This window comes from Legionella sp. (assembly GCF_047605385.1).
Classification (GTDB): domain Bacteria; phylum Pseudomonadota; class Gammaproteobacteria; order Legionellales; family Legionellaceae; genus Legionella.
Window position 1 is genome coordinate 1 of record NZ_JASGFU010000022.1, and the last position, 42,656, is coordinate 42,656.

Consider the following 42,656-nt stretch of genomic DNA (forward strand, 5'->3'; position numbering starts at 1 on the left):
TCAACATATCCACAAAATCTGTGGATAACTCTGTGAGTAGCCTAGGGAAAGTGAGTGCTCATCCAGCTTGCTTTTTTGCGCGTAAATCATTCATTCTGTAATCTACTCATTAAAGCAAAAGCAATTGGATTTGCCAAAGTTGGTGGAGTACATCATTCAGGCATCCGCAGCGAAGAATGAATCTTAATTAAAGTAGGATTCATCCTACGATTGATTGTTTTTCGATCAATATTCATGAATTGGGCCAACTTGTTGCACGACATTTGGGAAGTATTTTCAGACAAATGCTTTCCAAAATCTAAAGATTACAATATAAACTAATATTCGTTTTTGCAACGGCTTCTTTAACAAATACCGCTCATTTTTTGAATAAAACCACTTAAATTATCACCGCCTGAGATGGATTTTTTACTTTGATAACTTAGGATTACATCGGTAATTAGCTCTATTTTTTCTTCTTTATTTAGTGCAAGGCTAAAAATACCTGCGGTTACTCCCTTCATTAATTGAGTTAATTCACCTTCATCTATAGCACCACTATTTTTATTATTTTTAATGGAATGGCTGTCAGAAGATCGGCTGCGAATAAAAGAAACCTCCAACCAATTGACCAGCAATTCAGGCTTACTGGCATCCACAAACAAAGGATTGTTATCCATATCATTTCTTATAAAATAATCTCGTGAAGCAGAAAAGGAGGAAATTATCTCGCCAGGATAAATTATAAAATTATATCCTAATGACGCGGCAATCCACATTACAGCCGGACTTTCCTCTATAAGGTAGTTTGAAGAACTCTGCATTAACAATTCTTCTGTCACAGAATTATTAGAATGCCGTCTTACAAAATCGGCGGCAACTTGATGCACTGATTTAGATAAAGTAGGTTCTGATTGATACAAGGCGCTAATTTGTGACTGAAATTTACAAAATGGTGTGGATTTTTTTAGCCAATCCCGCCAAAACAGCACTTCATAATTCTTTGCTGTTTTATTTAATGCCGCTTTTTTATCCAACGGAAATATTTCTACGAGATGAGCATCAAACTCCCCTGAACTTAATCCAAGAGGTTTTAGAAAACAATCCAAATGCTCCTCAAAATAAGTTTTTCCCAACAAAACAGCTTCGTCTTGCAGTGTTTCTTTCCGATGAGCAACATCATCAAAATCCTGACATAAATTGTGCCAATAAACCTCATCGGCTATCAAAAAAGTAGTAAACTCAAATTCAGAAGCAGCTTTTTCAACAATAGCCTTTAAATATTCGCCCGTGCAATATTTATTGCCACGAATACTTAAAAGTACTAACGATTTCGTTTTATTCAGATTTGGAAATAATGATTTCGTTTGTCCCTCAAAACGAGCCTTTAAAATATCACCGTCTTTAGAGCCTTTTACTTTAACCATCATTTCTCCATTTAAACTTAAATGGAAAGAATTATATCATAAAAAAACTTTTTGTATATTTTTAACCCAAATAAAAACAATAGATACTTTGTCGTGCCGACTGATTAAATCGATTCTATAATAAAGAAAACAAAAGAGACGATTATGGCCAATACAAATAAGCAGCATGAATTAGAAATCCGCCAATTAAAAAATAAGATAGATTTTTTAGAAAATCAGCTTTTTGAGAAAAAACAAAAGAATAAATTTTTAGACAACCTTATTGCTCTAATTCCTGGCCATATTTACTGGCTTAATACAAAAAACGAGTTCTTAGGCTGTAATAATATGCAAGCAAAAACGGCCCAATTAAATTCCCGTCATGAAATTGTAGGAAAAACAAATAGTGACATGCCTTGGAAAAATCAAGCTGACGAGCTAAATAAAATAAACAACCTTGTAATGCAATCTGGAAAAATTCAAATTCGAGAGGAAACTGTAGATACTATAGAAGGAAAAAAAACCTATCTATCACATAAAGAACCTCTACGAGATGAGAATCAAAATATAATCGGTATGTTAGGAGTTTCTCTCGACATTTCTCAAATTAAAAAACTTGAATCAGAGTTACGAGACGCCAAAGAAGCGGCTGAAATAGCCAACAAAGCCAAAACTGAATTTATTGCCAACATGAGCCATGATATCCGAACGCCACTTACGGGCGTCATTGGTTTATCCGAAATACTGGAACATACTCTGCGTGACCCAGAAGATCAAAAAAAAGCGCACATGCTGCACGACAGTGGTGAAGAATTACTTCACATGCTCAACAATATTTTGGATGATGTACGCGCGGAGCATTTAAGTGAACAAAACATTAAGCATGAATCCTTTGATTTACATCAATGCATCCATGATTTAATCCGTCTGGAGTCTCCTGCCACTTCAGTAAAGCACCTCATACTTAAAGCAGATATTGCACCGGATGTCCCGCGATATGTATGCAGTGATCGCGATAAAATTCATCGCATTTTACTTAATCTTTTAGGCAATGCCATCAAATTCACTCAATCAGGAAGCATTACCCTGAGCCTAGAGTGTTTGCATCAAAATGCTGCGACAGCGCACATTAAATTTGCGGTATCTGATACCGGCATTGGAATTCCAGAAGAAGTGCAATCTCAGGTATTTAATCGCTTTTTTAAAGTCAGTTCCTCGTACAAAGGAGTGTATACAGGACATGGTCTTGGGTTACACATCGCCCAATCGTATGTGGCGCTCTTGGGCGGTCATATCACCTTAACCAGCAAGGTAGGCGAAGGCTCCACATTCCATTTTGATGTAGAATGTCCTATAAGTGAGGCACCCTCATCATCTACTAAATCCCATGCCTTTAAGAGAACGAATCAATCAGTGTCCACTCAAACACCGCTTCATTTTCTCCTGGTTGAAGACAATGTTATTGCTTTAAAAACTCTTGAAATGATGTTGGAAAAAAATGGATACGCCTTTGTTTCAGCCACTACTGGAGAAGAGGCATGGACTTTATTGCAAACCAGTTCAGTTGATTTAATCATCACCGACATTGGGTTACCCGGTATCTCAGGGACTGAACTGGCACAGCGTATTCGCCATCAGGAGCAGACTCTAAATAGACCCGCTGTTCCTATCATTGCACTGACTGGGCATGCAAAAGAAGCAGCATGGGAAGAATGTCAACAGGCTGGAATAAATGACGTATTAAGCAAACCTACTCAAATTGAGACGATTGAACAGTGCCTCCATCAGATACTCCCTATGACCACTTCCGCACCACAGAGTCCCAATCAGTCTGCAAAAAAATCATTAGGTCAAGATTTACCGGATACCGAAGAAGCGTTGTTTCAACTCGATGCATTTCCCCTGTTCGATGAACATCAGGCACTGGAACAAATCCATGATGAGGACCTACTCATTACTCTGGTACAAACCTATTTATCTGACGAAATCCAAAAAGACATCCATCAGATACAGAGTGAACACCAGAAAAACAATTGGCATAAAGTAGAAGAACTCGCCCATAAGATTAAAGGCGGCGTGGTCTATATGGGCACAGCAAAAATGCGCTACGCATGCCAATACCTTGAACGTTATTACAAAGCCGGTCATCGTTCATTACTGGAGCCTCTTTATCAACAGCTTCTTCGCGTTAATGAACACACTATAAATGAATTAAACCAGTGGCTTAAACGAAAAAATTAAGTACTGTGTTCTTCATTACACCATCCAATCGAGCATACAATAACCATTAACGAGCACCATGCACGTACTAAAACCCCATTGAGCCATTCATTATTTGGATTTACCTTGTATAGACCCCCGGCCGGGATCTTGGTAAAAAAGGGTCATGTTCAAATTTCAATCTTTTAATAGAGGTCCGACCGGGATCCTGACGAAAAGGCTCGTTTCCTGTTTATATTTAATTCAATTTAAATTCCACTTTCAATTTTTCTCTTCTTTTCGCCAAAGGAAATAAGCCAAATCGATTAAGATGGCCTGTGTGATACGGCGATAAACCATTGAGCATTTCAGGGCTAATTTCATAACCTTCAGTTTTCATCTCATTAATCACATTTGTCATATTGGCTACAACATGCAGAATAACGGCATTAGCGGCTAAACGACCAAAATTAATAATCTTCTTTTGAATTCCATGCAGATTATTTTCAATAGTTCCATCATGTCCAAACGCTACCCAATCAATGAAATTATTAAATTCTTCACTTTTACAGGTGGCAGCATGAATACCTCGTCTTAATTATATCGTTGATGTAATTGAGCAAGAATATTGTTCGAATTACTCGCTCTAATTCACGAAATGCCTGATAAATTTTATTCTTACGGCTTTGCGTGCATAGCTTCCGCAAAATGTTGAGGCTTTAATTTTACCATTTTGAATGGACATCACCACCCGCAACATATCGTAAGTCATAAGTCTTTATGTTTTTACGCATTAGTTAACGTTTGCTTAATATTCATTTGCTATTATTTGCATTAATTAAGTTCATGGTGAATAGAATATGTCTAAAGAATTAAGCCAACAATTTAGAAATGCACTAATCAACTATTTAAGAAACCCTAACGATACAAAAAATCAACGGGCTCTAACATCGGTGTCTTTTGCAATCTATGAAGATGCAGCAAAAAAATATGGTTTAGAGCCCGATAAATATCTGGCGCACATGGAGAGCATTATAAAGCCTGCGGTTAGCGGAATTAAAATTCATCCGCATCTTGGAGAAGTTTTAGGCTCATTTAAACGTGAATTGAGCTGGTCGGATGAGAGAGAAGAGAGTCAAGCATTTCATGCTTTAAATATGGCTCTAGAGATGTTTTTAAGAAAGAATTTCATTAATCCAGAAAAAATTGCTCGGGATAAATTAGCAGAGATTGAAGCAAGCATCCAACAATTAACAGGAGGTTTAAATCCATATACTGATGAATTAAAATCTGCTTATGTGAAATTAAAAGCCTTGGTTGACCAGCATTTTGCACTTTCTCCTGCTATGCAAATTAAAGAGAGCGCGAATTTTGAACGAAAAACAACGCTTGTTTGCTCTGAACATAAAGCAGCTATTGAAAGTGATGCAAAAATTAAATCTACTTTTTATAGTTTCCTTGCAATGATTTCGAGTGTTTTAGTTGTTGTTGGAGCTTCTATTTCTAAGACTTTCCAAGGAAAAAGCAATTTCTTTCAAGAAGCTTCTCAAATACCAGGAAATACACTGAAGCAATCAGGTTTTACTGTACCGCTTGTTGAGGTACAAGATTCTGACGAAGCTGATCAACAAGCTGAGATTGGAAGCGGTCCTTCGCAAGGCAACATTTAAAGTGTTGCCTTGGTATTAAGGCGGGAGCTGACGGTTCGTGTTTCCTACCGAATTAGTAATTCAAATGCGTCAGAATAGGTAATTCCTACGAAAAGGCCCGTTTCCTGTTTATATTTAAATCAATTCAAATTTTCTAAAGCCCGCCGAACAGAAGTACGCCCAATCTTTAATTTTTTAGCAATTTCTGACTTACTCATTCCTTGATCATAAAGCGTCTTAACTTTATTTGCTAATAAACTGGCAGTAGGAGGACGTCCATGTTTTTTTCCTAGAGCTCTTGCATGAGCAATTCCTGCCTTAACTCGCTCTTTTAATATTTCTCTTTCAAATTCGGCAAATATGGAGAGTAAACCTGCCATTGCTCTGCCTGTTGGAGTTGTCATGTCCAATGCTTCGGTCAAAGATATAAAACCAACACCGAGGTTGCTCAATTCGTTTAAAGTCTGAAACAAATCATGGACAGAGCGGCTCCAGCGATCTAGCTTCCATACAATAATGACATCTATATTTCGACGACGGGCTTCATTGATAAGTTCTTTTCTCTTGGGGTTATTTTTAGCACCGGAACCAACTTCCGTAATTTCAGAAACGACCACCCAGCCACGGGCATCTGCATACTTTTTAATTGATTCAATTTGCATAGCTAATGTTTGCTGATCATGTGTTGAAACTCTGGCATAAATTCCTGCTTTCATACCTGGCCAAAAACTCCTTGAAGTTTGTCTATCGAAAACCCTTTAAATATAAGGATCCGAAGTCTTGATTTTTGCATGACCATAAACTACTGTTTTCGGCCACCACAAAAGATACCTTAAATTCACAATGACTGCAATTCACGACACCGCTTATCCAAGATTGAAACCAAATCCTGACGAACAGGAACTCAAACAGAATTTTTTGCCAACAGAGGCAGAGCTTGAATTACTCAATAAAAGCACCAGTGAGAAATCACCTCATAGCCGACTTGGTTTTATGCTTTCACTAAAATGTTATCAATGTTTAGGCTATCACATTTCAATCAACACAATTCCTAAACCCATTATCGAATATATTGCCAACTGCATTGAGATTAAAGTGGATAAAGCAAAGCTACAAAATTACATGCAGCTCAAACAACGCAAGCGTCACAAAACAGTTATCCGCAAATTTCTGTCCATCAATGAGTGCAAGCAGCAACGCAAGTCAATCATGAAGTCTGCTGGCTTAAAATCTGCGGCTATTAAAGAAAATTTAGCTGATATTATCAATGATATGCTCGAAGAACTCATCAAAAATAATTTTGAAATTCCGGCATTTTCAACATTACTGAGACTTGCACGCGCTGCTCGAACAATAGTTAGCTCGGTACTGTATCAAAAAGTTAGCGACCAACTTACTGATGAGACTAAACAATTTTTTGATCAGTTATTGCTCTCCACTTCACCAATCCATGAGTTCACTAGTGGCTGGGAATATCTTAAACAAGAAATAAAAAAACCATCTGTCACAAACATTCGAGAATTTACTGATTACCTGGAACAATTACGTAAGTGGCGAGATGAAAGCCCAATTGATCTTTCTGATATTCCTGAACACCGTTTAGATCAATATGTTGCTGAGGCAATGGCTTTAGATATTGCCGATATGCGCCGTATTAAAGAAGCCAAACGATATGCTTTATCAGCCATGTTGTTATATCATCAGTATGCAAAATCACTTGATAGCATTGTTACTGTGCTGACTCGCTGGCTGCGTAAAATAAAAACTGATGCAGCGGAAGCGCTACAGGAAATCAGAAATTCCAACCAAAAAATAACAGATCAACTTATTGGTAGCCTTAAGCAAGTTCTCGTCGCAAGCAGACTAACTGCCCCAACACCTGAAGAAAAATTAATGCTAATTGAGCAAAGCTTGCCAAATGATATCGATGCTTCAATTGAAGCCTGCGAACAATATCTGGCTTATGCTGACAATAATGATTTACCTTTAATGTTGAAGTATTATCAAGCAAAAAGACATGCTATGTTTCGCTTACTGAAGCAGATCGAGATCAATTCAGCTTCTAAAGATGTACTAGTAGAAAAGTTAGTTAAATTCATATTGGTACATCAACGAAGCCATGGAGAATATGTTGAAATCAATCTAGAAGAGTTTAGCAATTTAGAATGGCTTGATGACCAATGGTTTCAGTTCATTACCGAAGGCAAGACCAAACGTTACACCACTCAAATTCGAACCGTTAATAAACAGAAGTTAGAGATGGCTATTTTTAGATTTGCCATGGATGAAATTAACTGTGCCGATGCCTTTGTTCTTAACAGCTATGAGAACGATGATCCTAATAAACAATTTATTCCATGGGATGAATTTTACCAAAACCTAAAGTCTTATACTGAGCTGATAGATAAGTCTGACGATCCCGGGCTATTTGTAAAAGAACTACAGGTAGAGCATCAGCAAGCTGCTGAAAAGGTGAATCAAAATTTTGTCGATAATGAATATTTGAACATTATCAACGGTGAGCCAGTATTAAAGCGATCTATCAGTAAGAAAGTGAGTCAGCAACAAGAAAAATTTTCAAATTTGGTAGCATCCAAAATGCCATTGACAGATATCGTTTCTGTACTTATTGACGTGGAAAATTGGCTTGGTATCAGTCGCCATTTAAAGCCTTTATCAGGATACGAACCCAAAATCGATGACTATGATTTGCGGTTTATTGCTACCAGTTTTGCATATGGTTGTAATGTTGGCCCAGTTCAAGCTGAACGATGCTTGAAAAAGTATTCACGTAAACAAATTGCTTGGCTATTCAATCACCACATTACTGAGCTGCGTCTCAATAAAATTAGTGAAGTCATTATCAAGGCATACAAACAGTTTGAGCTACCTTATATTTGGGGCAATGGTGAAAGTGCTTCTGTTGATGGGACTTATTGGGATATGTATACCAATAATCTACTGGCAGAGCACCATATTCGTTATGGAAAATATGGTGGGATTGGCTATTATCACGTTTCTGATCAGTATGTTGCTTTGTTTGGAAACTTTATCCCGTGTGGTGTTTATGAGGCCATTTACATTTTCGATGGGATTTATGAAAGTGATGAAGCCTTACGTCCAGATACAATCCATGGGGATACACATGCGCAAAACGAAGTAGTATTTGGGTTTGCTTATTTGTTGGCAATAACACTTATGCCCAGAATACGTAGTTTCAAGCATCTCAATTTTTACCGACCAACTGGAATGAATGAAAAATCATACCAACATATCAGTGATATTTTTACATCGAAAGAGCCAAACTGGCAACTTATAGAGTCAATATACTACGATATGTTGCGCGTTGTTATGTCAATCCAAAGTGGTAAAATCAAAGCGTCAACTATATTGAAAAAGCTGCGCTCCAATAGCAAGAAGAATAAGCTGCATCAAGCGTTCCGTGAATTGGGACGAGTAGTGCGAACCATTTTTCTTTTAAATTATATTGCTGATGTTGACCTTCGTAAAAAGATTCAAGCAGCTACTTGTAAAAGTGAAGAGTTTAATGATTTTATTGACTGGATAACCTTTGGCAAAGACGGCGTTATTCACGAAAACAATAGTATAATTCAGCAAAAAATAATCGCATTTGGCAGGATGGTTGCTAATGCTGTGATGTTCTACACTGTTGCCAACACAACCAATGTTTTGAACCAGCTTTCTGCCGAGGAGGTCAAATATAGTAAGGATGATTTATCGATTTTATCAGCGTATTTCAGGGAGAATATTAACCGCTATGGTGTTTTTGATTTGTCCAGGTCACGACAGACAATGCCAATACAGTTCGGTATTAATAAAGATTAAAAATTGAACATGACCCTTTTTTACCAGGATCCCGGCCGGGGGTCTGTATACGTTGATGAAGGAAAGAGCTCATTAGGTGTTACCTCTAATCCTTTAAGGATTTTTAGAACATTTAACAGAGTAATATTAGCTTCCCCCCGTTCAATAGTTCCATAGTACCCGCGATTCATTTCGATAAAATTAGCAAAATCTTCTTGAGAAAAGCCTTTCTCTTTTCTGATTTTACGAATTTGTTCGCCTATTAAAATTAAATCATTTTGCTTTTTCATTCAATAAGCATATGTGCTATGATGGATATATAGCCACACGGTATGTCTATCATTTTATCCTAATAAATAGGAAATTAGTTCTAGCACCCATAATTATTGAATCCTTGGAGCGTTCCTTTGCGTAATCAAGATAAAATAAGAAAATTAATTGCACGAAATCAACAGCTACATTCAAGAAATGCCTCTCTTATAAAGGCTATAAAAAACTTAAAAGCGGTACAAAAAGAATTAATTTTCTTAGCTCATTACGATTCTTTAACTCAATTACCCAATCGACTGCAATTCATTCATGATTTACAACACGAGATAACGCGTGCCCAAAAACAACAGCATCATTTTGCGCTATTAAAAATCGATTTAGATTTTTTTAAAAATGTCAACGATTGTTTCGGTCACGATGTAGGTGATTGCCTATTGTATGAAGTAGCCCTAAGACTGCGTTCCTGCATTCGTGAAAACGATTGTATTGCACGATTAGGAGGGGATGAATTTGCCGTGATTCTGACTGAAATTAATGACATTCATCGGGTGCAATTTATTGCACAACAAATCATTGATACGATGAGCCATCCATTTCAAATTAATACTCATACGGTATCTATTGGGACAAGCATTGGCATTGCTTATTTCCCTGAAGCAGGAAGTGAATCCCAATCCCTGTATAAGAGTGCCGATATTGCACTTTATCAAGTCAAAGAGCATGGGCGCAATCATCATCAATTTTTTACACCGTTCTCTTCTTCAGACAGGATTCACAATAAATTGAGAATGAATACGTAACAATCTAAAACCCACAACCAAGGCCTTAGTCATGGCCCGTCACCAGGATAACCTTACTATGTTCCATTGGTGCCGCTAGGCACACAAGGCTCGCTACATAGTAGTGCGGGTTACACCTTCTACCACGGGACATTCACCCGCAGGATGAATATGACTTTCTTGTAGTCTTGACGCAAAGGACCGTTGATGCTTGGATTTAATTCAGTTTAAATCCCATTCTCAATATTCTGTTAAGGAACCTCGATAGAAACTCAATTGAATGATTCATCTTCATGGTTTAGTGCCCAAAGAGAACTCACCGAATACCATAAATAAAAAGAGTCTATCGTTCACAACCTATAGAACTATGCGCTCATCACATAAGATTCATCACCATCTACTACATCCGTTACCTCATCTCTATTGTCGCGCAATAGAGCCTCAAGATTATTCATCCTATGGTTTAATGAGAAATTTTTCGCAAAAAATGCATTTTGCCTTGATTTGTATCGCTCCGAAAAATGATGAATCGACTCATCCACTTGAGCTATGTTCTCATTTTTTTGTTTCACTTCACTTACATCACATTCTTGAACCTTCAATCGCACGCCCATTTCAACAACAGTTTGATCAACTGCCTGAAGAGTCTCTTGAACTCGTTCTTTTTCTTTATCTAATTTCTCAGCCATTTCTTCAACGTGTGCAGCACCTTCGGCAACCCTTTGATTTAATTTCGTCAAATCCTTGTTCAGAGCAATCGCCTCCTGAGCCATGCACTTCGCAGTTTCATATCGATGATGCTCATGCGCCATAATAAGAAAATGAGCAGCGACAGAACCAAAAGCAGAAAAAAAGGCCATCAAGAAAGGCGCTCCGATGAGAATACCCAATAAAGATGCAAAAATGATAAGTGTTGCCCCTGCTTTTAATTTGAACCAGAATGTCTTTTCAACCCAATTCGCGCACAGTGCATCAAACCAGCTTTTTTTATTCAGAGTCCGACGCATTAACTCTCCTGATGTATTCTCAGGAATCTCAAATTCCTTAATAAACAACCAAGAACAGTGTGCTTTTATGGGATCCCAAATCCAGATAAAGAATTGTGCCATTAACCAAGATTGCTTTTCTTTGTTTTTATTGTTCGTTCCACTCATTTTCATTTTTTCCTTAAACCTTCGTAACCAGAGGGGATGGCTGATTTTGCGCACTATCGTCGAGAAATGGCGTTTCTTGTTTAAAAAATCGTGATTTATTGGTGCTAGATACGGTACTTTTTTCAAGTTCTTTTATTTTTGCTTTATCAGCTGCCCAAGCTTCCGATATACGCTGTAGTAAATTATCCAGTTCGGCAACTTTCTCACAAAGAAGAGCATTTTCTGTATCAAGTTGCTCAGCAAGGCCCATTAATTTATTATTTTGTTCTTCAGTCGTTGAAATAATTCGTTTGCAGTGCTCTAACATCGCCCGCATTTCAATGAGCTGTGCTGTTTCCTCTACTCGCCCCATGCTACGCTCTAAATTTTTAATTAATTTTTTTAATTGAGTCCAATCGGTTTGTTGAGTCAAAATTTCTTCAACTCGCTTTTCCTTTTCTTCTGTTGTTTTAAAGTCTTTTTGTAGCATTTCTTCCTGTCGCTGATGAGATTGCTCATCAAACACCTCTTCTTGCGATTTTTTTCCACGCCCAGAAAACCATTGTATTCCTTTATAAACTCCGTAACCGCCTCCTCCAGCACCAAGCATGGATAAAATTGTATAACCCGCAGTTAAACCATAATAGGTAGTAATCACAACGATTGGAACTGGCATGAGATGTATTCCTTAATAGAGTTGAGTAAGCTTTCGTCTTAATTTCCTAAACTGACGAAATAATAATCACATGCCAATATAAAATCAACACTGTTCTTATTTTAGAACTATAAAAAATGACGATGCGGGCCCTTTAAGGCTTGGTGTGTACATATTATGCTTAGAGGCGGAACTTAAAACTAAAATTATTAGGAATAAAGTCTATCTGAGTTAACTAAATTTTTAATTTCGTACTTGTTCAAAAAGGATTACTTTACTTCGATGTTTATCCCATTCTTCAACTGCAGCAAGATATTCATCATACTTAGGCTTTGTCTCTTTCAATGACATCTCCCCTTGACGTACTTTTTCCAACATATCAATCCATTCTTTGTGTAAGAGATGAAATTTATCTACCAGTCTTGATGATTCATGAATATTGGCCATATCTTCATTGCTTATATCCAGCATGTGAATTCCCTTAATTAATTAGTGACAGAATACATCTTTCTTGCTCTCGCTCCTAGTCGATAAAATAAAAACGAAACATACTCCAGACAAAATAATGAAAATGTGTAATAAAAAATCAAAAGTAGCATGATTATTAGTATGAAGAAACAACTTAAGAGAAACTAAAATCAAATCCAAATACACAAACCACCGAGTAAACGGCCATAATAAAACCAGCAAAGTTTGAAAAAAATAAAGATACCTTTAAAAAAAGCTCTTGTCTTATTTGGTTTGCATGATTTCAGACCTAATAAGTTATCAGGTCTATTCTGATTCTGTTTCACTCTTTCAGGGAATATAATAACATTAGTCATTTTTGCTTCTCCTTGTCCCTTTTGTATCCTTTATCTGCAATAGGTCAGTATCTTTTAAAAGAAATAAAATGCTACCACTAACATGAATGAAATTAATATTACTCCTGATACCATGAAGGTAGCTATCGAATAATTTTTAGTTCTTAGCTCCACCTCTTTAATTTCTGTTATGGCATTATTCATAATTAGTTGAATAGCTTCGACCGCTTGCGCCGTACTTTGTTGTACCAACTTTGCCATCATTTCTTTACTGGAAATTAATGCAGCATTTAAAACCTTCTCAGATTTATCTTTAGCATCATCCTTCCAACGTGCAGAGATATTTTCTAATTCTTCCTTAAAATCTTGTAACATATCTTGATGCGCTTTCTTATTATTCACAATTAATTTTTCATTAATTGTCTGAAGAATCAGAATGGGATCATCCTTTCCGAGGGAAATGCCGTGTTTCACGGCAACTTCCTTAATTAACTCGTCTATTTCCTCACTCATTAGAGCACCATGGCGTTGTTTAACTGGCCAAATAACTGATCTCGAACTATCTTTAAACGCTGCCTGGTCATAATGTTCTTATTAGAATCGTCCAATGCCTCATTGAATGTTATTTTTTTCTGAAGCATTTCAGATAAGTCTCGTCCGTAGGTTTCTTCTTTCAACACCGGAATATGAATAAGCGAAGAAATTCGCTCTTTATTATCACGATAGACTTTCATTTGTTCAAATGATTTTCCATCGTGCTCAATGGCTCCCCAAAACGGATTTAACCAAACAACAAACTGTGTTTCTATGGGAAATTGATTAATTAACTGAGAAAATCCATTCATTGTATCCAGTAAGGCCTGCCCTCCTGTAATAACCGTATGGATAACCAACTCATGACCTAAATCATTAAGCAATGAAGGAACCTGGTTACTTATCAAATAATGCGATAAAGGAACAAAGGAGCTAGCCCCATTATCAATGATCACATCGTCTTGCGTTGACGCAATCATCTCAATTAATTGATCAAAATGGCGTGAATTAATTTCATCTCCATCCATAATTTCCAATCGTTGGACATCAAGTGCTTTAAATCCATAAAATGTGGCATTGATGGGATCGGTATCAATACATAATGGTTTTTGTCCTTTATGCACTTTGTATTGAGCAGTAGTGGCCGATACAAAAGATTTTCCCACGCCGCCTTTACCTTGCATTGTGATATGTATTTTCATTATAAAAGTTCCTCCGGGTTGGGTGTAGGTCTAAAAGTAAACGCAGGGATACCCTTAATTGGTTTACTTTCTTTATCATCCCCATCCTTGGGCATTTTTATTTCTGAGTTAGAATGAACTGATTTTTCAGAACACTCGGTTAATAAAATGAATTGAGAGACATAAGTTCTAAATGTTTTATAGCTAAACGAAATTTTACCTTCTTCAAATAATGTTTCCCAGATTACTTTTTTGGACCATCCAACGGATAGAGCGTCTTGAATATCGGATTTCAATGCCAGAAATGCCACTTTATTTTTCGAATTCGTAGTTGTTATTTTTTTGGCTTCGCGCTCTGCAATTCGCTTTGACAAGGATTGTTCCATAAGTGACCAGAGATTTATTCTTTTTATTTTATAAAAGAAAGTGTATTCAGTTTTATTAATTTTCTCAAGCTTTAATGATTTTATATTCGCCCTTTTCTGCCCTTTTATTTTCTTTTTACGAGCTTTTACTATCTTAAGTGTTCATAAATGTTCTTGGCATGCCTTTTCTGAGATCTTTTCCTTATGGCGTACAAAAAAGAACAAGAAAAATCATATAAAAACCAAAAAGAAACTGATACTATTCCAAATAGAGGCATTAGAAAGCTGGGCAAGATAGGTGAAGTTAGCTAACCAGTAAACTGGTTACCCAACATCACAAAACCTTATTCGCACCTTCGGTGCTCAACGGTTAAAACGTACTCATCATTTTTTCAAAGGATTGCACAACCCCTTTTAAAGAGGTAAGCATCCTTATGGATATCAATAGTAAAAACCCAACAAGAAAACACGGTCGCCACCTTCGCGTTCCCGTTCTTCCGCTGGAAGAAACAGAAATTAAAGAGAATGCAGAGAAAGTTGGTCTTTCAATAGCAGAATACTTACGAAGGCTTGGACTTGGATATGAAATACGAGGCATTATTGACCAAGACTCCATTTTGCAGCTCTCTAAAATTAATGCCGATCTAGGACGGTTAGGTGGATTATTAAAATTATGGTTGGTGCAAGATAAACGAGTAACACATTTTGACAAAAAGACCATAATGGCACTATTGGAGCGAATTCGCATTACCCAGGATAAACTTTTAGAGGTAGTGCATACTTTATGATTATTCGCCACTTACCCATGAACACTGTCAAAAAGAGTAATTTTCTTAAATTAGCTCAATACATTACAAACACTCAAGGAAAACAAGAACGTGTTGGCCTAATAAGAGTTTCTAATTGTTTAAATACGGAACCTGCTTGGGCATCCCATGAGATTATGGCAACACAGGCCAAAAATCAAAGAGCCAAAGGAGATAAAACCTACCATTTACTTATTTCATTTGCACCTGGTGAAAATCCATCTCCTAACGTGTTAAAAACTATTGAAGACCGTGTCGTCAACTCAATTGGCTTTACAAATCATCAGAGAATAAGCGCTATCCATTATGATACTGATAATGTGCATATTCATGTGGCAATCAATAAAATTCATCCCCATCAATTAACGATGGTAGAGCCATATAGAGCCTATAAAACTCTTGGCAAGATTGCAGAAATTCTTGAAACTGAATTTGGGCTACAAAAAACAAATCATAAAGCCCAAAAAGTCCGATCAGAAAATCTGGCAGAGGATATGGAGCATCATGCTCACATGGAAAGTTTACTGGGTTGGATTAAACGAACCTGTAAGGATAAATTAGAAAATAGCTCCGATTGGATGACGTTTCATCAAATACTTACAGAACATGGATTACAGGTCCAAGAATGTGCCAACGGATTAATTATTTTAGATAGTAAAGGGCTTGCGGTCAAAGCAAGTTCCATATCACGTAACCTATCAAAATCGAAACTGGAATCTCGTTTAGGGTCCTTTAAACCCTTTAATAGCAAAGATCAAAACAGAACATCTAAACAATCCTCTTATGAGCTGCAACCATTAAAAAGAACTATTCAATCCTCGCTCTTATATTCTAAATATAAGGCGGAGCAATCTTATAACAAACAAACATTAACACAGACCTTACTCGCTGCGCGCGAACGCAAAGAACGACTCATTGAACAAGCTAAACGGCATGGTCGTTTTAAAAGGGCTACTGTGAAATTATCCAAGAGCAGTCGCCTCAATAAAAAAATTTTATATTCATTAATTAGTAGCTCTCTTAAAAAAGAGTTGCACAATATACGAAAGGAATACTTACAAGAGCGCACTCGCCTTTTTGAGACTTATCGTTGTTATGCCTGGGCTGATTGGTTATTAAAGCAATCCTTACAAGGAAATAAAGACGCATTAACAGCCATGCGTGACAAAAAAGAACATCCAAATTCATATTATTCTTTCAAAAGCCCAAAAGAATCTAATTCATCTTTAATTCAACATCAATTAGATGGCATTACCAAAGAAGGAACAGCTATTTATCGAATCGATAATTGTACTATCCGAGATAATGGCAAAGAGATTGGGATTTATAGAGGAGCTTCAATTCAAAGTCTCAAAACTGCGCTACACATGGCAAAAGAACGATTTGGTTCATTGGTCTCAGTGACTGGAACACCGCAATTCAAGGAGTCACTTATTCGTATAGCCGTTCATTATCAAATACCCATTCAATTTGAAGATCCAAAGATGGAACAATTACGGAATCATTTAATCAAAATAAAAGGAGAAATCCATGAACAATCATGTCAGAGAAGAAGATCATATCGAAAAGCAACTGGAAGCAGCAATGAAACTATTAGAACAAGAAGATCTGATGGAGATAGAACACAGCCAAGAATTGGAATTCACAACACCACAAGCACAAAGTCCAACATTGAGCGCATTGGAAGAGAACCGCCGCCCGAAAATAAAAACAGCCTGCGAAACATGTCCTCACTCAATATGGTTCAGCTCTCCCGAAGAAGTAAAATGTTATTGTCGAATAATGTATACCCTCAGTTGGAGTGCCAAAGAACCCAATCTGATCACTCAGTGCGACGGACAATTTTTGGTTTAAAACGTAAGGAAGGGAAAAAACGTATCAAATAAATATTTGTCAAGTTTTGCAAGACCCATGACAATTAATATCTCCTTTCTTTTGAGCAGCAATAATGAAGGTATCAACTCTCTCTTGAAGGGCTGTTATTCCCACAACAATGAACCCATTTTTTTCTAATAAATTGCCTACTTGAAGTGGCATTAAAATATTAAAAGATATCCCCTTTATGGTATTGATGCATGGAAATCCAACTTCACGTAAAGTAATAGGAGTTTTTTCATAGTCGTTAATTTGGCAGGTTTTGTACGTCCTATAATATTTTTTTGTTGCGTTATCTAGTGTGATTTTACTTTGAATTGCATTAGAACTTTTATCATCCTCTTTTATTTGATGGACCATTTCTATCTGTTGAACTAAAACGGGGTTTTCAAATATAAATAGTAACAAACCATTAGGATATAATTTTTGATTAGAGTTCTTAATGAATTGTTGTAACTGAATTGCGCTTAAAAATGGAATGACATTTTTAGCATATACCATACCAAGCGAGCTGTCAGAAATTGAAGAAAAAACAGATTCATTTGATATATTTCCAAGTAAGAAACGAACTTTATTTTTTTTCTTCGGTAGATTTTTGTCGACGAAATTTTTTGCGCATTTTATATTGTGGCTATCAAGATCATTGAAATAGATGGTATTGGCTCCTAATTGGAATAATTCTGAAAGCTCAGCGCCATACCCCCCGCCTGCTATTAAAATTGGCCGTTTAATATCCAACAAATTTTTTTTAATGGTATGCAAAAATAGTCCATAATAAAATGGATCCAGATATGAGCTTTTACCCATATTGTTTTGTGTTTGATGAGATCTTGGATTTATTTCAGGACAATTACTGTAACTTATTGTTGGAATTAAAAAAAAGAGCAACCATAATATTTTATATTTAATCAATTAAAGACACCAAAATGGTAATTCCAATTATTCGTAGAATCATCATGTAAGCATCCCATATTTAGTGGCAGTCTAAATTAGAGATTTTCACTATGATGTAATAATTGGTGATTTCCTGTTAATTTTTGGGAAATTATAAGGGAAAATTCAGAAATGGAAAATGAACGCCTCTGCCAATCCATTAATTTTATCATTGGCTGAATGTACATTGGGTTTACTCAATCGGACGCCAATTATTTTGGCGTCCCAATAACATATGTTTTACATGATATCCTTTTTCAAGTTTCTTAATCGTAAAATCACTTTAGCCAAGTCATAAATAAAAAATGCAGGCCAAAGAAAAACCCATAAACATACTACTAAGAGAATAACCATATTGTGACTTGACCAAGACGTAACAACCAACACTATTAAAACAACTAGATAGGTTATAGATAAATACCAGAATTCTTACTCATATTCGACTCCAAATCTAAACGGATAAAATTTTTTTATTAGTAGATTTTTGCTGCACAGATCTAAAATTAGCAAGGATCTTATCTATAACAGGTTTAACCTGTCGTAATACCCCATCTCGACCTAACACACTATTTTTAGCAAGATCATTAAAATCGCTGAATTGTTTGGGATTTTTTTCTTGCTCTCCTGAAGAAAAAATAGGAAATACCACAAAACCGTTGACACTTCTTGCCGCCTCAATGGCTTGTTCTTTCCCCGGATTAGCAGGTCGATTCATGCCCTGCTTCTTTTCCTGATATCGATCATCATCACCCGCAATTAAAACAGGTATTTGAGGAAATTTTTGGTTGAGGGCTTGAGCAACCAATTTCATATTCCCTGCATCAAAAGCAGAGACGACTGGCATTTCCAGCGACTCACTTAAGGTGGCAGCTGTAGCATAACCTTCAGCGATCACAATAACTGGAGCCTTTGCCAAGCAATCAAAACCCCCTACCACATGAAAACACCCTTCTTTTCGACTGTCTTTTGCAAATCGTTTTGTACCATTTTCCTGAATATATTGGATGTTCCATAAAATGCCCTCGGCATCGAATGCAGGTATGCACATCGTTTTTTTGCCTTTATCTGTATAAATACCTGGATGTACAGTGATCCCTTTGGCTTCAATGTATGGAGTTGGTTCTGTTAATGTCTGCATCAGGTTCAATTTACTCATTAACCGTCCCGCAGTATTTTTATGAAGACACTCTTGTTCTTCTTCACGATTTTTTAATTTTTCCATCGAGATGGCTTTCAAATGAGCTTTTTCTTCTTCTGTTAAAACATAACCTTTACTTTTCCATTTTAAGTCAATACCCGTTCGATTATTTTTAATATATCCTGCGGGAATACCATCTAAATGGCCCACATAAAATCCTGCCTTCTCTCCATTTTTATCTCCTTCCGCGGTAATACGGTGCTTTTTTCCATCCATTATCGGATGCTCATCAGTAACAATACATCCTAAACTCATTAAAGCTTCTTTGAATTCAGTGATGGGATCAAGTTTTGAATTTAGATTTGATTTTATGTTCTCAGAAATCCATGGTTTGATTCGATTTAAAGCAACCCCAGGTTTGGCATACCAACACTTTTCTTGATGATCCCACGCAATGCCAAGTGTACCATCAGGCAAGTGACCTACCACCGATTTGGCAGTATCTTTTTGTGAAAAAGGAATAGCCAGCCAGGTTTTCTCAAAAACCACTTCTTCCGTATTAGTCTGACTATTAGTTTCGCGCCACGGCTTAAGACGCTCCAAATCCGCTAACGAATGGGCATACCATTTCTTCATGTCCTTATCCCACAGGATCATCGATTCACCACTGGGTGATTTACTCATCAGTTCTTTAACCGTTTCTTTTTGATGAAAGGGAATATTGAGCCAAATTCGCTCCTCTTTTTGGATAGGCACGCTCATGGAATCCCTTGCTTTGTTGAGTTCATCCATGAGTTGTTGATCTTGAGTCAGCACGACTTCATGCTGTTGTTCTATCATTAATGAAGTAATATATGTCCTAATCTTTTCTGCATCAGAGCTTGCTCTGAATAATTCTAAAGGATCTTCTTTTAATAGTTTAATCCATGATTTGATGTAGGCCGTATGCTGAGAAGGATCATGGCCTATACCTAATTCATCCCCTAGCATGAGACTTGCGATTTCTGCACGCAACTCCTCCCTTGCATATCCTTCACTTCCAAAAGGATGATTTAAATCGCGATCGAGGCGCGAGGAATGTCCGGTCCAATGACTTAGTTCGTGCAAAGCAGTCGCATAATATCGCGCGGCTGTTTTAAATTGATTTTTAAGAGGCAGATGGATGCTGTCTGTCGACTTTCTATAAAATGCCCTATCTGATTCAGAGTGAATAATATTTGCACCTGACTCAGCAAGAATGGATTCTGCTTTATCAAGTAAGGCCCAATGACGCTCCTCAACAATCAAGGGAGGCAAACCCTCAATCTGTGTCGCATTAAAAACAGTCGCATAAAATACACGAGGCCGCTCAAGTGAGCATCTCACTTTTAAAACATTCCCGTGCTCATCCTTTATGGGATTATTTTGCTCATCTTTTTGAATCCGCTCTTCTGAAAATTTCCAATATTGGATGGTTGTTCCTTTTTCGCCTTTTTTAACTTGAGCACCTAACGATTGGGCTTGTTTGTATGTTAGCCAACGATTATCTGGTATATTGTGAGCCATTAAATAAAGTGCATTGATTCCCTTATATCGTGTGCCAGTCAGAGGATTAAAAGGAAGTCTGCCTCCTTGACCTTCTTCCCATGGAATTAACCAGGGAGCAGTTCCTTCCTTTAATTGTTCAATAATTTGGTTTGCAACCTGTTGATGGTAAGGCAATTTATCCATAAATAGCCTCCATTGCATCGTGCTCATCCAAAGCATCTTCAATAAAAGCTCCTGCTGTATCTGCCTCTTCTGGGGTAAATTCAATAACAAATCCTGGAATCATCAAATCATTCAACTTATCGCAGATGATTTCCTTTATATTTTGATTATTTTTATTGTTCATTATTTCCCTTTATTAGTTATTAGAATGCTGTTTTTTTCATCTCACCAAAGATTTATCCTATTGATTTACTGAAACTTATCCTCACCAAGTAATCATTGGGATCACAATTCCTTTTATTTGAGAAGTGTGAATCGGACCATAATAACGACCATCAAAAGACGTCTCGCTTTGATCCGTCATCGTGAATACCTCATCGGATTTCAATTGGTACTGTTTAATAAGCCATAGAGACAGTGGACGATTCAGTCCATCCTGAATTTTAGGTTTACTAAAAGGAAGTAACTGACCATTAATAAAAACACCTGATAAAGTACTTGAAATCTGATCACCATGAACAGCCACCACTTTTTTCATAAGATAGCCAAATCGATGAGCACATAGTCCGTAATCGATGTAGCCTCTTAAGCGAGCTTCGTTAAATACCGGCTTGGGTTCAGGACAAAAAATAATGTAGTGATCCTTTAATTGATGACCACGTTTCAGTAAATAAATCCCCTTGGGAATGGAGTTACTCGTGTTAATACGGATACCAATGACAATGAGCATTAGTCCTAAACCAAACGCTAGCAGGACACCATAAAGAATGAGATAGACTATTTTTTTCATAAGACAATGGCCTCCTCTTCAGATAACTGCATACGGATTACATCTGATTTGGCCGGTGCTTCGATGGAGGAACGTGCAAGAAAGATGGGATCTTTGAAATACAGTGGCTGTCGCCCGTAAACCATAGGAAATCCTGCCATATAGACCACCATATCCCCAGCTTCAATAATCTGTCCGTCTTTGTTCTTTTTAGATCCAGGGATTCGTAAACACTCATCTGCTGTTAATAAAGGACGCTTCACTTCCTGAGTAGTTTTAGAAATCTGATTTAAGAATAAGCTGATTCGTTTTCCACTGGTCGTTAGATGCTCTTTGACTACTGTGGTAAAGCCCGTCAGTTTTGATAAATGCTCTGCGGTTTCGATGCGATTCGGGGGATAGGCATTTTGAATATGGCAATTGGAGGTAATCGTTTCATCAGGACCATACCCTCTCTCTCGGCTTTTAAGCTGATTGATGTCCTGACAAATAAGATAAAATTTAAGACCATATCCTGCAACAAACGCGAGGCTTTCTTGTAAAATGTCGAGCTTTCCCAAACTTGGAAACTCATCAATCATGCACAACAATCGGTGCTTGTAATTTTTCTTCGTTTGGATGGATGAGACACCCTCATGATTGGTGACGCGCTCAAAATCCATTTTATCCGCTGAGAGTCGGACAATCATATTAAGCAATACCCGGACTAATGGTTGCAATCTGGCTTTATCATTAGGCTGCGTCACAATGTAAAGACTGACGGGGACATCATGATTCATTAAATCCTTGATACAAAAATCCGAAGATGAAACGTTTTGTGCAACCACTGGATCGCGATACAATGATAAAAATGATTTGAGTGTGGATAGCACAGAGCCTGCCTCTTCCTCCGGCCTATCAATCATATCTCGAGCAGATGCACTAATGACTGGATGAGGTTTACCATTGCAATGAGGATATTGAGTCATCTCAATTAATAAATCAGCCACATTCACGCAAGGATCAACCAGCATTTCATCCATGGCTGGAAGACTAGCCACCTCACCTTTATCTTTAAGTTTGTACAAACTATGTAATATAAATCCTACTAATAAAGATTGAGATGTTTTTTGCCAATGCGACTCCAGTCCTTTTCCATCAGGATCTGCAATGAGTGTTGCCAGATTTTGTACATCACCTACTTCAGACTCCGTCTCCAATCGGATTTCATTAAATGCGTTCCACCGCGCACTTCCGAATCGCGCAGCAGGTTCAAAGCGAATCACTTTATTCTTTGCATATTGTTGCCGCCAACCCGCCGTTAATGCCCAAAGCTCTCCTTTTAAATCGGTAATCACTGCCGAATGCTTCCAGGATAAAAGCGTTGGAATCACAAGCCCTACCCCTTTCCCAGAGCGCGTTGGCGCATAGGTTAATACATGTTCAGGGCCATTGTGCCGTAAATAACGAATTTGACCGTGCTCTTCAAACGCCCCGACATAAACGCCTTCATCATGTCCAATAAGTCCTGCATGAACTAAATCGTCTTTGGTAGCCCAACGCGCGGAACCATGAAGATACTCGCTGATATCCTCCTGGTTCAAAGCCCGAATGGCCAACATAACCCCTATTAAGGAGACAGAGGCGGTCATCACCAGGATGCCATTTGCCCCATTGAAATAATACGGGTAGGTTTCATGCCATTGAAACCACCATATCAAATAGTTCCATGGCGCATAAAAATAACCCATAGAATGCCCTAATTGAGGAGCATAATGAAAAACAGATGCTAAATACTGAGTAGCACATTGAGCACTGATTAATAGGGCAACTAACACCAAAATAAACGCGTTGAGTTTTCTTTTTTTAGGTTTATCTTTTCTTAATTGAGGCCCGATTAATGTCTTTTCTTTTTTCATAGCGACTTACTCCATCTATCTGAACGATACATCGAATCCAGGGCACGTATCGCATCAACATTTCGATAAAACCGGTTATCCCCTGGAGTAGATTTCAATGGTTTAACAGACCGTATCCTGGACTTATCAAGGCCTATCTCTTGGCGAACTTGTTTTATATGTACAGGGAAAGTACCAGGAGAGTTCACCGCATACGTATTAAAATGAGAGCTCAACCACATTTGCCATTTTCTGGCTTTTTTTATGAGATCGGCTCGATAGATACGGTTAAATTTTGGAGTTTTAGAATGGTAATTTGCAGCTCTCGTCCATAAATCCTGCCCGTCATGCACCAAATGGCCTCTTACCCTCCAGGCCGCCAAATCATAGGCATAACACCCTTTAGCTGCCACATCATCGGGTTTAATTCCAAACTGCGCCAGTTCTTTTAAGTAGGCCGTATTGAGCTGCATACTGCCTACATCATAAGTTCCATTCGAATTTTTTACCCATTGACCAGGTCTTCCAGATTCTTTCTCTGCAATAGCCAACAGGATATTAGCGGGAACCTGATATTTAATAGCCGCCATGATGGTACAGGCGACTTGCTCCTGATGAATACTCGGTGTTTGACTCCATATAGACATTTTATTCTCCAGCGTGCCTTTCTTTATTAACAAATTGATTTACTTCCTCGCCATAACCATCGGGCGCAGCGCTAAGGCTGCCCTCCATTCCTTCGCCATCATCAAATGATGAGGCATCATGTTCCATGTTCTGATGGATGGCATCAGCTACTTGCCCCCCTGGCGTTTCTCCAACACGAGCAGTAAACGATTCTTTTAGCGCATCGACCTTATCACCAATGACATCCGAAGCACCTGAAGACAAATGAGAACCAAATGAAGCAGCAAAACGCCCAGCATTACTCAGTGCCGACATGAGGCCATTTGAAGAGAGTTCTTGAGGACTTCCCGATAAGGGTTCCATGATTCCTGAGCCCATACTTTGCGAAGCGGCTTTAAAAGCCGCATTTAAAGCACTGCCTACCCCTGCGGCATTAGCAATGGCTGAACCGACTACAGAAGCCCCACCAGACATGGCAGCAGCAGCCATGCTGGCGGCACCCATGGCAGCCCCTAATCCTACGCCACCGCCACCTCCAGCCCCGCCTCCTTGAACGATTCCTGCAAGCATTGGCGGAATCTTATTAACCAGAGTCAATAAAATAGAACTAACTACCAGCATGACAAATAACTCTTTTAGAGTCATATCTGAGGACATGGCAGCGTAATATTGGTCGATAAAGGATTTACCAATCCCAATAATCAACACCATAGCAAAGGCTTGTAAGGCAATTCCTAAAACGGTTTTATAATAATTAATGGCAATATCCTGAGTCCAACGCCCTCCTCCAAATCCAAGCAGGAAGATTCCTCCATAACAAATAAACCATCCTGAAATTAAAACTATCAACATATTCACGCCAACCAGGGCAAGTACAAGTAAGATAATGCCTGCAACAAGAAGGCCTACGGTAGTATTGGCAGGGGACCATATGGAGGAGTTATCAATGGTTTTCGAAACAATATCAAAACCCACATCCACTACTCCAGAGGGCGAAATCGTATTAGAAAGGCCCGAAGCCTTAGAGGCAATTTGTCGCAATGAATCAATAATGGCTTTGGTTAATTCAGGTCCATTTTCTAAAATCCAGCAAAAAAACCCAGTGACTGCAAGAAATTGGATCAATTCAGCCAATATTTCCTGGGGATCGCAACGCCGAAGTGCCATTAATCCAAAGGTCCAAGTCATACTCAGTATCACTAATCCCCAAAATAACCAATTGGCATAGGATTTCATTTGGCTTTCCCAATGAGATGCTGTGGTATGAAAACGATTTAAAATATTATCAAACAAGTCGGCACTATCTATGCCCACACCTTGAGCATAGAGCGAACTGGAAAGTCCTATTAATGAAAGCAGCAAAAGAATGTGAATCATTTTGTTATTCATGTTCTTACCACTGCATCGGGTGACTTTTGGTATAACTGCCTTTTCTAAAGCACGCATCCCCTATCATTTGAAGTTCTGCAGGCGTTCGCCCCTGCCTTGAGCTGTCGCAGGTTAACTGCTCGGTCATTGAATTTTTTTTATTTTCTTGGGTTCGCGCGTTGTCACAGCCTGTCAAAATAAACAGTATTAGTGTGAGGCATAAGTAGATTCGATTCATCATTTGTCCTTTTTAAGTGATTTTTATTACCAGGATTTACCCGTACTTTTACGAAATGTTCCCGAACGAAAACGCTCATCTCCCGCAGCTTGTATCGCCTCTTTGTTCGCAAGCGAAGCAGCCCTGGTCGCTTCGGCGTTTTGCTGGGTAATTAACAAACTGCGAATTTGTAACAGTTGGTTGGATTGTGCACTGGCTAGTTCTGATGCAGCTTGTATAGCCTGTTGTTGACCTTCTGCCTTTTGTGCATGGTCTTGCAAGATTTTGAGCCTGGCTGCATCTGTTTTAATCTGTTGCTGTTGCCTGTCAATGCCACGAAGCATGGCATCATTTGCTTTTTTTTGCGCCACTGAAGCATTCATCTGATTTTGTTTGAGGCGTTTTAATTCCTCCTTACTGCAATTTCCATTAAAGCAAGGGCCTTTACTGTAGTACTCCTCACTTTGATAACGGCTAAGATAAGCATCCAAACTACCCGCTTGTTGTTTGTACTCATCCAGGGTATTTGTGGTGTTCACCAGATTGGTAATGATTTGATTGGCATCATCCCATTGATAAGAGGTCAATGACTTACCATTGGCCAACATCAGGTTATATTGGTCCAATTGATTTTTATATTGATTCGCTTGCGTAGTTAGCATTTGGGCATTTTGATACCAGTTAGCCCAATCAATTACAGGCATATTCGCGTGGCATAAACTACCGACTCCAATCAAACTCATTCCAACATAATACAGCATGGTCCATTTGAATTTGTTTGCCTTCATTTCTTATTCCTTAATAATAATCAAATGCCACATAAGACCTTTTAAATACCAAGTCTTTTACCGTGATAATGTTGAAGCGATACCCCGAACCTATTTCAATAGAAGGGGCAACATTTAAATTTTTCATAATCAATTGCGCAGAGACTTCACCTAATTGTTGACCTAATGCCTGACTGAGCACACTTCCGGCTGTAGGTTGATAAGAAACTCCGTTGAAAGGTTGATTTTGATTTTGGCTGTAGGTCATTCCTGCAACAATGCCTGACATAAGAAAGGCTGAGCCAAAAATTCGTCCATAATGATTATTTACCCGGTCGCGAAATCCCGCAAATCCTGCCCCATCGGTTCCTGGCATGGACCCAATATCTAATTTTTTTCCGTCAGGGAAGGTTAATCTCTGCCAGGCAACCAATAGAGTATCTTGTCCATACGCTACATCACTGGAATAAATACCCAGTAGTTTGGTTCCCTGTGGAATTAATAAATACCGACCCGTTGCAGTGTCATAAACATTCTGGGTTACTTGACCAATAATTTGGTTGGGCAAATCCGAACGAATACCACTTATCATGGCTCCTGGAATGACACTACCTGCGGTTAAAACGAAAGGAGTTTCAGGGGCGCTTACTCGTGAATTAAGATGCCAACGCCCTTCATCTTCACCACCACCCAGTGGCATAGGCTTTCTCTCATCATGAGAATGCCTACCTTGAGCCATTTCTTTAAACGGAGCTTCTGCTGTGAATGATGCACGATGACTCCTCAATTCGCCATTGGGATTAGTTCTTCTTTGAGGAGTAAGGGATCCTTTATCAAATAGTACAGATGATTTTGCTTTAACCGCTTCCTCAAATTGTTGGGTTTTCTCCTGACGAATCCGCTCAAGTTCAGTATCCGGGATAGGCTCTTCCACATAGGGTTTAGGCGGAATATTGGGATTATCAATCACGGCAACGGGAATCTCGACTGTTTCAGACACTTGAATCGCCTTTCTTGCTGAAGGCACAATACCTGACTCATATTTGCCTACAATCTCATTGGCCATGTGGAGGTTATTTGCTTGGGCAGATACATTAGGTTTTACCTCCTCCACGGTGTTAGTTTGCCCATCAGCGCGTTTTATCGCAACCAGGACAATCAATAGAACAAACAGTAAAGCAACTCCCAAAATAATCACCAATGGCCAATTATTGACCCGGCGCACCCCTGAAATCTCTAATTTTTCCGGAGATTTCTCAGCAGACAACCAATCCTCGTTTTGACTCATCTCACCTACTCCTTATACGACCATGCACTAACAGGCATCAATTGACTCTGATTAAGCGAGTAAACACGGCTTAAAGATTGACTTTCTACCCAGACCGTCACCCGATAAAAAGCTTTCTTTATTGAAGTGTCCACCACATAAGCAAAGCGCACACCTTGTCCCATACATCGGCTCTCTATCAATCCATAGCCTCTCTCTCGCAATAAACGAATCAATTCAATCCCATAACCATCTTTAACTCGTTGGCTGAAACAAAATTGAGTTCTGGCCGGAGGAAAAATAGAGACGAGCTGCGTTACGGTATCTTTAGCCATTGCATTAAAATGATGGGATGGCCCATCCGTAAAATTGCCATAGTGGACACGGGTACAACTGGACAACCCCAAAACTCCCAACAGGATTAACCAATACTTCATACGCCACACCTCGTAATAGAAACTTTCTCCTGAGCACTCCCACTACCAATCACCAAAAGTGCTTTATCAAACACACTATCAACGATGTAACGATTGCCTTGTACCCGGTAATTGACCATGACCGCTTCTGATTTTTGAAAAAGTCTTTTCTTTTGCATGACCAGTAAAACAGGCGCTTCCGTTTGAGACATAGTTTTTGGCATGTGAATAATGGTTTTAATCCCATCGTTATAGACACGAACAGGTTTCCAGCGAGTACGACCTTCAATTTGATAATTAAAATGCAGATTCCCCAGATATTCATGCGTTTGAGGCAAGGTATGCATTTCTCGATGTTCGCGTTGCAATTGACGAATGAGATTCCATTTGGCTTGTGCTTCATCAGGATAGATAAAAGACACATAAGGCATGAATTCATGGCGGGTGGATTTCAAACGAAAATGATAGGTTCTGCGATCGGTGGTCACCACCAAGGAGCTGTCCAAGCCCACATCCAGTGCTTTTGCTTTAATAATCAGATGTAATCGCTGATTAGGACCAACGCCTGTGACTGACGGCTCAATGGTAAATCGGGGATCACCCACATTAAAATTATTCATTTGCTCCCCTGCTTGTAGCGCAATATCACAGATTTGCAATACGGCACAAACGATACGCGTTTGGCCTGAGCCATACACAAAACTAATAGAGCCATCAGATGCCGCGACAGGCTTACTTGTCGCTTGTCCCGTTTGCCATTTTTTTCCTATCTCAATGGCCTTACGTTCCTGTGGATTAAGCGGCATTATTTTTTTTGAAAAGTATTTATCGGCCATATCGTCTTGAGTGATGGCCATTCCCAAAGTGGGCCAAATTAAGAAAACGCTTAAAAGATAATGTTTCATTCATGAACTCCGAATTGTCGGGACCAGTTAAAGTCTTGAATATAGATAAAATGTGGATTGTTTAGTAACGACTCATGGCTCACCCCTTTTAAATGGGTAGCCTGGTACATGGTGAGTAACGCTTTCATACCATAGGGTTTTTCCTTGATTGAGCCATCTCGATTGCGTACGGTTTCTACCCAATCCACCTGCCAGGAGGACTCTGACTCTTTAAGAACTGAACGAATTTCAATACTCACCATTTCCTGTGCTGCTCGCTCAAATGGATTGGAGTCTGGCGTTCCTTTGTAAAACTCATTGGCTTTCGTGACTGAAGCATCATTTTGATTCAAATAAGAATACACCTGAAAAATTGCCTTTCTCTGCAACTCCATATCGGCGCTAACCAACCGAATGCTTTCAATGAAATGGGCGGCTGCTGCTCGATAATCATCAAGACTTGCCTCGCCCACTTTATCGGCCCTGGTAACCGATAAGGTATTCCCTTGGGCATCTTGCTGAAACACTAAAGGAATGAATTTGGATTGGCTGCCAATTGAAATTAAACCGCCTACTGCGGCAAGCGCAATCAACAGGCAACTGATACTAATCAATTGCCAAAGATGTAAGGACTTCAAGAGTCCCGCTTGATGTACATTCCATGCTCTTCGTGCATTGAAGTAAGGATTATAGGTAATTTTTTCTTTGGGTTTTTTCGAAGATCTATTTTTATTCGCTATCATGCTGCTACTCCATAGAAACCAAGCTCGTATTCTTTCGGGTTAATTCCTTTTTCAGCTACCCACGAAGTGACCCAAGCCGCACCTTTTTGTGCTTCAAGTTCTTTAATTCGTTTGATGGAATCCAGATCCGTTGCCCCTGCAAACGAAAGCGCTAAAGGTCCTAATGCCAATTGATAAATGCGCTGACCTTTTTCGCTGACATAGTAGTAATCGCGTTTAGGCACAGCACCTGCAACAATCTCGACCTGTCGTGGGTTAAGACCCATGCGCGCATACACTGCGGCTGTTTCTGGTGCTCGAGCATGAGGATTAGGCAAGAAAATTTTAACGGCAGTTGATTCCACAATAATATCCAGAATTCCTGAATTAATGGCATGCGATAAATGCTGCGTTGCCATAAAGACACAGCAATTTTTCTTAGCCATCGAATCCAGCCATTCGGCGATTTTTTGGCGAAAAACAGGATGAGCCAACATAAGCCATACTTCATCTAAAATAATTAAAGTGGGGCGGCCGTCTAAAGAAGTTTCGATGCGCCGGAACAAATAAAGCAATACAGGTAATGCAAATTTTTCCCCTAATCGCATCAAATACTCGATTTCGTAGGTCATAAAAGAAGACAATCCTAATTCATCAGATTCTGCATCCACCAAATGCCCCATAAGGCCATCCACAGTGTATTGTTTTAATGTTTCTCGAATTGACTCATCTTGAATCGTCATCACAAATTCCGATACCGTTTTTGACCCACTTTGATGCATGTTAATAATGGCATGAGCTATTTCATTACGCTGATGAGGAGTAGTATTCAAACCATTTAATGCCAAAATGGTATCAATCCACTCCATGGCCCACGCCCTGTCTTCTTTCGTATCCAAAAATTGCAAGGGAGCAAATGCCAATTTAGAGTCCTGTGAGGCGATGGTGTAATGTGCCCCACCTACTGCCTTACAGGTGGGATACATCGACATTCCCTTATCAAAAACATAAATACGCGCCTCTTTGTAACGACGCCATGACAACGCCAACATGGCAAGATGGGTTGATTTTCCTGAGCGAGTCGGACCAAACATAATACCATGACCTAAATCCCGGACATGAAGATTTAGTCGAAAAGGTGTGCTACCTTGCGTAACACAATGCATTAAGGGAGGAGATTGTGGAGGAAATAAAGGACTAGGGGATTGATTCTCACCGGTCCAAATGCTTGATGTAGGCAGTAAGTCAGCCAGATTCATGGTATTAATAATGGGTCTACGCACATTTTCAACCCCGTGACCTGGCAAACTGCCAAAAAAGGCATCCATGGTGTTGATGGTTTCAATGCGCGCAGTAAAATGAAGTGCATCGATATTTTTCTTAACGTATAAAGCCGCTTGCTCTACCAAAGAGCGGTCTTCATCCATTAATACAATAACCGAAGTATAATAACCCTGCCCTACCATCCCGGAGTTCGTTTCTGCAATGGCATGTTCAGCATCCTGTAGCATATCCACTGCATCCTTATCAACAATACCCTTACTTGTTTTAAAATATTGGCTATAAAATCCCACAACTTTCTGTCGCCATTTCTTACTGTATCTCTGAAAATGTTTTTCAGCTTCATAAGAATCCATAAATATAAATCGAGAACTCCATCGATATTCGATAGGCAATTGATTTAATGTCGTTAAAATTCCAGGGGTAGCCTCCAACGGAAATCCTTCAATAGCCACACATTGAATGAATTTCCCACCCACTTTAGGAATCACCCCGGTATATAACTCCTGACCGCCAATTAATGCATCCAGATAAATAGGATTTTTCGGCAAAGTGATGCCGTGTTTGAGTCCCGTAGCACAAAAATGCAGATGTTTTAAAAAATGCTCTTGAGTAAGATACGCATTATCTTCTTGTAAAACCTGTTCAGCCTTAAGCCTTGTTAAATTGAAAGCCAAATTCATTTGCGTTTCGAAATGAAGACAAGCTTGGTTAAATTCTTCCAAAAGCTGGATTGTTTGCTCTTTTTTTGAACGATTGACTTGTGAATCATCAAACATTAATGCAACGAATCGCCGTTCAGCAAGTATTGGTGGAAACCAGGTTAAGGTCAAAACAAAGTCGCCCTCATACAAGGTTCCCATTTGCTCAAAAAAACCTCTTCGCTCCTCATCCACCGCATAGGATATCCAATCGGAAAAATGAGATTGCCCCCTGTCACTGTACCCAGGAGCTGCCCGCCTGATGACATCCACATGAATCATCCAACCAGAACCCATACTCGATAAGGCTTTATTAATACGAAATGAGAGCATTTCACGGGCTTCATCCGTCAAATTCGCCACATCCTCACTTCGATACACCCAAGCGGCCATAAATGAGCCATTTTTTCCTACAACAACCCCATCGTCTACCAATGCCGCATAGTTAAGTAAGTCAACAAAAGCGGCTTGTCGTTTTCGATGCGTTCCTAAATGATGAACACGACTTTCCTTTCTTATCTGCCCATACAACACCGATAAAAGAATAAATCCTAAAATGGTTATACTAAATGAAATCATCTGTATCATTTGAATTCCTTTCTATTGTCCCGAAAAGGAGTGGAGCGTGCAGGATAATAAGATTGGTAATAATGATGTCTGAGATAGACTGCTCTCATGAGCGGATCTGCTTTTGCCATTAAACGAAGTCCTTTTAAAGAAAAGAACCAAAGAATTACGCCAGTAATCAGAGCCAACCAATCATAAGTCACAAATACCAATACGGCACATAAAAGCCCTGAGAGCATCACCAACTCTCTATCTCCTCCCATAAAGAGGATCGGACGCACACCACTGCGTCTTATGGGGATCGCTCTAAGAGTCATTGGCCTACTCGCTTTTGAACGGCAAAAGGCGTAATCTCAGCTCCTTTTCCGGTAATAGCAGTCACCGTCGCTTTTGCACCGATTACAAGAGATAATGCGAGAACAATCCCGATGATTACTTTTAAAAAGCCACTCAGCTCTCCACCAAAAATCAAAGCAGCACCAGAACCTATTATCCCTGCCACCGATACACTAAAAGCAAAAGGGCCTGTGAGTGAATTAATCACCTTGGTAAACCAACCATCCATAGGAAGCCCTCCGCCCGTAGTAGAAGCCAGTGCCGGATGAGACATTCCCAATAACAACACTAGGATTAGCCCTGCTACACTCACAACTCTCAAATTACTTTTTAAATTTTTTGTCATGTTCCTATCCTTTTAAATTCGTTGTTTCAATATATACTGACCATTGACATACCCACCCAGATGAATGACTTCTTTGATGGTGCGGCCTTCTGGGGTTCGGGCAATATGAACCACGCAATGAACCGCCTCGCCAATCAATGGTTCAATTTCTGCAGGTGCACTCGGATTTCGTGTAATCAATGATTTCAAACGTGTAAGCCCAGCAAGCGCGCTATTAGCATGTAAGGTCGCAGCACCACCTTCATGCCCAGTATTCCAGGCATCCAATAAATCCAATGCCTCCGCACCTCGAACCTCACCCACTAAAATCCTGTCAGGCCTCATGCGTAAAGTGGTTTTGAGTAACATGGTCATAGTGACATCAAGGGTAGTGTGATATTGAATGCAATTTTGAGCCTGGCATTGAATTTCGCCAGTGTCTTCAATGATGAAGATACGCTCTGAAGCATCGTGAGAAACCATGTCATGAATAATGGCGTTCACCAGAGTAGTTTTTCCCGATCCTGTTCCACCAATAACCAAAATATTACGATGAAGTGACACCGCATCCTTAATCGCGTCATATTGAGAGCGAGTCATGATTTTTCGCTCAACATATTCTTCAAGAGAGAAAACCGAACTTGCTCTTTTACGAATAGCAAAAGTAGGCCCCATAACTACAGGTGGGATTTGACCCGCAAATCGCGATCCATCGATTGGAAGCTCACCTTCTAATAGTGGCTTATAACGGGTGACTTCCTTTCCATGAAATCCTGCAATGGTTTTTATAATTGATTCGGCACGTCCCAAAGAGACTTTTCCGATGCATTTCATGGACTCGCCCAATCTCTCATGCCATAGCTTACCATCCGCATTCAGCATGATTTCAACTGTTTTGGAATCGTCAAGCGCTTCCAAAATAACAGGACCTAAATCCCGTCTTAATTTTTCTTTGGCTCTATCCTTTACCGTGACTAATTGTTCCACCTGATCAAGCATCATTATTCCTTATTTCCTAACGATTATTGCACGCCATGGTGCATGGATGTCGGATGTTTAAATTTCCTGATGAGCCTGTCCACGATGCTTTCTTTTTGAGGCAGGCCGTCCAAAAACCAGGACTCTTTTCGTCTGTCGCGAACAATTTGTTTTTGAATTTCCTCGCGATGAATCGGCATCGATTTAGGGGCATCAAATGCGATGCGCACCTCTCCATCCTGATAACCAACTACCGTGCAATACACCTCATCTCCAATCACTACGGACTCCCCTATTTTTCTTGTTAACACCAGCATGACGTTCTCCTTTTTTTAGACAAAATAATCCACCAAGGCATGCAAAAAGCCTCATTCCAAATCGATATAAATTCTAATTTTTTTAAACTACCGAATAGGATTTATTTATCCTGTTTCTGGTTTTTCTTTGATGTGAGACATGACCCATAAACTCCGATGATTCCTAAAATAAAACACTAACCCCAATTAAAACAGCATCCTGAGTTGGGATATTTTCAATAGTGCCTTGCTCTGTTTCCGTATTAATCTGATAATTCACCGCATGACCAAACAGATGTTGATAGCCAATATAAAAATAACTGTGGTCATTAAAACCATAACCTAAGCCTGCCTGAAGCTCTGGTGTCCATCGCAAGATATCATTCACCTCATTTCGGTCGACTTGCAAATGCCTGTAAGCAACCCCTGCTTTCACAAAACTTAAAAATCCTGAGTTAAAAGGGGTAATTTTCACGGTTCCCAATACATCCACAAAAGGTTTTATATGAATATGTACCGGCTCTCCGCCCATAGCATCCAATGTAGATTTGGGAATATTTAAACGCATGGAATTGCCATTTTGAACGCCAGACTCCAATCCTAAATGGAATAAATCAGACATCGCATATTGCGCCTCAAGGCTTAAACGCCCCACAAAACTTCGACCATCTTGAGCATAAGCATCCCGATACTGTGTACCGCCAAAACTTCCTGAAATTCCCCAATAAAATCCTGAGCAATCAAAACAAGTTTTCGCATATCCCGCAGCACTGATAAAAAATGACAACATCACTAACAATAATTTATTCATGGTAATCCTTAGTTAAAAGCGTGCTACTGCGCGAACTCGACCAACCGTATTTGATTTACTACTGGATAAAAGCTCCCCTGTAGCAAATTGAATTAACCACGCTTCAGCGACATTATGCTCAGTGGAGCTCCAATAAAATTCCGGAGCAAAGGCAACCAGGTTATTTAAATGCAAGTTCTTATGAAGCAATTGAAGCTCGAAGGCCGAAGGTAAATACCAACCTCCATAACAAACACCTCCAGCAACAATGGGAGTTTTACAAGAAGTTATACCATCGTCCAAGACTTGAAAATTAGCTGCTTGAAGGGCTGCAAAAGTACCTCGTTGATTATCAATGGTCTGTTGAGAAATAATGATACGTGTATTCGTTTCACCTGCCCCTATTCCATCGCCTCGAGCATTGGTTACTTTATTTCCTGATATCCCATTTCGCCATTGAATACCTTCATTATTGACATCGATTTTACTTGCAATTAATCCATGCTGACCTGTTTCATCTACATAAAATACGACACCGCCTCGATAGGCCTCGCCAATTTGATGGCGTAGGGGAACCATTTGAATCACATTGTCTTCGATACTTATTCCATCTCCTGCAATATAACGTCCAGACTCTCCTTTATCCCCTTTGTCTCCTTTGGGTCCTTGCTTACCAGGTTTACCCTCTGGAATGTTATTGATTTGAGTTTCTATTATCTCCAGTGATTTGTAGATTCCTTTAATGCGAAACCAAAACTCATCATCATCCACCGCATAAGAAGAACCAGCCATCAATAAACAAAATAATCCTGATAATTTTGTATTTAATTTCATTTTCTTATCCTAAAATGCATGAATAGCACGTATTAGAGCATTCGTTGATTTATCATCCACCTGTGATACTCCTGTATTAAAATCGAAAAGCCATGCTTGGGTAGTATCACTCTCCGATGAACTCCAATAGATTCCATGACGAAAGTTCCCAAGACCTAAAGGAGTTAACGCTTTATTTAAAAGAACCAATTCATATACGGAGGGGAGATACCAACTCCCATAACAAGGCTTCGCTTGATTACAAGGTGTTTTGCCATCTTCCTGGATTGAAAAATTTTGAGCGACAAGCGCCGCAAATTGACCTTCCTGATCGTCAATAGTTTGTTCTGAAATAATTAAGTGCGTATTCGAAAACCCAGCAAATAACCCATTGGCACGTGCGTTTGTCACTTTATAACCACTATCTCCATTATTCCATTGCAAGCTCTCGGGAGAGGCATCAATTTTAGCTACGATTAATCCATGCTGTTTGGATTCATCCATCCAAAAAATAATGCCCCCCTGATAGCTTTCACCAACCTGATGCTGCATTTGATGTATCTGCACTTGAACGGACTGAGATACCTCTTTCAAACGAACATCCATGTTAGCTCGTTGTTGATTTAGTTGCTCTTGAACACTTCGTACCACTTCCCTAATTTGCATATCGACATATTCCTTTGATGTAGGTTGAGCAAAGCTATTCGTACCAATAAGAGAGGCAGCAACTAACAAGATGGGTTTATAAACGAATTTCATTTCTAATCCTTGTTTATCCATGTTCAAAGTTTTTGTTTTTATTTACTTAATGGATTGAGGTTTGTTCATGTAAATTTTCCAAGCCCTTTAACTCGTTTCGTTTAATACGAAGGTAGATTTCTTCACGATGCACTTTAGTGTCTTTAGGCGCATTAATCCCTAAACGCACCTGATTGCCTTTTACACTCAAGACAGTGATATTCACATCATCACCTACTACCAAGGTTTCCTTAATTCTTCTGCTCAAAACTAACATTTCTGACCTCCTTTTATTTAGTTAATGGTTTATTTCTACTTATTGATTTGCAAGTAGTGACTCACTGTTATTTTCCTCATTAATTGTTACCTCACTCTCCGATAAATAGCTTTCTTTCACTGTTTCAATGCAACGATTTAAGACTGTTTTGGCAGAGAGTTCCTTAAAAAACATCCATCCTGAAAATACGCCCACAGTAACACCTAGCGAACTGCTTGCGGCAGCAATGCCTAGAGCTGGTGCTTCGGCAGCCATCAGGGAGGCCAGGAACATCAGCGGGGTTTGCCATAGCCCCAGAAGAACTCCTACTCCAAGTCCTAATGCAGCTCCGGTTGCAATAACAGCAACAGAGATGGCAATTACCGCCAAAGCAAGACCGATTGCTTTTACTGCTTCGTACTCTTCACCCAAAATCGATTGGCAACGAAGAGTGAATACCTCTAAGGGATTGATGGGGTCGTCTGGTTCTTGAATTAAACTATCCAGAAATTGGGTAGTAGCCGAGTACAAATGAAGTTGCGTCATGTCATCAAGCTTTTTAATTTCTTTCTCAAGCATCTCAAACGCATCATAAATCGTTGTTTTACCACGAGCATTATTCAACGATTTTCTAAATTCTTTCTGACAATACGATAAAGCGGCACTCATTATTATTCCCTCTTGATTTATGCACTACATGCTTACTGATACAAAACAGGCATACTTTGCATCTCGGTATTAAGTTTTTTTCTGATAAAAACCTCTTTCCTATCTATATCTACATGAGACGGAGCTTGAACTCCTATAGCGATAATGCCATCATGCTCATGAAGAACTTTGATCTGAATTTCGCCCTGATTAATTAAAATTTGCTCTCCGACGCGCCGTGTTAATACCAGCATTACTCTCTCCTTTTGTTTTATTTCAACATGGCTCTCATTTTTTCCAGATGCAGCGCAGCCACCTCTGGACGACTTTTTTTGTGATTTGCTCTTTCACGAAATAAAGTGCGTTTTTTAGCATCTCTGCATAACTCCACAAATTGAGGTAGTGTAGGAGGAAATTCTTTCTTGCTCCGACAATAAGCCACCGCTTCTTGCAAATAGTTGTCCTCGATATGCTTTAGTGCCTCAAACCATTCATCTTTCATAAACACGATAAACTCCTCATTTTTAAATTGGCTACGCCATAACTGGCCATAGTACGCACCAAACTTCAAAAATAACCGGTCAATACGCTTGCGTGCAGGATCGGTGGCCGAAGAAATCAATGACGTTGTTTTCGTCTTCAAGTCCTGATTTGCACGAATCCCATAGGCCATCCCCTGCTGGTTGTTTTGTAAAATGCGACCGATTGTTTGCATGACTATTCTCCTGTAGCTCATCCTGTGTTAATTCATCATTCCAACAATGCTGTGCTAACCAATTCGCAGGATATTTCCATGGAGCAACCCATTGACCTTGGTTTTTTAACTGCTGGGTAAATGTGATCTGTGCTTGCAGCGCATTCAGTATTTGGGAACATAATTGCTGATTAGGGTTTAACGCTTGAAATTGTTCCCATGCTTTTTGTTGTGATTTTTTGAGCGGATACAAATTCCAAAATTGCTCAAATTGGGATAATAAAAAAATATAATAATTATCTTTATATAGAGGTATGTCGGCTTTTGAAGGCTCTTCTGTGCCGGGTTTTGAAGAATAACCCTCAAAAAAGCCCGTATGAGCACAGTTTTCCTGAGCCGGCCTTGTGATGGCTTTTTGTGACGGGTTTGTGACGACTTTATTTTGGACAAAATAATCCAATGTAGCCAAATTACATTTTAAAATTAAATGCTTTTCTTCTGATTGAAAAGAAATAATCCCAACTCGTGCCAAACCAGAGACAGCACGCCGAATTTGTGCGCGAGAGAAGCTTTCGCTTTTTATCCCTTGATGCGGTTCTACATAAAGTTGTTCAGCAAGCGACTGATAGCTTATTTTTCGTTTCACGCCCACAATCCCCGTTTTAACGTCCATATAAGGCCGTATTCCTCGTAAATAAGCTAATTGCTGAATGTGTAGTAACCCACTTAGAGCAGCAAGCTCATTTTCATTAATAAGAAAATCCATCATACTGTCTCAATCCATTGTCTAATTAACTTCAACTTGATTTTGTGCCTCTACTCAAATAAATTAATTACAGTAGCTGCAAATTATTTTTATTCCCTTTAATTACCTATTTGGAGTCAGTAAAATTTTAAAAACTTGGTAAAAATCAATAATTAAAGGCATTACGTTTTTCTATACTGAATAGATACGCGTATATAGAGTCATATTATACCTTAAATGCGTATAAGTAAATAAAATATACTTATACTTGGTATTATTTAAAATTTATTAAGGTCCGTTATGGAACAAAATAATGAAGAACAGCGAGTAAACGCCGGGTACCGCATTAAAAAAGCGAGGAACTTAGCAGGTATCTCTCGCAAAGATTTAGAAAATAAATATGGAATTAGTATGCATACCCTTCAGTCATGGGAGTTAGGCAGGAATCCTATAACTGAAAAAGCTGCATCAAAATTAGTGGAAATATTTCATAGCACAGGGGTGAGTTGTTCTGCTCAGTGGCTTCTAAACGGTTCGGGTAAAAGTCCGAGCTTATTAGATGCGGAGTTCACTCCCTATCCTGTTAATAAACATATTTCCTCTCTGATAACGCAAGAAAATACTATTCAAAAGGAAATTGAGTTTTTTAAAACCAACAACCCAAATGCTGTAGTTATAATGGTTTCAGATGACACCATGGCACCAATCTACTCTAAAGGCGACTTTGTTGGTGGAGTTCAGTATCTCAATACTTCGGACATAGAAGAGTGTATAGGACAGGATTGTGTTGTGGAAATTAGTGAGGGAGTTTATTTTCGCCGCTTAGTGAAAAGACAAAATGGCTATGCATTGGTTTGTTTAAACTCGCAAACAACCATCGAAGATCCTATTATTTTTTCAAAGAAAATTTTAGCGGCAACCCCAGTGATCTGGCATCGTTGGAAATTTATAAAACCTGAATAACCTCTGAGAAATAAGAGGCTCCAAACAAAGCACTGTGGACTTTATTCTTGATCAAATTGCAGATGCCAGGATAGTATCTGCGAAAAAAATGTTCGGTGAGTATGTATGCCACCTGTAAAACCCTATTTGTTAATCTCAACTGAATTTTGGGACAAGTAAAAGCGGTTAGCTCAACTTATTCACGTTACCACAATGGAAGTACCTGCTGCACCTAAAAATAAAGCGTTATCAAAAAATAATATATATGATAAATTTTGCTTTCAAAAACAATGCCACTCATTCCATGACATGGATATAAAACAGTTAAGGGAATAATACTATGATAGATCTTTATTACTGGCCTACACCTAATGGACATAAAATTACAATATTCCTTGAAGAAGCTGGTTTACCATATAACCTTATACCAATAAATATTTTTAAAGGTGAGCAATTCGCTGAAGATTTCTTACGTATATCACCAAACAATCGAATTCCCACTATTGTTGATCACAATCCTCAAGGTTCTGATAAGCCTGTCTCTATATTTGAATCAGGTGCAATATTGCTTTACTTGGCTGAGAAAACAAGGCAATTCATACCAGCTAATTTGCACGATCACTATGAGGTATTACAATGGCTATTTTGGCAAGTCGGAGGATTAGGTCCAATGGCTGGACAAAATCATCACTTTAGTCAGCATGCCAAAGATCTAACTTATGCTGTTGATCGTTACGTCAGAGAAACAGCCCGATTATATGAGGTTTTGAATAAGCATTTAATTGACCGAGAATTTATATCAAATGAATACTCAATTGCTGATATGGCTTGTTATCCATGGATAGTCCTTTATGAAAAACAACAACAAAATTTAAATGATTTCCCCTTTTTAAAAACCTGGTGTTTAAAAATCCAGGAACGTCCTGCCGTTCAAAGGGCATATGATGTAGCTAAAGATATCAATGTTGATCAAGTTCTATCTGAAGAAGCAAAACAAATTTTGTTTAATCAAGGCAAACGATCCTAAATTAAACAATTTAAGAGACAATAGATTAATTACTACCAGTTTATTTTTGTATTTGTTTTTAGTTTTGCGTCTCTATGGAGAATGCCGATGATTCTACCTGTTGAAGTAGCGGTCGAATGCCCTAGCCCATCCCACTGTTTTTTAAGAGATGAGTACCAATTTTGATTAAGCAATAAAGGCTCATCCAACTTATGTACAGATTCAAATATCTCGCTCGAGAGGAGTGTTAATAAATCACTCGTGCCGATACTAATTCTTATGCAACCCATTGCAGCGAGATGCTCATAATCCAGCGGTGTAGCGGCATCAAAAATTCCGTCATTAACTAGAGGCGAAATGTTACTAGTCCACCAATTAATTAAAATTTTGCTTGCTTCTAAATAATTATCAATATTTTTAATCTTTGGTAGGGGTCTTATATCTTTAACTGTTGACAGAATAGCTAATATTTTGATTTGCCTAGTTGACAAACAATCAACAATTGAACAAGCAGCTGCGCCAGCTAGGGCAATCATGTCATCTGCATTAGCAGCAAGTCTTTGGGCAATTAACTCTGCTAACAATTCATGTTTGTCTTCATTATCTGTAACTGCTGAATCAACAATCGCATTTTTAATAAGCAAAGCGCTACTTGGGTGATTCAAGGAGTTTTTAAATATTTCAGATTTATTAACAGGTATCTCTTTTTCAAGACGCTCTACTCTCTCCGCTAATCTTGTTACAAAATTCTCCATATTTTTTCTTGCAATAGCTTGCATCTCAGGAGATTGGGCCGTCACCAAATCAATAAGCCACTTAAATCCATTGGAAGAAATTTGCTCTATGAAACGGCCTGCTGCACCACCTACTGCAGCAGTAACAATTAAACTTGTTGTTGGATCCATATAATATAATTCCCAATTCAGCGCATCCAAGAATATTGAAAGCTATCATTTTTTCATTGAGGTTCCCTTTATTATACTTGAAGTATAAATGTTACGGGACCATCGTTACATAAACTGACCTGCATACAGGCACCAAAACAACCTCTGGCTATTGAGATATCGTACTGTTTTTGGGCATGCTCGACCAAATATTCAAATAACTGCTTGCCTTCTTGAGGTGGCATACCTGTTGAAAAGCCAGGACGCGTACCTTTAGTGGTTTCAGCAACTAACGTAAATTGTGGAACTAACAACAATCCGCCCCGTATATCTTTCAAACTGAGATTCATTTTTCCCTGGGCATCAGGAAATATCCGATAGTTTATTATTTTATTAAATAATTTATCTGCTTCATTTTCGCTATCCGTTTTCTCGATGCCAACTAAAGCCATAATCCCTTTTTGAATAGAACCAATAGCAATACTATCAACAGCCACTTCCGCATGAGTTACTAATTGAATGACACTTATCATGACACTGTTCCTTGCATCGACCATTCAATTTTTTTAACAGCATTTATTTTATGTTCTGGCGCCAAATGAGCATATCTAAGTGTCATTTTAATATCTGAATGGCCTAGCAACTCACGGACGGTATTTAAATCTATACCAGCCATTACCAGTTTACTTGCAAAGTGATGTCGTAAATCATGCCATCGAAATTGTGTTATTTGAGCTTTTTTTAAAATTGAAGACCAGGATTTATTAACGTTGTTAAAAGGTTGATTATTTTTACTAGGAAAAACCAAACCCTCTTTTAATTCACTTTTCTTATAGAGATCTTTGATTATATTAATAGCCTCATTATTTAAAGGAATATATCGCGAATTACTATTTTTAGTAATATTTCCCGAGATGATAATTGATTCTTCTGATAAATCGATCATATCCCAACACAAATTGAATAATTCGCCCTAATGTAATGAACCATCTCACCCACTGAGTTGGCAAATTATGTTTACCAG

48 protein-coding genes and 1 pseudogene are annotated in these 42,656 nt (G+C 38.8%); 9 read left to right on the forward strand and 40 right to left on the reverse strand.

What is annotated here, in order from left to right:
- The first annotated feature begins 54 nt into the window (after positions 1-54).
- Positions 55-180 carry a hypothetical protein gene (locus QM652_RS06925; RefSeq protein ID WP_415074178.1) on the forward strand — a complete coding sequence of 42 codons (126 nt, stop codon included), beginning with the start codon at positions 55-57 and terminating at the stop codon, positions 178-180.
- Positions 181-344: 164 nt separating this feature from the next.
- Here QM652_RS06925 and QM652_RS06930 read toward each other — a convergent pair whose 3' ends face one another.
- The gene (locus QM652_RS06930) at positions 345-1,409 is read right to left on the reverse strand and encodes a hypothetical protein (RefSeq protein WP_415074180.1); all 1,065 of its coding nucleotides are present in this window, start codon (positions 1,407-1,409) and stop codon (positions 345-347) included.
- Between the two features lie 141 nt (positions 1,410-1,550).
- Here QM652_RS06930 and QM652_RS06935 point away from each other — a divergent pair, with 141 nt between their 5' ends.
- Positions 1,551-3,626 (forward strand): ATP-binding protein, encoded by a 2,076-nt coding sequence (locus QM652_RS06935; RefSeq protein ID WP_415074182.1) that lies wholly within the window; start codon positions 1,551-1,553, stop codon positions 3,624-3,626.
- 217 nt (positions 3,627-3,843) lie between these two features.
- On the opposite strand, the gene QM652_RS06940 is transcribed toward QM652_RS06935, so the two are convergent.
- Together QM652_RS06940 and QM652_RS06945 are read right to left on the reverse strand one after the other, a co-directional pair.
- The gene (locus QM652_RS06940; protein WP_415074263.1) at positions 3,844-4,170 is read right to left on the reverse strand and encodes a Tn3 family transposase; all 327 of its coding nucleotides are present in this window, start codon (positions 4,168-4,170) and stop codon (positions 3,844-3,846) included.
- Positions 4,151-4,291 carry a Tn3 family transposase gene (locus QM652_RS06945; protein WP_415074184.1) on the reverse strand — a complete coding sequence of 47 codons (141 nt, stop codon included), beginning with the start codon at positions 4,289-4,291 and terminating at the stop codon, positions 4,151-4,153. The genes QM652_RS06940 and QM652_RS06945 overlap by 20 nt, the downstream gene beginning before the upstream one ends.
- 153 nt (positions 4,292-4,444) lie before the next feature.
- Here QM652_RS06945 and QM652_RS06950 point away from each other — a divergent pair, with 153 nt between their 5' ends.
- On the forward strand, positions 4,445-5,254 hold the full coding sequence (locus QM652_RS06950) for a hypothetical protein (RefSeq protein WP_415074186.1): 810 nt from the start codon (positions 4,445-4,447) through the stop codon (positions 5,252-5,254).
- A gap of 119 nt (positions 5,255-5,373) precedes the next feature.
- On the opposite strand, the gene QM652_RS06955 is transcribed toward QM652_RS06950, so the two are convergent.
- Positions 5,374-5,949 (reverse strand): recombinase family protein, encoded by a 576-nt coding sequence (locus QM652_RS06955; RefSeq protein WP_415074188.1) that lies wholly within the window; start codon positions 5,947-5,949, stop codon positions 5,374-5,376.
- A 127-nt stretch (positions 5,950-6,076) separates the two neighbouring features.
- Between QM652_RS06955 and QM652_RS06960 the strand changes: the two genes are divergently transcribed.
- Complete coding sequence (locus QM652_RS06960) at positions 6,077-9,079, forward strand: Tn3 family transposase (protein WP_415074190.1); 3,003 nt, start codon at positions 6,077-6,079, stop codon at positions 9,077-9,079.
- 20 nt (positions 9,080-9,099) lie between these two features.
- Here QM652_RS06960 and QM652_RS06965 read toward each other — a convergent pair whose 3' ends face one another.
- The gene (locus QM652_RS06965; protein WP_415074192.1) at positions 9,100-9,348 is read right to left on the reverse strand and encodes a helix-turn-helix domain-containing protein; all 249 of its coding nucleotides are present in this window, start codon (positions 9,346-9,348) and stop codon (positions 9,100-9,102) included.
- A 117-nt stretch (positions 9,349-9,465) separates the two neighbouring features.
- Here QM652_RS06965 and QM652_RS06970 point away from each other — a divergent pair, with 117 nt between their 5' ends.
- Positions 9,466-10,128 (forward strand): diguanylate cyclase domain-containing protein, encoded by a 663-nt coding sequence (locus QM652_RS06970; protein WP_415074194.1) that lies wholly within the window; start codon positions 9,466-9,468, stop codon positions 10,126-10,128.
- Between the two features lie 344 nt (positions 10,129-10,472).
- On the opposite strand, the gene QM652_RS06975 is transcribed toward QM652_RS06970, so the two are convergent.
- From QM652_RS06975 to QM652_RS07005, 7 genes are all read right to left on the reverse strand, one after another.
- Entirely contained in the window at positions 10,473-11,261 is a 789-nt protein-coding gene (locus QM652_RS06975; protein ID WP_415074196.1) for a hypothetical protein, read from the reverse strand.
- A gap of 13 nt (positions 11,262-11,274) precedes the next feature.
- Positions 11,275-11,916: a hypothetical protein gene (locus QM652_RS06980; protein WP_415074198.1), complete on the reverse strand. Its 642-nt coding sequence runs from the start codon at positions 11,914-11,916 to the stop codon at positions 11,275-11,277.
- Positions 11,917-12,138: 222 nt separating this feature from the next.
- Positions 12,139-12,366 carry a hypothetical protein gene (locus QM652_RS06985; protein ID WP_415074200.1) on the reverse strand — a complete coding sequence of 76 codons (228 nt, stop codon included), beginning with the start codon at positions 12,364-12,366 and terminating at the stop codon, positions 12,139-12,141.
- Between the two features lie 167 nt (positions 12,367-12,533).
- Complete coding sequence (locus tag QM652_RS06990) at positions 12,534-12,719, reverse strand: hypothetical protein (RefSeq protein WP_415074202.1); 186 nt, start codon at positions 12,717-12,719, stop codon at positions 12,534-12,536.
- A gap of 54 nt (positions 12,720-12,773) precedes the next feature.
- Positions 12,774-13,211, reverse strand: coding sequence for a conjugal transfer protein TraM (locus tag QM652_RS06995; protein ID WP_415074204.1), 438 nt, complete (start codon positions 13,209-13,211; stop codon positions 12,774-12,776).
- Complete coding sequence (locus tag QM652_RS07000) at positions 13,211-13,936, reverse strand: ArsA-related P-loop ATPase (protein ID WP_415074265.1); 726 nt, start codon at positions 13,934-13,936, stop codon at positions 13,211-13,213. Before QM652_RS07000 ends, QM652_RS06995 begins: the two co-directional genes overlap by 1 nt.
- A complete protein-coding gene (locus tag QM652_RS07005) occupies positions 13,933-14,286 on the reverse strand; it encodes a TraK family protein (RefSeq protein WP_415074206.1) in 354 nt (117 codons plus the stop codon). The genes QM652_RS07000 and QM652_RS07005 overlap by 4 nt, the downstream gene beginning before the upstream one ends.
- 425 nt (positions 14,287-14,711) lie before the next feature.
- On the opposite strand from QM652_RS07005, the gene traJ reads away from it, so the two are divergent.
- The gene (gene traJ / locus QM652_RS07010; RefSeq protein ID WP_415074207.1) at positions 14,712-15,065 is read left to right on the forward strand and encodes a conjugal transfer transcriptional regulator TraJ; all 354 of its coding nucleotides are present in this window, start codon (positions 14,712-14,714) and stop codon (positions 15,063-15,065) included.
- A 17-nt stretch (positions 15,066-15,082) separates the two neighbouring features.
- Positions 15,083-16,969 (forward strand): TraI/MobA(P) family conjugative relaxase, encoded by a 1,887-nt coding sequence (gene traI, locus QM652_RS07015; RefSeq protein WP_415074209.1) that lies wholly within the window; start codon positions 15,083-15,085, stop codon positions 16,967-16,969.
- Positions 16,970-16,976: 7 nt separating this feature from the next.
- Here traI and QM652_RS07020 read toward each other — a convergent pair whose 3' ends face one another.
- The 25 genes from QM652_RS07020 to QM652_RS07140 form a co-directional block, all read right to left on the reverse strand.
- The gene (locus QM652_RS07020) at positions 16,977-17,870 is read right to left on the reverse strand and encodes a class I SAM-dependent methyltransferase (RefSeq protein ID WP_415074211.1); all 894 of its coding nucleotides are present in this window, start codon (positions 17,868-17,870) and stop codon (positions 16,977-16,979) included.
- 472 nt (positions 17,871-18,342) lie between these two features.
- Positions 18,343-20,739 carry a zincin-like metallopeptidase domain-containing protein gene (locus QM652_RS07025; RefSeq protein ID WP_415074213.1) on the reverse strand — a complete coding sequence of 799 codons (2,397 nt, stop codon included), beginning with the start codon at positions 20,737-20,739 and terminating at the stop codon, positions 18,343-18,345.
- Entirely contained in the window at positions 20,732-20,902 is a 171-nt protein-coding gene (locus QM652_RS07030) for a hypothetical protein (protein ID WP_415074215.1), read from the reverse strand. The genes QM652_RS07025 and QM652_RS07030 overlap by 8 nt, the downstream gene beginning before the upstream one ends.
- An 81-nt stretch (positions 20,903-20,983) precedes the next feature.
- Positions 20,984-21,508, reverse strand: a complete 525-nt coding sequence (gene traF / locus QM652_RS07035; RefSeq protein WP_415074217.1) for a conjugative transfer signal peptidase TraF — start codon at positions 21,506-21,508, stop codon at positions 20,984-20,986.
- On the reverse strand, positions 21,505-23,385 hold the full coding sequence (locus tag QM652_RS07040) for a type IV secretory system conjugative DNA transfer family protein (RefSeq protein ID WP_415074219.1): 1,881 nt from the start codon (positions 23,383-23,385) through the stop codon (positions 21,505-21,507). Before QM652_RS07040 ends, traF begins: the two co-directional genes overlap by 4 nt.
- Positions 23,382-24,011 carry a transglycosylase SLT domain-containing protein gene (locus QM652_RS07045; RefSeq protein WP_415074221.1) on the reverse strand — a complete coding sequence of 210 codons (630 nt, stop codon included), beginning with the start codon at positions 24,009-24,011 and terminating at the stop codon, positions 23,382-23,384. Before QM652_RS07045 ends, QM652_RS07040 begins: the two co-directional genes overlap by 4 nt.
- Position 24,012: 1 nt before the next feature.
- Complete coding sequence (gene trbL, locus QM652_RS07050) at positions 24,013-25,380, reverse strand: P-type conjugative transfer protein TrbL (protein ID WP_415074223.1); 1,368 nt, start codon at positions 25,378-25,380, stop codon at positions 24,013-24,015.
- 243 nt (positions 25,381-25,623) lie between these two features.
- A complete protein-coding gene (gene trbJ / locus QM652_RS07055) occupies positions 25,624-26,319 on the reverse strand; it encodes a P-type conjugative transfer protein TrbJ (RefSeq protein ID WP_415074267.1) in 696 nt (231 codons plus the stop codon).
- Positions 26,320-26,374: 55 nt separating this feature from the next.
- The gene (locus QM652_RS07060) at positions 26,375-27,631 is read right to left on the reverse strand and encodes a TrbI/VirB10 family protein (protein WP_415074225.1); all 1,257 of its coding nucleotides are present in this window, start codon (positions 27,629-27,631) and stop codon (positions 26,375-26,377) included.
- A gap of 5 nt (positions 27,632-27,636) precedes the next feature.
- Entirely contained in the window at positions 27,637-28,047 is a 411-nt protein-coding gene (locus QM652_RS07065; RefSeq protein ID WP_415074227.1) for a conjugal transfer protein TrbH, read from the reverse strand.
- Entirely contained in the window at positions 28,044-28,931 is an 888-nt protein-coding gene (gene trbG / locus QM652_RS07070; protein ID WP_415074229.1) for a P-type conjugative transfer protein TrbG, read from the reverse strand. Before trbG ends, QM652_RS07065 begins: the two co-directional genes overlap by 4 nt.
- Positions 28,928-29,653: a VirB8/TrbF family protein gene (locus QM652_RS07075; protein ID WP_415074231.1), complete on the reverse strand. Its 726-nt coding sequence runs from the start codon at positions 29,651-29,653 to the stop codon at positions 28,928-28,930. The genes trbG and QM652_RS07075 overlap by 4 nt, the downstream gene beginning before the upstream one ends.
- On the reverse strand, positions 29,650-32,202 hold the full coding sequence (locus QM652_RS07080) for a conjugal transfer protein TrbE (RefSeq protein WP_415074233.1): 2,553 nt from the start codon (positions 32,200-32,202) through the stop codon (positions 29,650-29,652). The genes QM652_RS07075 and QM652_RS07080 overlap by 4 nt, the downstream gene beginning before the upstream one ends.
- Positions 32,199-32,498: a conjugal transfer protein TrbD gene (locus QM652_RS07085; protein WP_415074235.1), complete on the reverse strand. Its 300-nt coding sequence runs from the start codon at positions 32,496-32,498 to the stop codon at positions 32,199-32,201. The genes QM652_RS07080 and QM652_RS07085 overlap by 4 nt, the downstream gene beginning before the upstream one ends.
- Positions 32,495-32,863, reverse strand: coding sequence for a TrbC/VirB2 family protein (locus QM652_RS07090; RefSeq protein ID WP_415074237.1), 369 nt, complete (start codon positions 32,861-32,863; stop codon positions 32,495-32,497). The genes QM652_RS07085 and QM652_RS07090 overlap by 4 nt, the downstream gene beginning before the upstream one ends.
- A 12-nt stretch (positions 32,864-32,875) precedes the next feature.
- On the reverse strand, positions 32,876-33,841 hold the full coding sequence (gene trbB, locus QM652_RS07095; RefSeq protein WP_415074269.1) for a P-type conjugative transfer ATPase TrbB: 966 nt from the start codon (positions 33,839-33,841) through the stop codon (positions 32,876-32,878).
- Between the two features lie 23 nt (positions 33,842-33,864).
- Complete coding sequence (gene csrA / locus QM652_RS07100) at positions 33,865-34,137, reverse strand: carbon storage regulator CsrA (RefSeq protein WP_415074239.1); 273 nt, start codon at positions 34,135-34,137, stop codon at positions 33,865-33,867.
- Between the two features lie 163 nt (positions 34,138-34,300).
- Positions 34,301-34,927: an outer membrane beta-barrel protein gene (locus QM652_RS07105; protein ID WP_415074241.1), complete on the reverse strand. Its 627-nt coding sequence runs from the start codon at positions 34,925-34,927 to the stop codon at positions 34,301-34,303.
- A 12-nt stretch (positions 34,928-34,939) separates the two neighbouring features.
- Positions 34,940-35,740, reverse strand: coding sequence for a DUF1566 domain-containing protein (locus QM652_RS07110; protein ID WP_415074243.1), 801 nt, complete (start codon positions 35,738-35,740; stop codon positions 34,940-34,942).
- 9 nt (positions 35,741-35,749) lie between these two features.
- Positions 35,750-36,478, reverse strand: coding sequence for a lvrE (locus QM652_RS07115; RefSeq protein WP_415074245.1), 729 nt, complete (start codon positions 36,476-36,478; stop codon positions 35,750-35,752).
- Between the two features lie 46 nt (positions 36,479-36,524).
- The gene (csrA, locus tag QM652_RS07120; protein ID WP_415074247.1) at positions 36,525-36,734 is read right to left on the reverse strand and encodes a carbon storage regulator CsrA; all 210 of its coding nucleotides are present in this window, start codon (positions 36,732-36,734) and stop codon (positions 36,525-36,527) included.
- A gap of 39 nt (positions 36,735-36,773) precedes the next feature.
- Entirely contained in the window at positions 36,774-37,382 is a 609-nt protein-coding gene (locus QM652_RS07125) for a hypothetical protein (protein ID WP_415074249.1), read from the reverse strand.
- A gap of 32 nt (positions 37,383-37,414) precedes the next feature.
- Positions 37,415-37,615: a carbon storage regulator gene (locus tag QM652_RS07130; protein ID WP_415074251.1), complete on the reverse strand. Its 201-nt coding sequence runs from the start codon at positions 37,613-37,615 to the stop codon at positions 37,415-37,417.
- A gap of 17 nt (positions 37,616-37,632) precedes the next feature.
- A complete protein-coding gene (locus QM652_RS07135) occupies positions 37,633-38,004 on the reverse strand; it encodes a Vir protein (protein ID WP_415074271.1) in 372 nt (123 codons plus the stop codon).
- The gene (locus QM652_RS07140; RefSeq protein ID WP_415074253.1) at positions 37,943-38,824 is read right to left on the reverse strand and encodes a hypothetical protein; all 882 of its coding nucleotides are present in this window, start codon (positions 38,822-38,824) and stop codon (positions 37,943-37,945) included. Before QM652_RS07140 ends, QM652_RS07135 begins: the two co-directional genes overlap by 62 nt.
- 276 nt (positions 38,825-39,100) lie before the next feature.
- On the opposite strand from QM652_RS07140, the gene QM652_RS07145 reads away from it, so the two are divergent.
- Positions 39,101-39,763, forward strand: coding sequence for a LexA family transcriptional regulator (locus QM652_RS07145; RefSeq protein WP_415074255.1), 663 nt, complete (start codon positions 39,101-39,103; stop codon positions 39,761-39,763).
- 319 nt (positions 39,764-40,082) lie between these two features.
- Positions 40,083-40,769 carry a glutathione S-transferase N-terminal domain-containing protein gene (locus tag QM652_RS07150; RefSeq protein WP_415074257.1) on the forward strand — a complete coding sequence of 229 codons (687 nt, stop codon included), beginning with the start codon at positions 40,083-40,085 and terminating at the stop codon, positions 40,767-40,769.
- Between the two features lie 32 nt (positions 40,770-40,801).
- Here the strand turns inward: QM652_RS07150 and QM652_RS07155 are convergent, their stop codons facing one another.
- The 3 genes and pseudogenes from QM652_RS07155 to QM652_RS07165 form a co-directional block, all read right to left on the reverse strand.
- Positions 40,802-41,653 (reverse strand): LPO_1073/Vpar_1526 family protein, encoded by an 852-nt coding sequence (locus QM652_RS07155; RefSeq protein WP_415074259.1) that lies wholly within the window; start codon positions 41,651-41,653, stop codon positions 40,802-40,804.
- Between the two features lie 71 nt (positions 41,654-41,724).
- Positions 41,725-42,165 (reverse strand): D-aminoacyl-tRNA deacylase, encoded by a 441-nt coding sequence (gene dtd / locus QM652_RS07160; protein WP_415074261.1) that lies wholly within the window; start codon positions 42,163-42,165, stop codon positions 41,725-41,727.
- Positions 42,162-42,593 (reverse strand): annotated as a pseudogene (locus QM652_RS07165) (tyrosine-type recombinase/integrase); the annotation flags it as partial. The gene dtd and the pseudogene QM652_RS07165, both read right to left, overlap by 4 nt.
- Between the last annotated feature and the right edge of the window lie 63 nt (positions 42,594-42,656).

Bases quoted from the DNA above. Each gene is read 5' to 3' on its own strand.
- trbJ (WP_415074267.1), bottom strand. From the start codon at position 26,319: ATGAGTTTGATTGGAGTCGGTAGTTTATGCCACGCGAATATGCCTGTA.
- QM652_RS06965 (WP_415074192.1), bottom strand. From the start codon at position 9,348: ATGAAAAAGCAAAATGATTTAATTTTAATAGGCGAACAAATTCGTAAA.
- QM652_RS07150 (WP_415074257.1), top strand. From the start codon at position 40,083: ATGATAGATCTTTATTACTGGCCTACACCTAATGGACATAAAATTACA.
- QM652_RS07025 (WP_415074213.1), bottom strand. From the start codon at position 20,739: ATGGATAAATTGCCTTACCATCAACAGGTTGCAAACCAAATTATTGAA.
- traF (WP_415074217.1), bottom strand. From the start codon at position 21,508: ATGAAAAAAATAGTCTATCTCATTCTTTATGGTGTCCTGCTAGCGTTT.
- QM652_RS07080 (WP_415074233.1), bottom strand. From the start codon at position 32,202: ATGATACAGATGATTTCATTTAGTATAACCATTTTAGGATTTATTCTT.
- trbG (WP_415074229.1), bottom strand. From the start codon at position 28,931: ATGAAACATTATCTTTTAAGCGTTTTCTTAATTTGGCCCACTTTGGGA.
- QM652_RS06960 (WP_415074190.1), top strand. From the start codon at position 6,077: ATGACTGCAATTCACGACACCGCTTATCCAAGATTGAAACCAAATCCT.
- QM652_RS06985 (WP_415074200.1), bottom strand. From the start codon at position 12,366: ATGCTGGATATAAGCAATGAAGATATGGCCAATATTCATGAATCATCA.
- QM652_RS06930 (WP_415074180.1), bottom strand. From the start codon at position 1,409: ATGATGGTTAAAGTAAAAGGCTCTAAAGACGGTGATATTTTAAAGGCT.
- trbB (WP_415074269.1), bottom strand. From the start codon at position 33,841: ATGCTTGATCAGGTGGAACAATTAGTCACGGTAAAGGATAGAGCCAAA.
- QM652_RS06975 (WP_415074196.1), bottom strand. From the start codon at position 11,261: ATGAGTGGAACGAACAATAAAAACAAAGAAAAGCAATCTTGGTTAATG.
- trbL (WP_415074223.1), bottom strand. From the start codon at position 25,380: ATGAATAACAAAATGATTCACATTCTTTTGCTGCTTTCATTAATAGGA.
- QM652_RS06980 (WP_415074198.1), bottom strand. From the start codon at position 11,916: ATGCCAGTTCCAATCGTTGTGATTACTACCTATTATGGTTTAACTGCG.
- QM652_RS07140 (WP_415074253.1), bottom strand. From the start codon at position 38,824: ATGATGGATTTTCTTATTAATGAAAATGAGCTTGCTGCTCTAAGTGGG.
- QM652_RS07155 (WP_415074259.1), bottom strand. From the start codon at position 41,653: ATGGATCCAACAACAAGTTTAATTGTTACTGCTGCAGTAGGTGGTGCA.
- csrA (WP_415074247.1), bottom strand. From the start codon at position 36,734: ATGTTAGTTTTGAGCAGAAGAATTAAGGAAACCTTGGTAGTAGGTGAT.
- QM652_RS07075 (WP_415074231.1), bottom strand. From the start codon at position 29,653: ATGATAGCGAATAAAAATAGATCTTCGAAAAAACCCAAAGAAAAAATT.
- QM652_RS07045 (WP_415074221.1), bottom strand. From the start codon at position 24,011: ATGTCTATATGGAGTCAAACACCGAGTATTCATCAGGAGCAAGTCGCC.
- QM652_RS06990 (WP_415074202.1), bottom strand. From the start codon at position 12,719: ATGACTAATGTTATTATATTCCCTGAAAGAGTGAAACAGAATCAGAAT.
- QM652_RS06935 (WP_415074182.1), top strand. From the start codon at position 1,551: ATGGCCAATACAAATAAGCAGCATGAATTAGAAATCCGCCAATTAAAA.
- QM652_RS07115 (WP_415074245.1), bottom strand. From the start codon at position 36,478: ATGAAATTCGTTTATAAACCCATCTTGTTAGTTGCTGCCTCTCTTATT.
- QM652_RS07060 (WP_415074225.1), bottom strand. From the start codon at position 27,631: ATGAGTCAAAACGAGGATTGGTTGTCTGCTGAGAAATCTCCGGAAAAA.
- QM652_RS07125 (WP_415074249.1), bottom strand. From the start codon at position 37,382: ATGAGTGCCGCTTTATCGTATTGTCAGAAAGAATTTAGAAAATCGTTG.
- QM652_RS07130 (WP_415074251.1), bottom strand. From the start codon at position 37,615: ATGCTGGTATTAACACGGCGCGTCGGAGAGCAAATTTTAATTAATCAG.
- QM652_RS07030 (WP_415074215.1), bottom strand. From the start codon at position 20,902: ATGAACAATAAAAATAATCAAAATATAAAGGAAATCATCTGCGATAAG.
- QM652_RS07110 (WP_415074243.1), bottom strand. From the start codon at position 35,740: ATGAAATTAAATACAAAATTATCAGGATTATTTTGTTTATTGATGGCT.
- QM652_RS07105 (WP_415074241.1), bottom strand. From the start codon at position 34,927: ATGAATAAATTATTGTTAGTGATGTTGTCATTTTTTATCAGTGCTGCG.
- QM652_RS07145 (WP_415074255.1), top strand. From the start codon at position 39,101: ATGGAACAAAATAATGAAGAACAGCGAGTAAACGCCGGGTACCGCATT.
- QM652_RS06950 (WP_415074186.1), top strand. From the start codon at position 4,445: ATGTCTAAAGAATTAAGCCAACAATTTAGAAATGCACTAATCAACTAT.
- dtd (WP_415074261.1), bottom strand. From the start codon at position 42,165: ATGATAAGTGTCATTCAATTAGTAACTCATGCGGAAGTGGCTGTTGAT.
- QM652_RS06955 (WP_415074188.1), bottom strand. From the start codon at position 5,949: ATGAAAGCAGGAATTTATGCCAGAGTTTCAACACATGATCAGCAAACA.
- traI (WP_415074209.1), top strand. From the start codon at position 15,083: ATGAACACTGTCAAAAAGAGTAATTTTCTTAAATTAGCTCAATACATT.
- QM652_RS07065 (WP_415074227.1), bottom strand. From the start codon at position 28,047: ATGAAGTATTGGTTAATCCTGTTGGGAGTTTTGGGGTTGTCCAGTTGT.
- QM652_RS07040 (WP_415074219.1), bottom strand. From the start codon at position 23,385: ATGAAAAAAGAAAAGACATTAATCGGGCCTCAATTAAGAAAAGATAAA.
- QM652_RS06995 (WP_415074204.1), bottom strand. From the start codon at position 13,211: ATGAGTGAGGAAATAGACGAGTTAATTAAGGAAGTTGCCGTGAAACAC.
- QM652_RS07090 (WP_415074237.1), bottom strand. From the start codon at position 32,863: ATGACAAAAAATTTAAAAAGTAATTTGAGAGTTGTGAGTGTAGCAGGG.
- traJ (WP_415074207.1), top strand. From the start codon at position 14,712: ATGGATATCAATAGTAAAAACCCAACAAGAAAACACGGTCGCCACCTT.
- csrA (WP_415074239.1), bottom strand. From the start codon at position 34,137: ATGCTGGTGTTAACAAGAAAAATAGGGGAGTCCGTAGTGATTGGAGAT.
- QM652_RS07085 (WP_415074235.1), bottom strand. From the start codon at position 32,498: ATGACTCTTAGAGCGATCCCCATAAGACGCAGTGGTGTGCGTCCGATC.